The following is a 56777-nucleotide window of genomic DNA, read 5'->3' as shown; positions in this document are numbered from 1 at the left end:
CTCAGTTGCGCTGTGCCGTCGTTTCTGGACCCTTCACACCAAGATATCGTGCACACACCCCCTTGGTGCAGGTGACTACGTACGCGTCGCAGATTTGGATATTGGGGCGAGCAAATCGGACAAGGTCGTCACGGCAGTTACCTCCGCCGGCGATTCTGGGAAGCGGAGCCTGAACAGCAGGAGTATCTTGATACGCTATCCGGACGCTACACCTTGTCACTTTGTGCGTCCCGGCCGGAAGCTGCCGGGGCCAAATTTTTCGAGTGAGAGAAATCAAATCCCGATCTGATGGGCTCCTAGCCTTTCTTTTCAATATCGTGGAGTCGTCGTCCTGTGGTCGGATTTTGCATAGACGAGGCCATGCCTCGATAGACATGATCGGCGGACGCGGTCTCGTCGTGGCCGTTGAGCCAAAACACGAAAGAGGATCCAGGAGATGCCCATCTCGATTTCAATGATTGTTCTCAGTTCGCAGCTGGCCATGCCGGTGGCTGACGGTGTGCCGAAATTCGATATCGCGCGGAGTTGCAAGCTCGATGTCGCTGCCACCGCCGGGCTGTCCGTTGGTCAGCCGCTAAAGAGTTGCATGAGTGACGAACAGAAAGCCAAGCAGCAACTCGCCAGCGGGTGGTCGAAATTCTCTGCCCCGCGCCGGGCAAGCTGTGTCTCGCAGGAGGGCATTGGCGGCACGCCGAGTTACGTCAGTTTGCAGACTTGCCTCCAAATGGGGCAGTGGCTGCGATAGCAAGCTCAGCCGTAGTGATCATATTCGCTCAGCGCAATCCGGACTTCACGGGCAAAATCGACCAGCGCGATTGTGAACGCGCCGAGCGAAATCATGAAGAAGATGGCGACTCCGCGTTCGTGCTGTATTTGAAAGAACGCTGTTACAAAAGCGACGATCACGAGAAGCGTCACCGAGATACTTGAGATCACTGCCCAGAAGATCGCCCGGTTCATCATCGTCGCGCGCTTCATGAGACGCGGCAGATCGGTCTTGAGTCGGCATCGGATCGTATCGTCATCGGGGATCCCGTTCAGGATCGCGGTCCGATCAATGATGCGGTTCAGCCGGGAGATCAGGATAGCGATAAAGGCGCCCACTGCGCCCAGCAGGAAGGCGGGGGCCGCTGACTGGGAGATGACGTGAGATAGCTGAGTTACGGATGGCGTGTCTGTCAGCATCGAGCGGCTTCCGGGTTCAAGATCAGGCCGGGTCGTTTAGGTTGCCCGACTTGTTCCCCGTCATGTAAGGCACCATCGGATGGATCGACTATGCAGAAACGGCGCCGACCGCATTGGCCCTCGATTCATCGGGACAAACAATAGCACTGCACGTTGATCACGGCCGATTTTGCATAGGCAGATGACTGCGCCGGTTCGTATAGCTACTCCCGCACATCAGCCCGAGTTGGCTCATCTAAAGCAGCGAGCGGTGCAAGTCTCGCAGGGAGTGACCGACCATGCCCAGCCACTGTTGCTTTCGGCTCATGAGCCTCGCCGCGACGATACTTCTGGCTCCCGCGTGTGCGTCGGCTCAGCAGCCGCCGCCGGGTGTCCAGGCCGGCATGCTGACCTGTAACCTTGCTCCGAGCATCGGTCTGATTGTCGCCGAGAGGCAGCAGATGAGTTGCAGGTATGTACCCAACGGGGCCTATCCGCCTCAGGACTATAACGGGGTCATGAATACGGTCGGACTCGAACTCGGGATCAGCGCAGGTGGAGTGATGGCATGGGGCGTGTTTGCTCCTAGTCACGGAGCGCCGATCGGGGCGTTGGCCGGCGAGTATGTGGGCGCCAGCGGCGACATTGCGGTCGGAGTAGGGGTCGGAGCCAACGTCCTGTTTGGCGGCTCAAACCGGACGATTGCCCTGCAACCATTATCGGTCGAGGGGCAGACGGGTTTGAATGTATCGCTGGGTGTGTCGGGCCTCACGCTGGCTTTGGCGCCCTGAACCCGGTGGCCAGCCCAGCGCTCAATCTGTGGCCGCAATGGCTGAGGATATCGATTGTCGGAGCAGCGACAGCCGCGGCGATCGGCGGCGGATGGTTCGCGTATCGCCACTTCGCCAGGCCCGTTGTGCTTACGGTGGCCGCCGGGTCGGCGGATGGCGAGGCGCTGGCGCTGATCTCGGCGATATCAGCGCGGCTGACGGCATCGAACTCGCATGTCCGGTTGAAGGTGAGCGATGCCGGTACATCGGCAAAGGCTGCCGAAATGTTGGCCGCGCACAAGGTGGACCTCGCCGTTGTCCGCGGCGACACAGGTGGTCTGGCCGATGCAAGGAGTGTGTTGCTCCTGACCCACGGCGTGGTCTTGATCATGACCCCATCAGCTGCAAGCGCCGACAGTCTGGGCGATCTCCGCAATACGACGGTCGGCGTCATCGGCGGAGCGATCAACCAGCCGGCAGTCGAGGCGCTGAAGCAGGTGTATCAATTCGACCGCGCCAGGGTCAGTTTTCAGGATGTTGCCGTCAACGACGCCGCAGCGGCGCTCGCGTCGGGAAAAGTTCACGCCTTGCTGGCGGTTATTCCGCTGACGGAAAAATACCTCGCGAAGGCCAGGCAATTCTTTCAGCAGGAGCGCGCCAAGGGCTCGGCGGCAAAGCTGATCGAGATCGAATCGGCCGGCGCGGTCGCCAATGTCGCGCAGTACTACGAGAGCTATGACATTCCGAAGGGAACCTTGCGGGGTGCACCGCCGGTCCCCTCCGATGACCTGACGTCGCTGCGCGTTTCGTACTTTCTCGTCGCCAACAAGGCCGTAAGCGCCGACGCCGTTACCGACCTGACGCAGTCGCTGGTCGATGCGAAACGGGACCTGCTGTCGCAGTTTCCGATACTGGCCCAGGCCGGAGCACCTAGCATGGATGCGGACGCGCTGATCCCGATCCATCCGGGCGCCGCAACCTATTACAACGGCAACCAGCAGAGTTTTCTCGATAAGTATGATGACAAGCTCTATTACGCTTCGCTGCTGCTGGGCACGCTGATCTCCGTCCTCGTGGCAGGCTGGCGCTTCGCCCGATCCGGCGCCGCGCCCGAGAGCAAGCTGGAGCCGCTTTACGAACTCGGCCACGAAATCAGGAATGCGAAGAGCGAAGGCGAACTCGAGGATATCGAGAAGCGGATTGACGATATCCTGAAGGGCGAGCTTGCCAGGAGCGCGAGCGAGAGCGCCGACAGCGCCGAGATGGCCGCGCTAGGCCTCGCGGCCCACAGGCTACAGTATCTGATGAGCCATCGCCGGGTGCTGGTCCGTTCGACAGCGGCCTCCCGACAGTAGAATAGGTCTGCCGGACTACTTCACAATTCGATGTTTCGTCGGCGTCACGGTGCTGGTCGGCGCCATCGGCGAGAGCGAGAACGTCAGCCAGGTATTCCATCCTGATGGCCGGTTCTCCGCCGCGAACTCACCGTAGCCTTTCAGGTTGAGGTATCCCTGCATGTCGCCGACGGGAAACAGGAAGCCGGCCTGCGGGCCGATACCGAGCACGCGCGATCGAAAACCTCCGAGGATCGGATGCTGGCCGAAATCGTCGGTGACCTGCTGGTAGCCATATCCGACCAGACCGACGAAAAACTGCTTGGAGAGGAATTGCGAGACGCCCCAGTCGACATGGAAGTCGATTCCGTTCTGGTAGTTGGTGGCGTCATTCTTGAGATTGTAGGTAAATCCGGCAACGGCCGAAAACTCCTGGCCCGCCGCCGGGTTGAAATAGGTATAGCCGCCGCCGCCATCGATGGCGGCATGACCGATGCCGAGATTGGCAAGCCGGGTTGAGCTATAGGCGCCCGCGGGGATGTCGCCGGTCAGATAGGTCATGAAATTGTGCACGCCGGCATTCCACTTCAGTGTTGCCTGCGGGTACAGGTCGCCCACCGACGTGATTGAATCCTGGATGAAGCCGGTTCGGGTCACCGCCAGCGGACCGACGGCTGCCGTCAGCGTGCCGTCGACACTGGCGCTCGAACGCCCGAACAGGCCGGTGACGCCGATCGCCAGTTGTCCGCCGAGCACCGGCGTTGCGAACGTATAGGTGGGATTGAGCAGAATGAGATCACCTTGCGCATTCAGATTTGCGTTCAGGCTGACAGCGACGTTGGCCGGGATCCTGCCGATCTGAATCTGCCTTGCCGCGGCCACCGCGCCGCCCGCCTCGACGGTGGTGTGATAGTAGACCGCAGCCATCGACCAGCCGGGCACGGCGGGGGCGGCCGCGAGGCTGCCAAAACGGCCAGGCAGCCAGTACGAAACGCCGCCTTCGTCGGCGCGGGACACGCTCGGAAGGCAAGCCAGCAGCGCGATCACTACGGCTGCGCTGGTATGCCTCGGACGCAAGCTTGTGGTTTGTTGAGATCGTTCACGCGTCATCTGTTTGCCCCCTCGAAGTCTATTTTGGGTCAGCCTAGCGAGGAAATGCCACGCCAGATGCCGCCGCTATGCAGATTCGGCCCGGTTTTAAGATTTCTGTGTTAGTTGTTGCCGTAATGTCACCCCTAACCGTTGGAAACGCGGGCCGGGCCGCAGTTGAGAGCCGATGTTCTCGTCGCGCGGCTGAGTTTTCCGGCGATTGAGACGACGCACTGGCTTCGGCTTGCGATGCCCGCTGCAGAGTCTCGGAAGGACTTTCGCCGAATACACTGCGATATTCAACCGAGAACCGGCCCAATTCCGCAAAACCATAGCAGGTCGCAACCTCTGTAACGGTCGTGAAGCTGCTGTCGGAGGACAACAGTGCGCGCCTCGCCTGCAACAGCCGCTGCATGCGAAGATGGCGACAAGGGGGGACGCCGTGGACATTGTGAAATGCCTTGCGCAGCGTGCGCTCGCTGACGGCAAGAGCGTTGCAGAGAGCCGAAATGTGCAGCGGTGAATCGAGTTCTGCCAGAGCGATCGCCTCGGCTTGGACCACGAGATCGCGCCAGGTTCTGATCGTCGATTGGCGGGAAACGTCTGAGAGATTTACTGACAAATAACGGATGGTCATCTAATGCCCCCCGATTCTGCGATCGCGGTGAAAGCGCTGGACTTTGGGGGCAAGTCAGCATCATGCGCGACGGCGCGCTACTGTACCTGAGGGCAAACCGGTAGTTGAACGGCCGTCAGCGGGGCGCGGCCGGGGCGCTCGCGCGGCGACGGCTATGAAGCGCTCTTGACGTCGGGCGAGAGCTGGGGCGTCAGGATTCCGGTTCGCTCCGCCACCGAGACTGCCTCGGCAAACGATCCGACCTGAAGCTTCTGCATGACTGTCTGTCGATGATACTTGATGGTTCGCTCGGAAGTACCCAGCAAATGCGCAATCTGCTTGTTCATCTTGCCGCGGACCATCAGCGCAAAAACCTCTTTTTCGCGGGGAGTTAGTTTCACGATCAGCGCCTTTAGTGCATCGAGGCGGCCTTGATTCTGCTGAACCTCCTCAAGGCGCGATAGCGCGCGATCGATCGCTTCCAGCAGCGTCTGCTTGGGGATCGGCTTGGAGAGAAAGTCTTCCGCGCCGGCCTTGATGGCGCGAACGCTCGTCGGGATATCGCCGTGACCTGTCATGAAGATGATCGGCCAGTGATGCGACAGTTTCGCCAGTTCCTGCTGAAGCTCCAGACCGCCGATTGCAGGCATCTGCACGTCGAGGAGAAGGCAGCCCGGCCTGGCGCCGCGGATGCTCTGCAAAAAGCCGGCCGCCGAATCGAAGTCGATCACGGCATAACCCGAAGCTTTCAATACCCGCGAAATCGCGCTGCGAAACGATGCGTCGTCGTCCACAATATAAACTGCGGGCGGGCCCGTCATTCCAATCTCTTGCCCTCGTCGTGGCCCGCCGGCCGAGTCCCGAACAAACTCCGGATGCAATCCGCTGCGAGCGCGCCCGCAGTAGCGCAAGGAAAACCGGAAATGCGAGAATAAGCGGTGACCCCCAGGGCGGTCAACGCGGAGCGTGCATGTATGCAATATGCAAGTCTCGTCGGGCTGCCGGAATATGCAGTGCCAGCCGGCCGCAGGCCGGCTACAGGTACGCCGTATACGAGCTGACCCATACCAGTATCGATGCCAACAGGCCAATAACGCCCGCATTTGCAGCGAACGCGGTGACGCTTCCGGACATCCCCAGCCGGAGCGAGTCTCGGCTCATTTCGTCCGGAATGGAGATCACCGCCGGAAAAACCGACGCGCCGCCAATCGCATTGGTCCGCGCCAACGTCCCGGATGCGGCAATCTGTCCCTGACCTATCCCTCTTGGAATTTCAGCGATTTTGGCGTGATAGATCCGGCCTGGAACATTATCGAACACGATATTGACGGGGGCGCCGGCCTTGATGGTCTGAAAGCCGTTCTGCGAAAACATCCCGACAATTGTAATCTCATTCTCGACGATGAACGACATTGCTGACCGCAATTGCGAGGCGCGATCGCCCACCGTCAGGGCCACTGCCGTTGCGTAGCCGTCGGCGGGCGCGCGGATGGTGGTTTGCGCCAACTCCCAGACGGCGTTCTCCAGTTGCGCCTGCATTTGCGCGACCGTCGTGTTGACGCCACCAATCTCCGAATCCAAGGCTAATTTGGCACTTTGCTGGGTTGCCCTGGCGACATTGAGTTGCGCCCCAACCGTCTCGAACTGCACCTGGGTGTCCTGCTCCTTGAACTCGGTGTTGGATCCGCTGGCGTACAGTTTCTGAATATCGTCCAGGCGCCTCGCATTGTATTTGTACTGGGCCTCGAGCCCGGCGACGTTCGCGGTCGCCTGATCGTAATTTGCTTTCAATATTTGGGTCTGCTGTTTCGCCGCGGCCAACGACGCCTGCAGTTGCGCCACTTTGTACTGGAACGGCGCCGGGTCGAGTTGAAACAGGATATCACCCGACTTCACCGATACGTTCGGCTTTACCGGGATAGCGATCACCTGACCGGTTACGTTCGGCGTCACTTCGATCACCCGGCCTGCGACGGTAATCTTTCCCGACGGTGTCAAATTATTGAACAGCGCGAGGAATATCGCGAGAATGAACGCGCCGATCAGTATCGAAATCGTCCCCGACAGCCAACCCCAGCGCACGAGCTTGAACCTGGAGAATACCGCCCACATCGCGAGCACATAAAGGCACAGGATAATAACCACGGGCGGCCCCTCTCTTGTGTCGCGACGCCAACCACTCATTTGCCGGACGTGCGCCGGGACGCGCTATGCAAAATCGGCCCGCGGTGAGAACTCTTTATTTCCAGATCGTCTCAGCAAATTCTTTGCGTTGCCGCTTTTTGCATAGCCGATCGCGCGAAGCCTTTTCATAGTCGTGGACGAGCGTGATCATCCGAGGCGTGGTCATCCCATTCACAACAGGAGAGATAAACATGAATCGCGCAAGGCTGGCACAAATTGCGGGACTGCTCGTGATTTCGGCGTTGATTGGTCCGGGTGCGGCCTTCGGACAGACGGCTCCGGCACCCCAGAACGTGAAAACAATCGGTGCAGCTTCAGGGCAGGCCAAATCCGAGCTCGTGCCGTCGCTGTTCGTGCTCAATTCGCGCGGTGCTACCCTGCAGGGCGACGCGCTGACCATGACGGGAGTAACGCCGAGCTCGATCATCTTTGCGGATCGCCCGGTGCGCGCCGCGGGTCACCAGTCAACCGCCGACGTGATCGCGGAATGGGGATCAGGCGACGACAGCTTTACCAAGAACCCGCCGAACGCGACCGTGTCGGTACTCGGCAAGGACGGCTCGGTGAAGGACGCCGTTGTGGTGCTGAAGAATCCGAAGCTCGAGGGCGACAAGCTCACCTTCAACGTCCAGGTCCTTGAAGGCGATCTGGCCGGCGCCGACGGCGCGGCCGCGCTCTTCATCGATATCATTGGCCGGCCGTTCACGCCGCTGTCGTTTGCCGGCGTTGCCCGCCGCACGGCGTTCAGGGGCACGATGTACGCCGGCGCCGTCGGGGCGGCAGCGTATGGCGCGGCTGCGTACTACCATCCATACGCATACGCGTACCCCCGTCCGGCCTGCGGCTATTACCCGTATCCGCCCTGCTACTGAACGCCGGCGCTTTGGCGCTGGCGTCCGACCGCACAAAACAACGACGATGATAAAGGAGAGCATCCCATGTTGACGAAACGCGAACTGCTTCGCTCTGCTGCGATGACTGCGCTCGTCGTCACAACGGCGAAGTCCACCCCGGCAATTGCGCAGAACAAAGCCGATTGGCCCAGGCTGTTAGAGGCCAAGGACATCGCCGAAGAAGGCTTCATTTACGGCCTGCCGATCATGATGAACTACGCCACCATGTACGAATTTGCCGTCGACCGGAATTCGGGGCAGTTCAAGGCACCGTTCAATCAGATCAACAACTTGTCCCACGTCGCTACTTATAAAGATACCGCCGTCATTACGCCGAACAGCGACACGCCCTATTCGATTTTGTGGGTGGACCTGAGGGCGGAGCCGATGGTGGTTTCGGTCCCGCCGGTGGACCCGAAGCGCTACTACGCTGTCCAGCTTATCGACGGTAACACATTCAACTACGGCTATATCGGCAGTCGCGCCACGGGAAGCGAGGCTGGCGACTACATGGTCGTCGGACCGGAGTGGAAGGGAGCAACTCCCCCCGGAGTCAAGAAGGTGTTCCAGTCGACGACGCAGTTTTCATTCGTTCTCTTTCGCACCCAGCTTTTCGACGCGGGCGACATCGACAACGTGATGAAGGTGCAAGCCGGCTATAAGGCGCAGCCGCTTTCCGTCTATCTGAAGCAGCCGGCCCCGCCCGCTCCGCCGGCCGTGAATTTTCCGAAGATCGACAAGGAACTCGCGAAAACGAACTTCTTCGAGTATCTCGATTTCTGCCTGCAGTTCGCGCCGGCACTCGAGAGCGAGAAGGATATCCGCGCAAAGCTCGCGCGCATCGGTGTCGGGCCTGGAAAGACCTTCAGCTTCAAGGATCTCCCGCTTGAGCACAAGGCGGAGATTCTCGTCGGAATGAAGCAAGGCGAACGAAAAGTGGACGAGGCCGTCGCGAAGGGCGGCGTATCGCTCAATGGATGGCAGGTCCACTCGTTCTTTGGCGATGCCGCGTTCTTCAATGGCGACTGGCTGAAGCGCGCCGCGGGTGCCAAGGCGGGCATCTACGGCAACGATTCGGTGGAGGCGGTCTATCCGCTTACGCGCATCGACGCTGAGGGCAAGACCCTCGACGGTGCCAAGCACAACTACACGCTCACCTTCCCGCCCGATCAATTGCCGCCGGTCAACGCCTTCTGGTCGGTGACAATGTACGACGGCAAGACCCAACTGCTGATCGAGAACCCGATCAGCCGTTACCTGATCAATTCGCCGATGCTCCCGGCCATGAAGAAGAACGCGGACGGGTCGCTGACGCTTTATATCCAAAGCAAGTCGCCGGGTGCAGACAAGGAATCGAACTGGCTGCCGGCGCCGGACGGTCCGATCTACCTCGTGATGCGGCTCTACTGGCCGAAAACAGAAGCGCCTTCAATTCTGCCGGTCGGCAAAGGGACATGGCAGCCGCCCGGTATCATTGCCGCATAATAATTATCTGCGACCCGCCGATGCACGGTGCCGGATGAGGCGCCGCGCAAGCCGGACTGCAACAAGGAATGAAAGCTCATGAAACGCTACCTGGGATTGGTCAGCGCTACTCTTGCAGTGGCTGGCGACGAGGAGAGAGCCGTGATGCGCACGACGAGACTGCTTTGCGCCACCGTTGCGGTGGTGCTGATGGGCTTGGGCGCCGCCTCCGCACAGACCTACAAGATGACGACGCCTGTCGCGCCGGGCGTCGCCGTGCCGGACAAGGTCGAGTCCTCGATCGGGACGCTGAACCTCGACTACGGCTACCCGTCGGCGGATACCGTCGACAAGATCTACGACAACCTGGACCGTTCGCGCGCACTCCAGGCTTATCTGCTCGCGATTCCGATCGTCAATCAGGCCGGCATGCGCGACTCGCTGCGCAAGTTCGGACCCGATAACCAGACCAACGTGATCTGGGAAAATCTGCTCGATTCGAAGACGGTCGCCCTGACTGGCAACGACAACACGATCTACAACTTCATGTGGGTCGACACGAGCAAGGGACCGTTGGTGGCCGAGATTCCGCCCAAGGTGCTGGGGATGATCGACGACTTCTGGTACAAGTGGGTGGCCGACATCGGCATCACCGGGGCCGACAAGGGCGAGGGCGGCAAATACCTCCTATTGCCGCCTGGATTCAAGGGCGACATACCACCGGGGTATCACGTCGTGCGGCCGAGCACTTTCGGCAGCTACCTCGTATTTCGCGCCTTCGTTGTGGACGGTTCGACCCGACCCGGGGTTGACTCGGTCAAGAAGAACCTGCGGATCTATCCCTTGGCCGAGGCCGCCAACCCGCCGCCGATGAAGTTCGTCAATGCTTCCGGCATTCCCTCGAACTTCGTCTCGCCGGGTGACTACTCGTTCTGGAGTCTGTTGAACCAGGTCATCCAGGAAGAGCCGGCGGACGGTTCCGATCCCACCACCCTGGGCCTGTTCGCCTCGATCGGCATCGTCAAGGGCCATCCCTTCAATCCCGATGAGCGGATGAAGAAGATCCTCATCGACGCCGCCAACATTGGCGCCGTGACGGCGCGGACGATCGCCTTCAAGGTGCGCGCGAAGGATGCGTATTTCTATCCGGACAGCACGTGGCGCCTGCCGTTTTTCGGGGGCTACAAGTTCGAGTCGGCGCCCGGTGTCAGCAACCTGGACGGTGCCGTCTTCTACTATTACTTCGCCATCGGCGTCACGCCGGCGATGGAGGAGAAGATGGTGGGCCGGGGCTCGCAATATCCTTGGTCGGTTCAGGATGCGAAGGGCAATCGCTTTGATGGCGCCAACACTTACAAGCTGCGCCTGCCGCCAAATATCCCGGTCAAGGATTTCTGGTCGGTCATCGTCTACGACAACCAGACCCGCTCGATGGTGCAAACCGACCAGCAAGCCCCTAGCGTCAGTAGCCAGAACAAGGGAGTCAAGGTCAACACGGACGGCTCGGTGGATGTCTACTTCGGACCAAAGGCTCCGGCGGGAATGGAGAACAACTGGGTACAGACGATTCCAGGCAAGGGCTGGTTCATGATCCTTCGCCTCTACGGTCCGCTGGAGCCATGGTTCGACAAGACATGGAAGCCGGGCGAGATCGAACTGATGCCGTGATGCGGTAACGGAGCGGCGGGCCAGGCGCTTGCCGCTCCGCACCTGTGCGGAGGATGTCGTCTCTTGCGGGCTGCTTCTTCTCTTCTTTCGCGGTCAGTGGAGCGGCCTCGTTCGCCGCGCGGATGAAGCTCTTCATCGCACCGTCGTACCAGGCCTTGATGGCCTAGACCGAATGGGAGCGTACGCGCGGCCTGTGTGCGGCTACTACCGCTGCCGCGTTCTACTAAGAGAGGAAGCGGGGGAGATGCTGGCTTCTCCCGCTTCGATTCAGCGACCAGGCGAGGAGTTCAGCAGGAGAATGGAATGGAGTGCAAGATGTACAGAGCCCTGATTTTCGCAACGATACTGTCTGCGACGACGATTCCGGTTGCCCGCGCCCAAATCGATCTCAGCACTTATGCCGACCCCAACGGGTTCTTAAACGTCCAGAAATTGACGTGCGCTCAACTCGCGGGGACTTGGCAAGGCGATGCCGACCGCCTGACTGCCTGGTACAGCGGCTGGTACAACGGACTTGCTCGCAAGCATTACATGGACATCGTCAAATCCAAAGAGGCCGAGCACGAAATCATTGTCTATTGCAAGGCGAACCCTGGTCAATTGATCATCGAGGCGGTTGCCGTCGTGTTCAAGGACATGCGGGCGAAGCTGGGGATCGAAATGAAGCCTTAGTGACTTCACAACGATCTCGGCGATCCTTGGCCGGGGGGCGGATTGTACATAGTGTCCCCAGGGAGGGCCGATGCCGGGAGCCAGTCCTGATCGCGATCCGTAACTGGGAATCGTTTTGCTTGCCGAAGGGATGACTGCAAACAGCCAATGATCGTTTCGCCATGCGCACCATAGCTGTCGTCGATGACAATCCCAGCATGCTGCAAGGTCTAAACCGCCTTCTGTCGGCCCATGGCTTCCGCGTCCGGACGTTTGCATCGGCGGAGTCGTTTTTGGAGGCCCATGCCGAGTGCGAAGCGGATTGTCTGCTGCTGGATATTCACCTTGGCGGAATCTCAGGCATCGACCTGCAACGGCAGCTGATCGCGTCAGGCCGGGAATTACCGGTCATTATGATGACGGCCATCGATAGTGAGGTCACCCGGCAGGAGGCATTTGATGCGGGCTGCATTGCGTATTTGAAGAAGCCGTTCCTGTCAAAACTGCTGATCGATGCTGTCGGCAGGATTCCCTGAGGAACGGCGCCTAATTCTCTAGCGATTGCAGGAATAGGTACCGGGAAAGTCGACTAGGATCGGGTTTCGGGTCATATTGTGACGTCCCGCTTCAACGGCCGCCTTATCGCATGAAAATTCGAATATTTTTCAGTTCGGTCGTTCTGCTCCTGGCGATGACCGGGACGGCTTTTTCCCAGCCAAAGCGGGTGCTGATTGTCCATTCCGTCGGCCGCGATTTCTCGCCCTGGGATGACTACGCAAGAATGATCCGCGAGGAGTTGAGGCTTCAGTCGAAAGATTCCATCGATATCTTCGAGGTCTCGCTGTCGACGGCCCGCTTCCCTGACGGGAACGAAGACGCCTTTGTCAGCTATTTGAATGCGGTGTTTTCCGAGCGCAAACTCGACCTGATCATCACGATCGGCGGCCCCGCGGCAAGATTCTTTCAGCAAAACCGCCAGCTGATTTTTCCGTCGATCCCCACCTTGTACGCGGCTCTCGCGCAGCAGATGTCTTCGAATGCACCGGCGACCGATGCAATGGTTTCGGTATCTGTCGACGTATTAAGCACTCCCGACCAGATCCTGAAGTTGGTTCCGGAGACGACCAAGATCTTCATCGTAATGGGAGCTTCTCCGATCGAGAAGCTGTGGCTGGAGGAGATGCGCAAGCTGTTCCAACCGCTGACAAGCCGGCTGGAGATCATTTATTCCAATGAACTGTCGCTGGAAGAGATTCTCGAGCAGGTGGCTATCCTGCCACCCAGGAGCTTCATCGTCTACGGGCAGATGCTGGTGGACGCCGCCGGCGTCGTGCACGAAGGCAAGCGAGCCATAGACCGTATCCACGCAGTTGCCAATGCGCCTATCTTTTCGGAACAGGACGCGTTCTTCGGTCGAGGAATCGTGGGCGGCCGGATGACGAACATATCCGACGTCAGCCGCCAGACCGCCGCAGTTGCCGTGCGCATTCTGGGCGGAGAGTCGCCGGGCAGCATCAAGACGCCTCCGATTACAGCGGCATCGCCCAGATATGACTGGAGGGAGCTGAAGCGCTGGAATATCAGCGAAAGCCAGCTGCCGCCCGGCAGCGAAGTTGTTTTTCGCGTGCCCAGCCTCTGGGAACAGTATCGCCCGCAACTGACTGCTGTTATGGCGGCCATCCTGCTGCAGGCGGGCATCATTGCATTGCTGCTTGACGAGCGGCGGCGACGCCTTGTCGCCCAAGCGGAGGCGACCAGTCGCCGTCAGGAGGTCGTCCGTCTGAATCGGGTCACCACCGCAAGCGTTCTGTCGTCCTCGATCGCTCATGAACTCAATCAGCCGCTCGGAGCTATCTTGAGCAATACCGAGGCCGCGCAGATGCTGCTCAAGGCTCATCCACTCGACATGGCTCAGCTTGACGAAATCCTTTCCGATATCGTCCGGGATGAGCAACGTGCGAGCGAGATCATCAGCGGCCTGCGGAATTTGCTCAACAACAGAACGGACGCCGATCTGCAGACGCTCGACTTGAACGACACCGTGCGCGACGTCGTCAAGATCGTGTCTCCTGAAGTGACGAGGCGGGGCGTGATTTTACGTACCATTCTTGCGCCGGAGCCACTACGGGTGCGCTGCGATCCGATTCATCTGCAGCAAGTCATCATCAATCTCGTGATGAACGGCGTGGACGCGATGGAAGGGGTGGCCAACCCGCATCATCTGACGATCCGAACAAACCTGGCTGCTACCGACGCGGTCGAGGCCCGAATATCCGACTCCGGCCCGGGCATTCCCAACGACAAATTGGCCAGCATTTTCAATGCGTTTGTCACAACGAAGCCGCAAGGGACGGGGTTGGGACTCCCCATCGCGCGAACGATACTCGAAAGCTACGGCGGCGAGCTGTGGGCCGAGAACCGCGCCCGTGGCGCGGTGTTCTCCTTCAGGCTTCCGGTGGCCAGCGCTTAGTCAAAATCAGCGGTCACATTCGTTGCAACGATACGGCTTCAACGCCGATGCGTGAATGCTGGACGGTGTTTTCGCTCAATCGATACGGAGCGAACAAACCTCCGACCGAAACTTTGAGAGGGATACTCGTCGAAAAGTGAACGGTAGTAGTCGGAAAATCTGCCCGGGTTCAGATAGCCATGTTGGAGGGCAACGTCTGCTATTGTTGTCGTGGTCGGATCGCTGCAGCGAAGAACCGAATGGATTGAACATAGCCGTCTGTGATGAAGAAACGCCACCGGACCTATTCCGAGCACATCGTGGAACGCTCGATGCAGCGTGCGCCTGGAGACGTTGAGATCGCCGCAGATCTGGGAAATATGGATGGGCACCATTCCTGCTCGATCGAGGTATTCTTCAACTCTCCTGACGATCTTCGAGGCCGATGAAAGCGAGCGATCGTCATCAGATGGAACGTTTGGCAGAACAGTGGCGGTCATCGCTTCGATGATCGATCGCCTCCAGAATTGTGCAGCCTCTCTGGTCAGCGCGATGTTTTGATCCCGCAGCCGCGCCAATAGACCGTTCAAGCGAGAAAGGAGGAGGCTGGTGGATTGGGGGGCGGCGCGGAAGATGTTCTGTCTCCAGGAATTCGCATCTTGCGCTCGCGGTTCGCTTGCAAAGAAGGAGCATATGTCGGCGAACGAAAGGGAGATCACCGCGAAAGACGCGCCTCCGAAGTAGCGAGCGTCGTGCTCGCCGCCGGGCGGCGTAACCATAACGTCCCCCGCATGCATCTCGCGGGACCATTGTGTGACCTTGTCGGTACATCCTGTAAGCATTCCGATGGATACTCTATGGTCGCTCGGGACACCCCGCGATCGCATGCCGACCGAGAATTCCCCGACGTCGAACGACAATTCATCGATTGCGAAGTGCGCCAGATGCCCACGAAGGCGTCCTCGACCGAGTTGCACGACCTCCCTGTTGGTGCCGCGAACCGCGTCATTCAGTTCCTCGAAACTTTCGAGGCTGCGCACCTGCACCTGCATCGGACTGGATTGGCCCATCACCCCGGACTCCTGTCTGTCCGAGACGAGGCAACGGTACCTATCCCCGGCGGCGTAACCGACAGAGTTCACCGCCAAGTTGTCTAGAATTTGGCCTTTATGTTTTTTCCTGCGGCTGCTGTAGCGACCGAGGCGTCAATGGCCAGCGGCAAGGACAATGTGAAGAAGCCCGCCGTTCCCTCCAGATGGTTGACGGCGTCGAACTCGCGATAGACTTTGAGTCGCGTCGAGACCGGCAGCTTGCCAACTTCAAATGTGTAGCCGATGGCGCCGCCGAGCGCGACCACGCGCCCTTCGAATGAGCCCAGGCGTGCACCGGTGCCGGTATCGGGTGTGAGCTGCTGGTAATAGTAGCCGACCAGGCCGATCGTGAACTCCTTGCTGAGATATTTGGTCGCGGCCCACTCCAGGTGGAATTCGTCGCCGGTCTTGTAGTCGGTCGCAGTGTTGGTCTGGTTGAAGGTGAATCCCGCGGCGGCCGACAAGTCCCAGCCGGCGGCCGGATCGAGCCATGTCACGGTCCCGAACAGATCGATCGCCGGACGGTTCAGCGAGGCGTTCGAGAGCTGTCCCGCGACATAGGTGCCCGACGGAATCACGCCGGCGATTCCCAGTTGCCAGTGCAAGTTGCCCGCCTGCCATCCGACAAAGGATTGCACGAAGAAGTCACTGAGATTGGCATTGGCGTCGGTAACGTTGACGCCGATTGGGCCCAACCGCGGAGAATTGACCAACAGGCCGGCATTGACGCGCGGCTCGCCGACCGACGACGTCACGGAAAACGCGAGATCGCCGCCGAGGATTTTCGCCGGCGTCACCCAAAGCGTGGTGGGAAGATTCAGCCAAGTCTGCACCGAAACATTCGCGACCAGCAATCCGCCAAACGGGAGCGATTTTCCACCACCGATTTTTGCGTCATAGAAATAGGTGTCGTCACTAAAGAAGACGCCAGGAGGAGGCGTAATGCCGGCGCCGTTCGAGCGCGATCCCATCAGGTAGGTGCCGATGCCGCCTTCGGCCGCAAGCGCCGGTGCATCGTTCAGGCAAAGCAGTGCGCCGACTATAAGTGCGGCGGCGACATGATGTCGCATTGGCCCACCTCCATTCGCGATAGCGAAGCGGCTGATCGCAAACCGCAGTCCTGTTATTCTATCCGGCATTCCGGCGTGACAACAACCGTTCAATTTATAAGCGAACGTTCGAACAGCGATGCTGTGGCATTTGTGTCGCTTTGAATTGAATTGTCCAACAAATCGGCGCGAGCGACGCCGAATGATCAGTGTCATACCAGCCTGTTTTTAGGGCATGAATCGCGGCTTTCGAAGATTGGCACAAATCGTACATCACAGGCGTGTTGAGTTAGGTTATGGTCGGGAACTGGCCTAATCGGCCAGGAGTAAGGAAGGAACCCGACCAATCTCGCCACGTGCTCAACTTAAGATGAATGTGGAAAGGTGTAGAAATGCGGTTTGTCTTCAAAAAAGTGGCTCGATCAAGAGCGATTCGCCGATCGGGTCTTGCACTTATCTTGGGTATGGCGACCCTCGGCATCGCGTCGTCAACGGCCTCGGCCATTAATACTGGCACTGCCGGTATGCTGGGATACCAGATCAAGCAGGAGAGTTCTGTCGTCAACGTCGTTGTCGTGCGGCGCGGCGGAGCGGTGCGCCGCACCACTGTCATAGGACCGCGCGGCGGCGTCGCGAGCCGCACCGTCGTACGCCGTGGCGCCGTGGTTCGCCCGGGATATGCCGGCGGCGGCGTGCGTTGGGCACGGCCGGGTCGGTACTATTGGCCGAGGGGCGGAGCCATCGCCGCCGGCGCTGCCATCGGCTTTGTAACCGCCGCTACGGCCGCTGCTTGGGCAGGCGCTGCTCCCGCTCCGGGCATGTGCTGGTATTACACCGACCCGTCGCGCACCCAGGGCTTCTGGGACTATTGCGGGTAGCGCGCCATTATCTGGAGCCGGTGCCATGGCATTGCAGCGGACCGAGATCGGGCCGAACGAACGACCGTCGGAGGATGACCGAACCCGTGACATGGTCGGGATTCCAGGCGGTACGTTTCGTATGGGCTCGAACGATCATTATCCCGAGGAGGCGCCGGTCCACCGCGTGACGGTGGACGATTTCTGGATCGACCGCACGCCGGTGACGAACCACCAGTTCAAGGAGTTCGTCAGGGCGACCGGCCATCGGACGTTTGCCGAGGTTCCGCCCGACCCGAAGGACTATCCCGGCGCACTGCCTCACATGCTCTATGCTGGCTCGCTGGTGTTCTCGCCGCCGCCGCGGGTGACGAATTTGCGCGACTGGAGCCAGTGGTGGGATTTCATGAAAGGCGCGGATTGGCGTCATCCCTATGGGCCGAAGAGCAACATCAATGCGCTCGACCGCCATCCGGTCGTGCACGTCTCGTTCTCCGATGCGCTCGCTTATGCGCAATGGGCGGGAAAGGAGCTGCCGACCGAGGCAGAATGGGAATTCGCCGCGCGCGGCGGGCTCGATGGTGCGGAATTCGCCTGGGGCAATGAGTTCACACCCGCTGGCGCGCACATGGCCAATACCTGGCAGGGCGAATTTCCAGGGCAGAATCTGAACACGGATGGCTACGAGCGCACCTCGCCGGTGACGGCCTTTCCGCCGAACGGCTACGGCGTCCACGACATGATCGGCAATGTCTGGGAATGGACGTCCGACTGGTATGCGCCCAAACACGAGGCCGATGCGCCGAAGGCGTGCTGTATTCCGGAGAATCCCCGCGGCGGGCGCGAGAACGGCAGCTATGATCCCGGCCAGCCGAACATCAAAATTCCGCGCAAGGTCATCAAGGGCGGCTCGCACCTGTGCGCGCCGAATTATTGCCGACGTTATCGCCCGGCGGCGCGGCATGCCGAGGCGATCGATACCTCCACCAGCCACCTCGGGTTCCGGTGCGTCGTCAGGAGCCCAGCTACGCGATGATTTTTACTGTCGTGCAATGAACGGAGAGTTGAAATGTCCAGCGAAGAAAAGGCAAACGACCATAGCGAAGCCTTCACCGGCGATACCGGCAGCCGCACCGTCAGCCGTCGCAATATCCTGCTTGGAACGTCGAGCCTGGTTGCCGCGGTGACGCTGACCTCAGGCGCGTTGGCACAGGCCCAGAAGGCGGCGCCTTCGGCGCCGGCCGCTCCTGCCCCGGCATCCGGCAGGAAGCCGAACATTTTGGTGATCTGGGGCGACGACATCGGGATCGCGAACATCAGCGCCTATTCCAACGGTCTGATGGGCTACGAGACGCCGAACATCGATCGCCTCGCCCGCGAAGGCATCAAGATGCAACATTATTACGGCGAGCAGTCTTGTACGGCTGGCCGCGCCGCGTTTCTCACTGGCCAGCACGGCATTCGCACCGGGCTGACCAAGGTCGGCTTCCCCGGTGCGCCAATGGGAATGAGCCAGCTCGATCCTTCTATCGGCGGCCTGCTGAAAAATCTCGGCTACACCACCGGCCAGTTTGGCAAGAACCACGTCGGCGACCGCAATGAATCGCTGCCGACCGTGAACGGCTTCGACGAGTTTTTCGGCAACCTTTATCATCTCAATGCTGAGGAAGAACCGGAACTGCCGGATTATCCCAAGGACCCGGCCTACCGTGCCAAATTCGGTCCGCGCGGCGTTCTGAGGTGCAAGGCGACCGACCGCGACGATCCCACGGTCGATCCGCGCTTCGGCAAGATCGGCAAGCAGACCATCGAGGATACCGGTGCCCTGACCAAGAAGCGAATGGAGACAATCGACGACGAAACCTCGGCGGCGGCCATCGACTACATGAAACGACAGCAGGCGGCGGGCAAGCCGTTCTTCTGCTGGTTCAATGCGACGCGCATGCACTTGCGCACCCACGTTCGCGCTGAGCATCGCGGCCGCTACACCCACGGTGACAGCGAATATATCGACGGCATGCAGGAACACGACGATATCGTCGGCAACCTGCTCAAGGCGCTTGATGACATGGGCATCGCGAACGATACCATCGTCGTCTACTCCACCGATAACGGGCCTCACATGAACACCTGGCCCGACGGCGCCATGACCTGGTTCCGCTCCGAGAAGAACACCAATTGGGAGGGCGCCTTCCGCGTGCCCTGCCTGGTTCGCTGGCCCGGCACAATCAAGCCGGGCACCGTCAGCAACGAGCTGATGAGTCACAATGACTGGATACCGACTTTCTGCTCGATCGCCGGCGAGCCCGACATCGTCAACAAGCTCAAAGCCGGCTACACCGCCAACGGCATCAACTATAAGGTCCATCTCGATGGCTACGACCAGTCGGCGTTCCTGCGCAACGTGAGCGGAAGCGCAGCGACCAACAACGGCACGAAAAGCGCGCGCGACAAATTCTTTTATTCCGACGATGACGGCCTGCTGGTGTGCATGCGGCAGGGGGACTACAAATACGTCTTCTCCGAACAGCGCAAGGAAGGCACGATGGGCGTCTGGGCCGAACCCTTCACGACGCTCCGCCTACAGAAGATCTACAACCTGATGCAGGATCCTTTCGAACGGGCCGACGTCACGTCGAATACCTATTGGGACTGGAACTTGAACCACGTCGGTGGGGCCTACGGAATGATGGACGAAGTCTTCAAATTCGTGGCGACGTTCAAGGATTTCCCGCCTCGCTCGTTCCCGCCGAGTTTCAATCCGGCCAACATTCTGGAAGGCATGATGGACGGCATCAAGCAAAAGAAAGCGCTCACGGAGGGAATCGACGTCGAGAAGGTCCGCGCCGGATTGAACAAGATCATCCAGCAGCAGCTTGAGGCTCGCTGATTGGCAGGCACCTTTGAGCCGGCCCGCCCTCGAGCGGGCCGGCAGATCAAAGCTACGTGCAGTCAAGCTCACGTGAGAGGATTGTCGCATGTTCGCTTTCCTGGCTTGGAGACCTCGCCGGACGGCTTTGGCTGTGTTGTCTATCCTCGGTCTCGCGTTCCTCCAAACAAGTGCCTTCGCACAATCCGACCCGCTGCCTTCCTGGAACGATGGCGCAGTCAAGAAATCCATCACCGAATTCGTCGGGCGCGTCACGACGCAAGGTGGTGCCGATTTCGTTCCCGCCGAGCAGCGCATCGCGACCTTCGACAACGACGGCACACTCTGGTGCGAGCAGCCGTTCTATTTTCAGGCCGCGTTCGCTTTTGATCGCATCAAGGCACTGGCGCCGCAGCATCCGGAATGGAAGACGCGGCAGCCGTTCAAGGCGGTACTGGAGAAGGACCCGGCGGCGCTGGCGGCATCCGGCGAAAAGGGATTGCTGGAAATTGTTGCCGCCACTCACACCGGCATCACGACGACCGAATTCAACAAGATCGTTGCCGAATGGCTCGCGAGCGCGCGTCATCCGCGGTTCAACAGGCCCTATAACAGCCTCGTCTACCAGCCGATGCTGGAGTTGCTCGGTTACCTCCGCGCCAACGGCTTCAAGACCTTCATCGTCTCTGGCGGCGGCGTCGAGTTCATGCGTGTGTTTGCAGAGAAGGTCTACGGCATTCCGCCCGAGCAGGTGGCCGGCTCGTCCGGCGTCGTCAAATTTCGGATGGATGCCGGCGCCAAGCCTTCGTTGCTGAAGACACCCAAAATCGAATTCGTCGATGACGGCCCCGGCAAGCCGGTCGGCATTAACCGCTTCATCGGACGCCGTCCCATATTTGCGTTCGGCAATTCCGATGGCGATCTGCAGATGCTGCAATGGACCGCCGCCGGCGAGGGGATTCGCTTCGCAGGTCTCGTCCACCACACCGATGCGGATCGCGAATACGCCTACGACCGGCAGTCGAAGGTCGGAAAACTCGGCAAGGCGCTGGATGAGGCGGCAGCTCGGAAATGGACGGTCGTCGATATGAAACAGGACTGGAAGTCGATTTTTCCTTCGGAGAAGTGACCCAAGCAGCGGCAGCTGCCGAGCTGCAACTGGCAGCGAAAGCCGCAGAAATGAGTGCCGCAGGTTGAACATCCGGAGTTGGAAGCAGCCTGCGGAGAGGGATCTCATGAGCGGTTTCGATATCTTCGCCTGGATCGTCCTGATCATTCTGGTGGCCTGCGTGGTCGCCGTGTTCTGCATCGCCGGCTGGCTGCCAGGACACATCGCCAAGACCCGCGGGCATCCCTGGGCCGAAGCCGTGACGGTCGCCGGATGGGTCACCCTGATCTGCGGCTTCGCGCTGTGGCCGGTCGCGCTGATTTGGGCCTATGTCGACGTGCCGGCGCCACGACAGACGGAGCCGCGCCAATGATCATCGCGATGCTCTGCGTCTATCTGGTGCTGTTGTTCACCTTGGTTCACTTCGGTGTCATCAGGTTCAACTTGTTCTGGAAGGCGTCGCCCTTCATTGTTCTTCTGCTGCTCAATATCGGCCTGTTTATCCCGATGGGGTGGGGCGCGCCGCAGGGATCGGTGCTGCTGTTGCGCAACTCGGTCTCGATCGTGCCTGACGTGGCGGGCGAGGTGATCGACGTTCCCGTCGAGGCGAACAAGCCGCTCAAGGCCGGCGACATCCTGTTCCGCATCGATCCCGTGCCGTACGAGGCGCAAGTCAAGGCGATCGAGGCGCAGCTAAAACTGTCGGTGACACGCCTTGCCCAGATGACGCAATTGTTCGAGCGCGATTCCGGCCGCGGCTTCGATGTCGAGCAGCGGCAGTCCGAAGTCGATCAGCTCAAGGCCCAGCTTGAAAGTGCGAAGTGGAATCTCGACAAGACCACTGTACGCGCGCCGGCCGACGGCTACGTCACCAACCTCGGGCTGCGCAAGGGCGCACGGGTGGCCAATCTGCCGCTGGCCCCGGTGATGGCTTTCATCGACACGTCAGATACGATCATCGGCGCAGAAATCGCCCAGATCGACGCCCGCTATGTAGAAGCCGGTCAACCCGTTGAGGTGACGTTCAAGTTCCTGCCGGGTCAGGTCTATGCCGGAAAGGTCGAGAGCGTTTTGCAGGCCGTCGCGTCCGGCCAGGTGCAAACATCGGGAGCGGCGGTAGCGTCCAAGGCTGTTGCTTCGGCGCAGTTTGTCGTTCGCATCCGGCTCGACGATGCCGAGATTGCCCGGCGCTTTCCGGCCGGAAGCACCGGTGACGCTGCGATCTTCACCGAGCACGTCAAGCTGGCCCATATCATCCGCAAGGTGCTGCTTCGCCAGATCGCGATCACAAACTACGTCAATCCATTTTGAGCTGCTGTTAGCGTCCGGGACGTCGAGATGCCGACTCTCAAGGTTCCGTACGATGCCCAAGCCCTGGCGTTCCAGCGACCTGGTCAGTGATTGAGGATATCAGCGGATGACTGTGCGTTGCTGCCATGGTCGGTCACTCCCGGCTGGATTTCCCTCAGCAGCTCGTAGACGCGCGTTTGCGCCACCATCCCCTTGGCGACCACACTGTCGACGTATCGGCAGTGGAAGCGGTTTCCAACTCGCGTGAATATGTCCTCGCTGATCAGGATATCGGTGCCGTACTGCTTGTTGAGTCCTTCGAGCCGGGCAGCCAGGTTCACGACATTGCCGAGCACGGTATAATTCATGCGTTCGGCCGAACCGAGATTGCCCACGACCGCTTCGCCGCCATGTATGCCGAACCGTGTGTAGAACGGCGGCAAGCCTTCGGTCTCGAATTGCCGGTTGATCCTTTGGTTGGCTTCCTTCGCCAGAAGCGCGGCGCGGCAGGCGCGATCGCAGTGATCTTCCTGCAGGTTCGGTGCATTCCAGAATGCCATGACTGCATCGCCGATGAATTTATCGACGGTGCCGCCCTGCGCTATGATGACATCCGTCAGTGCGGTGAAGTATCGCGATGTTTGCTGCATCAGCACGTCCGGATCGGCAGCTTCCGACAGGCTGGTGAAGCCTTGAACGTCGGTGAAAAGAACTGTAATTTCCTGCCGCGCACCTCCCAGCTCCGTCGAGATCGAGTTGTCGAGAACACCGCGAACGATTTCCCGCGGCGCCAGCCGTGCGAATGACCAGATCGCGCGCTGAGCGTTGTGGATCGTTCCTCCCAGCGTCTGCAGTTCGCGAATGAAAGAACCAATCGGCTTTGGCGGCGGCGCTCCCATCACCTGAAGACGCGCCGCCTGATCAGTGATCGCATTTATTTTTTTCGACATTCTGGTGCCGAAAATCCAGGCCAGCGGGATGAACAGGAGAAAGGATGCCAGCGCGAATATCCGGGATCGGAAAGTCAGATCGCGGATGCTGCCGGCGAATTCCTGCTCGACTGCAACCAGCAGGACATTGGCTGTAAGGGTCGGTCCCAATGGAATGCTTTCGAGCCGATAGAAGTAGCTATTGTCGTCGGTCCAGCGAAGCTTTCCTCGCGTTCGGCTCGATTTGTCCCAATCCACGATCACCTTTCCTTCAAGGCTGCCTGCAAGGTCAAGCGTACTGGGGAGCCTGGGGCCAGCGGGGTCTGCGCTCGAGCGCGCGAACATCGACGCGTAGTCCCGGTGGGCAATAACCGTGCCATTGGAATCGAATAGCACGACGTAGCCGTCGTCTCCGAACTTGAGGATATCAGCGGATGTGCTGTAGGCGTCCAGCTTGAGGTCGGCGCCGACGACGCCGTGAACCTTGCCTTGTAACGGCGCGCTGAACGTGATCATCGGCACGCCGAGGCTGAACGATAAATATGGGGCCGAGACCACCAGTTCACCTGCCTTCAAGGCGGATCGATACCAGACGCGTTCGCGAGGATCGTAACCGTGGCCGAGGATTTCCCGCCGTTCGATCTGTTTGCCATCCTTGTCTTGGAAAATGCGCGTCGTGGCCAGTCCGCCGTCGCTGTTTGGATGAACCAGTGCAATGGCGAACGACGCATTGGGCGGTGCGCCAAGGCGTTGCCGCTGCTCGCCCTTCAGTCCTTCCACACGTTGCACCTGCAGCCAGCGGCCGTCGCCATATCCGACGTAGATGCTGTCAAGCGCCGGCCATTCGATCAATGCGCCTTTCACAAGGCCGGTCGCCGGACTGCCGACGTCGAGTTCGGAGGGCGCCGTCAATGATGGGCTGATCGACAGCGTTCGTGTCGCGCGCGAGAGATTTGCGACTTGCTCCCGCAGGAGCATTATGGTCCGCGCGCTCACGCCGTCCATGGTCGATGTTGCGGCCTCGTCGGTCGCAAGCTTGAGAGTGCGATCCTGGACGAAGATCAGGAGCGCGGCCAATGCGCCGATCATCAGCATGAGCGAAGCGGTCAAGGTGAGGCGGAATGTCATGTTTGGCCGCGCAAAAATTCCGAAACACTTGCGCTATGGCCGCGGAACGGGGCGTCACGGCGACCGTCGGGTGCACATCGGATACCGAAGTATAAGGGCAACTCTACATTGCATCGGAACCGAATGGAACGGTAGTAGACAATCATTCGATAGCAATTGCGACATCTTACTCAATTGATACCGACCAGGACGCACTCGCGGACACACGCTTTGGTGCTGTGACCGGCAGCCTGACGCGGGCTTGATATTTGGGAAGGACGGCTGCGGTTCTCGCTCGGCTTTTAGTCAAGCCGTCATGTGCGACCGCTACCCCAAAGCTGAAGTGAACCGAGACGCGGTGTGAAGTTTTCGGCCGTAGCTCAAATTGTGGGTTTTGGCCTGCGAACGTCGAAAATGCTTGAACTTTCAATGGGGAATTGACTCTCTCCGCCATGGGCCTCATCCCACCAACCTCCATCTTCCGTCTCCCGCCCGCTTCAGCACGGGATCGCTCACCCGCGCATGCTCAGCCAGGAAATCGATGAACGCGCGCACGCGGGCGGGCAGGGGCGCGGTGTGGCCGACATAGACGGCGTGGATATCTTCGCGGTCGCCGGGATTGTAGTTTTGCAGCACCGGCACGAGGCGGTCGGCTTCAATATCGGGACCGATGTGAAAGAGCGCGAGGCGGGCAAGGCCGACGCCGCCGAGGGCGAGACGGCGGGCGACTTCGCCGTCGCTGGCGCGCGCGACGGGCGGCGGCACGGCTTCTTCGGTGTGGTCGCCGCGCTTGAACCGCCAGCCGCGGATCGCGCGCGGAAAGGTCCAGCCGATGCCGCGATGCTCAGTGAGCTCCGCCGGAATCTTCGGCGTGCCGAAGCGCGCGAGATAATCCGGTGCGCCGACCACGACCATGCGGCTGGTGCCGAGTTTTCGCGCGACAAGACGTGACGCCCGCAGAGGCCCGACGCGGATGGCGATGTCGGCGCGCTCCTGCATCAGGTCGATCAGCGTGTCGGTCAGCACGAGATCGAGCGTAACGTCAGGATGTTTTTCAAGGAAGCGCGGGATCAGCGGCATCACATGCAGCATGCCGAAAGGAATGTTGCAGTTGATCGTGAGGCGGCCCCGCGGCGTCGCGCCGGAGGCCGCCTCGCGCTCGGCTTCCTCCATCTCGGCGAGGATGCGCACCGTGCGCTCGTAGAAGGCCTGGCCTTCCTCCGTCAGTGTGAGCTTGCGCGTGGTGCGGTTGATCAGTCGCGAGCCGAGCCGCGCCTCCAGCCGCGAGATCAGCTTGCTCACGCCGGATGGCGTCAGGCGCAGTTTTCGCGCGGCCTGGGTGAATCCGCCCAAGTCGACGACGCGGACGAAAACCTCCATCTCGGCGGAGCGGTTGGTGTCGAAACGGGCCATGTTGAATTCATGTCACAAATGATTGGATTATGGACATTCTAATCGTTTTGCCCCGGTGCGGCTATCTGCGTGGCTCGTCTCATCCATTGGAGCCACGCATGCCTCCCGCCGTCCTCGCCCTCGCCGCCGGTGCCTTCGGCATCGGCACCACCGAATTCATCATCATGGGCCTGCTGCTTCAGGTTGCCGCCGACATGCACGTCTCCGTTCCGGTCGCGGGTATGTTGATATCAGGCTATGCGCTCGGCGTGTTCGTCGGCGCGCCAGTCCTGACGCTAGCGACACGGCGGCTGCCGCGGAAAACCGTGCTGCTGGCGCTGATGGCGATCTTCACGCTCGGCAATGCGGCTTGTGCGCTGGCGCCGAACTACGAATTGCTGATGGCGGCACGCGTGCTGACCTCGCTCGCCCACGGCACCTTCTTCGGCGTCGGCTCGGTGGTGGCGACCAACCTGGTTGCCGAGGACAAGCGCGCCTCAGCCATATCGACCATGTTCATTGGTCTCACGGTCGCGACGCTGCTCGGCGTACCCTTCGGCGCCTGGCTCGGCCTGATGCTCGGCTGGCGCGCGGCATTCTGGGCGGTGACGGTGATCGGCGTCATCGCCTTTGCCGTGGTGGCGGCGCTCGTGCCCGGCCATGTCGGCAATGGCGACAAGCCGATCTCGCTCGCCGAGGAGGTATCGGTCCTCGGCCGTCCGCAGGTTCTGCTCGGCCTCGCCATGACCGTATTCGGCTTCGCCGGCCTGTTCGTCGTCTTCACCTATATCCAGCCGATCCTGACGCGCTTCACCGGCTTTTCGGAAGCCGCGGTCTCGCCGATCCTGCTGGTGTTCGGTGTCGGGCTCGCGATCGGAAACGTCGCCGGCGGCAAGCTTGCCGACCGTGGCCTCACCCGTGCGCTGATCGGAACGCTCGCCGCGCTCGCCATCGTGCTGCTCGGCCTTGCCGCCGTGCTGTCGGCCAAGATCCCTGTCATCGTGCTGATCCTGCTGCTCGGCATTGCGGCCTTTGCAACCGTCGCCCCACTCCAGCTTCGCGTGCTGGAAACCGCCGGCCCCAGTGGACGCACGCTTGCTTCGAGCCTCAACATCGCCGCGTTCAATCTCGGCAACGCGCTCGGTGCCTGGGCCGGCGGTGTCACCATCGACCGCGGGCTCGGCCTCTCCGCGCTGCCTCTGGTCGCGGCCGGCATCACGGCGGTTGGCCTCGTGCTGGCGCTGTGGAGCCTTCGGCTCGACCGCGCGCAGGCCGCCGTTGCGGCTTGCCCGGCCGAGTAGGGCGAATCCACCGCCTGTGAGGCCATCGATCCTCGGCAATTCGTCGCATTGGCCGCTCCTGCCAACGCGCCATGCAGAAACGCACCTGTACATGCTCCGTCGCCCTCCATAACCTTCGCGGCGCAATTTCAGGAGATGCGACGTGGCGAAGAAGACGGCGACCAAGACGAAAAGTGCTTCGAAGAAGTCGGCGAGGACCTCGAGCAAGACGAGCGCCGCCCGCAAGGGGGCCGTTGCGAAGGTGGCCAGGAAGACAGTCGGGAAGGCGCCGCCGCGAAAGCCAGCCGCGGCACGGCGCCCGAAGGGGCCGGCCTGGCAATGGTCGGCGGTTGAGACAGCCACCGCGATCCGCTCCGGCGCAATCTCCGCCGTCGAGACCGTCGAAGCGCATCTCGAACGGATGCGCATCGTCAACCCACGGCTGAACGCGGTCGTCGTCGATCTCTCTCAAGCAGCGCTTGCCGCCGCGCATGCGGCCGACAAGCAGCGCGGCAGGGGCGGCGAGCTCGGCCTTCTGCACGGCGTTCCCATCACCATCAAGGAGAATGTCGATTACGAAGGCCGGCCCAATTTCAACGGCGTGCCCGCCAACAAGGACCTCGTCGCGCCGTCGGATTCGCCGGTCGTGCGTAACTTGAAGAAGGCCGGCGCGATCGTCATCGGCCTCACCAACACGCCGGAATTCTCCTTCCGCGGTTTCACTGACAACCCCCTGCACGGGCTGACGCTCAATCCCTGGGATCCAAACATCACCTGCGGCGGCTCCTCGGGCGGCGCGGGTTCAGCGGTCGCCGCAGGCATCGGCACCATCGCCCATGGCAACGATATCGGCGGGTCGCTGCGATGGCCGGCGCATTGCAACGGTATCGCCACCATCAAACCGACGCAGGGACGCATCCCCGCTTTCAACCAGAGCGCAACGGCGGAGCGGCCGATGCTGGCGCATCTGATGTCGGCGCAGGGCCCGCTCGCCCGTCACGTCGGCGACGTCCGTCTCGCGTTGGAGGTGATGAGCCAGCGCGATCCGCGCGATCCCTGGTGGGTGCCGGCGCCGCTGGTCGGACCGAAGCCGAAAGGGCCGGTCAAGGTCGCGCTGGCCAAGATCCCGGAGGATATGGACGTCGATCCGCAGGTCGCCGCGGCGCTGCGTCAGGCGGCCGATCACCTGGAGCGTTCCGGCTATCGCGTCAGCGAGGTCGAGGTCCCCGACATCAACGGCGTCTGGCAGACCTGGTGCGACATCATCACCAACGAGACGATGGTGATGCAGGAAGCCGGCATGCTGAAGGTGACGTCGGAGGACTTCCACAAGGCGTGGAGCGGCATGAAGGCCAAGGCGAACGTGCTCGATCTCAAGGCCTGGATGCAGGCGACTGCGGCACGCAACGGCCATATCCGCGCCTGGCAATTGTTCTTCGAGGACTATCCGGTGGTGCTGGCGCCGACCACGGTAAAGCCGACGCCGGGGCCGCGCGACGACACCATCAGCGCCGAGCGCGTGCGCGAAATCTTCTGGGGCGAGATCCGCTTCATCTCCGCCATCAACGTGCTGGGCCTGCCCGGCGCAGTGGTGCCGGTGACCCTGCATGACGGCAAGCCGATCGGCGTGCAGCTCGTTGCGGGACGCTATCGCGAGGACCTCGCGCTCGATGCGGCGGCCGCGATCGAGAAGCGCGCCGGCGTGCTCGCTCATCGGCTCTGGGAGACGATGGAGTAGGCGACAATTTCACCCTCTCCCCGCGTGGGCCCACGTGTGGGAGAGGGTGGCTTGCCGCATCAATTCATTAATCAAAATCGACTCGAATTTTAGCCAATTCACCAGCAAGCGTTAGGGTTACTTCCTCGATCTCTATGCGAATTATTGTCCGCTTTACCACCCGCCTCTAACAGAGGGACGGCGGACAACGCACATGCCTCATACAGGCCAATAAGTGCGGCCCGCTCCACGCGGAGGTGGCACGATGCGCAACGAGACGATCGCTATTCACGCCGGGTACGAGCCCGAAGCCACCACGCACGCCGTCGCCGTGCCGATCTACCAGACGGCGGCCTACGCCTTCGACAGCGCCGATCACGGCGCCGCGCTCTTCAATCTCGAGGCCGAAGGTTTTCGCTACAGCCGCATCGCCAATCCGACCAGCGCGGTGCTGGAGAAGCGCATCACCGAGCTCGAGGGAGGCGTCGGGGCGCTCGCGGTTGCTACCGGGCAGGCAGCGCTGCACTTCGCCTTCGTCAACGTCGCCGATCACGGCGGCAACATCGTTTCCATGCCGCAGCTCTACGGCACCACGCACACGCTGCTCTCGCACATCCTGCCACGCCAGGGCATCACCGGCCGCTTCGCCGAGAGCGACAAGCCCGAAGCGATCGAGAGGCTGATCGACGAGAACACCCGCGCGGTGTTCGCCGAGACCATCGGCAATCCCGCCGGTAATGTCTGCGACATCGAGGCGCTCGCCAAAATCGCGCATGCGCATGGCGTGCCGCTCATCGTCGACAACACGGTCGCGACCCCGATCCTGCTCAAGCCGTTCGATTACGGCGCCGATATCGCGGTGCACTCGCTCACCAAGTTTCTGGGCGGTCACGGCACCACGCTGGGCGGGGCCATCGTCGATTCCGGAAACTTCCCCTGGGCCAGGCACGCCGATCGCTTCCCGGCCTACAACAAGCCGGACGCCTCCTATCACGGTCTCGTCTATGCCGAGCGCTTCGGCAGGACCGCCTATATCGAGCGCGCCCGCAGCGTCTATCAGCGCACCATGGGCTCGGTGCTGTCGCCGTTCAACGCCTTCCTGCTGCTCCAGGGCATCGAGACCGTCGCGCTGCGCATGGAGCGTCACGTCGAGAACGCCCGCAAGGTCGCCGAATTCCTGCGCGGGGATCCGCGCGTTGCCTGGGTCAACTACACCGGCTTCCCGGACAGCCCGTATTATCCGCTGGTGCAGAAATATCTGGACGGTAACGCCTCCTCACTGTTCACCTTCGGCATCAAGGGCGGCATGGAAGCCGGCAAGTCCTTCTATGATGCGCTGAAGCTGATCACGCGCCTGGTCAATATCGGCGATGCCAAGTCGCTGGCCTGCCATCCGGCGTCGACCACGCACCGGCAGATGTCGGCCGAGCAGCAGCGCGTCGCCGGCGTGCTGCCGGAAACGATCCGCCTCTCGATCGGTATCGAGCATTCCGCAGATATCATCGAGGACATCGACCAGGCGCTCGCGAAGGCCTGCCCGTCGGCACGCCTCCAGGCCGCGGAGTAGGCGGCCGCGCCGATGACGATCTTGGTCGACAGGGATCACGTTATATCGAGCCCGGCGCTGGTGCCGGCCGAGGGCGATCTCGCGCGCGACCACGGTGGCGCTGAGCTCACCGTGGGCCTGATCAACAACATGCCGGACCCGGCATTGAAGGCGACCGAGCGGCAGTTCATGAAGCTGCTCCAGGCCGCCGCAGGTTCGCGCCGCATCCGCCTCCACTGCTTCTCACTGCCCTCGGTGAAACGCTCGGCGGAAGCGAAGTGGCATGTCGAGAGTGAATATTCGGACCTGACCGAGCTCAGGCGACAGAAGTTCGACGGGCTGATCGTGACCGGCGCCGAGCCGGTCGCCCCCGAACTTGGCCAGGAACCATACTGGCGCGATCTCACCGATCTCATCGACTGGGCCAAGGTCAACACGCGCTCGACGATCTGGTCGTGCCTCGCCGCGCACGCGGCGGTGCTGCATCTCGACCGTGTCGAACGGCGGCGGCTGCCGACCAAATGTCACGGCATTTTCGACTGCGAAGTCGTGGCGACCGATTTCCTGACGCGTGCCGCGCCTGCGCCGCTCAAGGTCTCGCATTCGCGCCTGAACGAGATCGCGGAGAGCGATCTCGCGCAGGCCGGCTACCAGGTGCTGACGCGTTCGGCAAAGGCCGGTGTCGATATCTTCGCCCGGCAATATGCCAGCCGCTTCGTGTTCTTCCAGGGCCACCCGGAATACGATGCGCTGTCGCTCCAGCGCGAATATCTGCGCGACATCGGCCGCTATCTCGCGCGCGAGCGCGAGAATTATCCGCATCTGCCGGTAAGCTATTTTGATGCAGCGACGGAAGAGAAGCTCGCGCGATTCGAAAGGCGGGCGAAGCACGAGCGCCATCCGGCTCTCGCCAACGAGCTGCCCGGACTGTTTTTGCGAGCCGATATCGCGGCCGGCAGCGCTGCGGCGGCGCTTTTCCGTAACTGGCTGCAATATCTTGCCGCGGAAGCCGATGCGTCGGCCCTTGCACGGTCGGAGCAACGGGGACGCGTTAGGATTAACCAAGTGTGAAGCTTGCCTCAGGCAACGCACGGATGCTTGAGTGAGCGAATCGGGCAAACAGGAAATGCGGTCGTGTGGTCGGCACTCCAGGGACGCGTGAGCAATCGGCTGGCCCGGCATTTCCGCGCCGCGCCGCACCGGCTGCCTGCGCATGCACCGATGGTGAGCTTCACGTTCGACGATGCGCCCGATAGCGCCGCCGGCCGCGGCGCCGAGCTTCTGGAGCAGCATGGCGGTCGCGGCACGTTCTACCTCGCCGGCAGCCTGATCGATCGTCCGTCGGATCACTGGCACGGCGTGTCGAATGACGCGATCGTGCGGCTTCACCGAGCCGGTCACGAGATCGCCTGCCACACCTTCTCGCACCAGTGCTCGGTCAATCTCGACGAGGCCGCCATGGCCCGCGAAATCGAGCGGAACCGCAGCCACTTCCGCGACATCGATTCCTCGATCAGGCTGGAGAACTTCGCCTATCCCTATGGGATCGCTTCGGTCTGGCGCAAGCCGCAGCTCGCAAAGGCGTTCCGATCGGCGCGCGGCATTCTTCCCGGCGTCAATCGCGACGTCATCGACCTCCAGTTCCTGCGCGCCTCGCCTCTGGTCGATTGCGAGATCGATATTGCGGGCATCGATCGCGATTTCGACGAGGCGGTCGCAAGCGGCGGATGGCTGATCTTCTACGGCCATGACGTCGCAAGGACGCCTAGCCCCTATGGCTGCACGCCGGCTCTGATGCGCCACGCGCTGGAGGCCGCCGGGAAGCGCGACATGCCGATCGTGACGGTCGCGGAAGCGCTGCGAAGGATCGGGGCGTAGGCGCTTGTTCCTTCTCCCCTTGTGGGAGAAGGTGGCGCGAAGCGCCGGATGAGGGGTTCTCTCGGCGAGCTCCGATGTTGCATTTGACTCGAGGATAGACCCCTCACCCGTCTCGCCGCTATGCGGCGAGACCCTCTCCCACAAGGGCCCACAAGGGCCCACAAGGGGAGAGGGGAAGAGTCGCAGCCTGCCACGCAAACAGTCTTGCCATGCTAGCGCGGTCATGCGACTGGCCTTGTGACGAATCTCACGGCCGTGGTTCCTGCTCGCTCATGTCCGCTCCCTCCGCCGCTCCGCTGCCTGCGCCGTCCAACGGCCGCGACGCGCTGTCGGTGCTGCATTCGGTGTTCGGCCTGCCGGGATTCCGCGGTGCACAGGGTGAGATCATCCGGCACGTCACGGAAGGCGGCAATTGCCTGGTGCTGATGCCGACCGGCGGCGGCAAGTCAATGTGCTATCAACTGCCGTCACTGCTGCGCGAAGGCTGCGGCATCGTGGTGTCGCCGCTGATTGCGCTGATGCGCGACCAGGTCGCCGGCCTGCTCGAGGCCGGCGTCAATGCCGCGGCGCTGAACTCATCGCTGACACCGCAGGAGGCTTCCGACATTGAGCGCCGCCTGATTGCGGGCGATCTCGACCTGCTCTATGTCGCGCCGGAACGCCTGGTGACGACGCGCTGCCTGTCGCTGCTGGCGCGGGCGAAGGTAGCGCTGTTCGCGATCGACGAGGCGCACTGCGTCTCACAATGGGGCCATGACTTCCGCCCCGAATATGTCGGCCTGTCCATCATCGCCGAGCGCTTTCCGGACGTGCCGCGCATCGCGCTGACCGCGACCGCCGACGATTTGACGCGGAAGGAGATCGTCGAGCGGCTTCATCTAACAGGGTCGCCGCAGTTCGTCTCCAGCTTCGACCGACCCAACATCCGCTACGAGATCGTCGACAAGCGCAATGCGGTGTCGCAGCTGAAAGAATTCATCCGGGAGCGCCATGCGGGCGATGCCGGCGTGGTCTATTGCCTGTCGCGCAACCGCGTCGAAGAGGTCGCCGCCGCGCTCGACGATGCCGGCATTGCGGCGCTGCCCTATCACGCCGGACTCGACAGCAGCGTACGCTCGCGCAACCAGGACCGTTTCCTCAACGAGGACGGCATCGTCATCGTCGCGACCATCGCCTTCGGCATGGGCATCGACAAGCCGGATGTGCGCTTCGTCGCCCATCTCGACCTGCCCAAGAGCATCGAGGCCTATTACCAGGAGACGGGGCGCGCCGGCCGCGACGGCAAGCCGTCCGCGGCCTGGATGGCCTACGGTCTCTCGGACATCGTGCAGCAGCGCCGCATGATCGACGAGTCCAGCGGTTCTGACGATTTCAAACGGGTGTCGATCGGCAAGCTCGACGCACTGGTCGGACTTGCCGAGACCGCGCAGTGCCGGCGCCAGCGCTTGCTCGCCTATTTCGGCGAGACGGAGACCGCGAACAATTGCGGCAATTGCGACAACTGCCTGACGCCGCCAAAGATGCGTGACGGCAAGGTGCTGGCGCAAAAGCTGCTCTCCTGCGTCTATCGCACCGGCCAGCGCTTTGGCGCAATGCATCTGATCGACGTGCTGATCGGACGTCTGACCGAGAAGGTGACGCAGTTCGGCCACGACAAGCTGTCGGTGTTCGGCATCGGACGCGAGCTGAACGAGAAACAATGGCGCACGGTGCTGCGGCAGCTGGTGGCGATGGGACATTTGCAGAGCGACAGCGAAGCTTTCGGCGCGCTGAAGCTGACGGAGTCCGCGCGCGGTGTCCTGCGCGGCGAGACCGAGGTCTGGCTGCGCGAGGAGGCCGCTGGCACCCGCATCCGCGCCAGCCGGGGAAAATCCCGCCGTGGCGACCTTGCGCCTGCGGCCAATGCGCCACAAGGCGATGTCGATCCCGAATTGCGCACGCGCCTGCGGTCCTGGCGTTCAGATATCGCGCGCGAGCGCGGCGTGCCGGCCTATGTCGTGCTGCACGATGCCACCATCGACGGCATCGTCCGGGCCTGGCCGACGACGCTGGACGAACTGCGCAACGTGCCGGGGATCGGCGACAAGAAGCTCGAGCATTACGGCGACGAGCTGCTGCAGATTATCAGGACGCGGTAGGCGTTCTGATTCGTAGCCTGGATGGAGCAAAGCGCAATCCGGGACAGTCTTTCAGTATGTTCGAGCCCCGGATTACGCTGCGCTCCATCCTGGCTACGGGCTCATCCAATTGAGTGCGCCGCCTCACCCATTCCGGAATGCATACCCGTACCCGTTCAGCGCCGGCGCGCCGCCGAGATGGGCGTAGAGGATCTTTGCGCCCTTCTCGAAATAGCCCTTCTGCGTGAGGTCGATCAGGCCCTGCATGGACTTGCCCTCGTAGACGGGGTCGGTGATCATGGCTTCGAGACGCGCGGTCAAGCGAATCGCCTCCTTGGTCTCTTCCGACGGCACGCCATAGGCGGGATAAGCGTAATCCTCGATCAGCACGACGTCCTCTGCGACGAGATCCTTGCCGAGCTCGACCAGCTTGGCCGTGTTCTGTGCGATCGAAAGCACCTGCGCCTTGGTCTGCGCCGGTGTGAAGGAGGCATCGATGCCGATCACCTTTCGCGCACGGCCGTCCGCGGCGAAGCCGACCAGCATGCCGGCATGAGTCGAGCCGGTGACGGTGCAGACCACGATGTAGTCGAACTTGAAGCCGAGCTCGGCTTCCTGCTTGCGCACCTCCTCGGCGAAGCCGACATAGCCGAGGCCGCCAAATTTGTGCACGGATGCGCCGGCGGGAATCGCGTAGGGCTTGCCGCCCGCCGCCTTCACCTCCTCGATTGCCTCCTCCCAGCTCTTGCGGATGCCGATATCGAAGCCGTCGTCGACCAGGCGGACGTCGGCGCCCATGATGCGCGAAAGCATGATGTTGCCGACGCGGTCATAGACCGCGTCTTCGTGCGGCACCCAGGCTTCCTGCACCAGGCGGCACTTCATGCCGATCTTGGCGGCGACCGCCGCAACCATGCGGGTGTGGTTCGACTGCACGCCGCCGATCGAGACCAGCGTGTCGGCGTTCGAGGCAATCGCGTCGGGGATGATGTATTCGAGCTTGCGCAGCTTGTTGCCGCCATAGGCCAGGCCGGAATTACAGTCCTCGCGCTTGGCATAGACCTCGACTTGGCCGCCGAGATGCTTTGACAGCCGCTCCAGCTTCTCGATGGGCGTCGGGCCGAAGGTCAGCGGGTAGCGCGCGAATTTGTCCAGCATCGTCAGGTCATCCCAGATTGGTGTTGATGTCTGGATTGCGAGCTACCATCTCCCGGAAGAAAGGTGCTCCCGAATGCTGCGGCATTGTTGCGCCATTTGTTGCAAAAAATCGCTGCATTTGCTACTCCTTCTCTCGCAAATTACCAATCTATTGGAAGCTTCTTCCATGTCGTCTCGGTTGGATCGCATTGACCTCAAGATACTGAGATTGCTGCAAAATAACGGCCGGCTCAGCAACGCCGAGCTGGCCGAAACCGTCGCCATTAGCCCCGCCACCTGCCATCGCCGCACCCAGCGCCTGTTCGAGCACGGCTTCATCGCCGCGGTCCGCGCCATAGTGGCGCCGAAGAAGGTGGCGAAGGGCACGCTGGTGATGGTCGGCGTCGTGCTCGACCGCTCGACCCCGGAGAGCTTTGCGATCTTCGAGCAGGCGATCGCCAGGCTCAAATTCGTGCTCGATTGCCACCTCGTCGCCGGCGACTTCGACTATTTCCTGAAAATCCGCGTCGGCGACATGGAGGATTTCAACCGCATCCATGGCGAGCAGCTGATCGCGCTGCCCGGCGTGCGCCAGACCCGAACCTTCTTCGTGATGAAGGAAGTCGTCGACAACGCGCCGCTGGAGTTTTGAGCAGAGCCGTCACGGCAACTTCACTTGCCTTGCGCGCATGCGCGGGCGACGGTTGCGTCTTCTCAACGAGGAGATCCAGCCGTGCGCCTTCCCATTCTCGATCCGAAAGACCTGAGTGCCGAACAGAAGCCGCTCTATGACGACATGCGAGCGGGCATCACGGACCACTTCAAGGGCTTCGTGAACATGCGCGACGATGGCGCGCTGCTCGGGCCCTGGAATCCCTGGCTCCGCGAGCCGCGCTTCGGCAAGCCGGTATGGGAGCTGGTCAAGGCGGTCGCGTCGAACCCGCTGCTGCCGGCGCCGGTACGCGAGGTCGCAATCCTCGTCACCGGCTCGCATTTCCGCTCCGGCTACGAGCTCTATGCCCATGTTCTGGTGGCCGAGCAGCGCGGCCTCTCCGACGAGAAGCTCGCGACCATCGTCGCCGGACAGCGGCCGGTCGATCTCACCAAGCAGGAGGCCGTCGCCTACGACATGGCGTCCGCATTGGTCAGCGGCGGTGTGCTGCCGGAACTGACCTGGCGCGCCGCGGTGAAGGAATTCGGCGAACACGGCGCGGCCGAGCTGTCCTATCTCGTCGGGGTCTATTGCATGGTCTCGGTCACGCTCAACACCTTCGACGTGCCGGTGCCGGAGTAACCGGCGTATCTGATCGACGGAAGCGATGCGAGGGGGCAAGCGTTCGTGCCGCATCCACGGCTTCTCGACTGGACCGAAGCAAAACGCTATCTTGGCGATGCCATCATGACGCATTTGCCGCTCACAATCGAAGCGCAGGACAATAGGAAATGGAAGCCATGAAGACGTCACGCCGCATCCTGCTCGCCGGACTGGCGGGACTCGCCGTCGCTCCAAGCGCCGCAGCAGCCGCGCCGGCGCCCGTGGCCGATGACACGACGGTCGCCGAAGAACGCTTTGCACGCATGATCGCTGTAGCGCATGCGCCCGACGTCACCTGCGCGCGTCAAGCCGAACGCTACGCGGATGCGCATTGGCCGGAATACGTGGTGGCGGCCAAGGCCGTACTCAACGCACGAGCGTGACACTTTCTATTCGCTCCGCAATGGAGCGGCGACGCCGTCACGTCTCCACCGCCCGGCGGACCTGCTCACCGATCTGCGACAGCACGAGCTGCGCCTGCGGAAGGATTGCGCCCATGGCGTGGAAATTGTGGACCATGCCGTCATGGCAGACGTGCTCGACCGCGACGCCCGCGGCGAGCAGCTTGCGCGCATAGGCATTGCCCTCGTCGCGCATCGGATCGAATTCGGCGGTATGGATGATCGCCGTCGGCAGACCGGCAAGCCGCGTCGCGCGCAACGGGGAGATGCGGGGATCGGCGGCGTCCAAGCCCTCGGGCAGATAATCGGCGAGATCGGCTTCGATCGTGACGCGGTCGATCAGATGGCCTTCGGCGAATGCCTCGCGCGAAGGCGAAGTCTCCTCGAAATCCAGCACCGGGCAGATCAGGCATTGCGCAACGATCGAGAGGCCTGCACTTTGCTGCGCCTCCTGGCATACGATCGCGGCCAGCGTTGCACCGGCAGAATCGCCGCCGACCACCAGACGTCCGGCGTCGATGCCCAGCGACGAGGCTTGCCGCGCGACCCATTCGGTGGCGGCGATCGCATCAATGACGGCGGCAGGAAATTTGTGCTCGGGCGCAAGCCGGTAGTCGACGGAGACCAGCCGACAGCCGGTCACATGCGCAAGCGCGGCAGCGATGCGGTCGTGCGTGGCGATACTGCCGGCGACCAAGCCGCCGCCATGGAAAAACACGAAGCCTGGTGCGCGCTCACCGGCGCTTGCAGGCACGTAGAGGCGGTAGGGCAGTTCGGCACCGGGTCCGGGCAGTGCGCCATCGGACGCCGTTACATCCGGCGTCTCGGCGCGCGCGAACTGCATCAGCTTGGCCAGCGACTGGCGCCGCGCCGCCACACTCGGCCGGCTCCGTGCCTGCGGCGCGGCCGCAGCCATCATGGTCAACAAACGACTTGCGAGCGGATCGAGCGGCATGGATCTTTCCTTCTCCCTCGCGGGAGAAGGTAACTCACCATTCTCCCGCAGGAAATCCTTTAGGAATTGGGACAATAGTGCCCGGATATTTCCCAGGGGACCGGTCATGGCCGAGATCAAGACGCCGATCGAATATTCGCCGAGCTGGACCTTCTTCGAGGGCAAATGGCACGACGGCAATGTGCCGATCATGGGCCCGCGCACGCATGCGGCCTGGCTCGGCTCGGTCGTGTTCGACGGTGCGCGTGCGTTCGAAGGCGTCGTCCCCGATCTCGATCGTCACGTCGCCCGTGCCAATCAATCCGCCATCAACTTTGGCCTGAAGCCGGTGGTCGACGCCGGCACCTGGCTCGCGCTCGCAAACGAAGGCATCGCGCGCTTCGCAGCGAATGCCGAGCTCTACGTCCGCCCGATGTATTGGGCGCAGAACGGTTCGGGCGGCGGCGTGCTGTTCGACCCGGAGACGACCAATTGGTGCCTGTGCATCTACGAGGCGCCGATGCCGAAATCCGTCGGCAACGCCATCACTCTGTCGCCGTTCCGCAGGCCCACGGCCGAATGCGCGCCGGTCGAGGCCAAGGCCGCCTGTCTCTATCCGAACAATTCGCGCGCGCTCGCGGAAGCCGCCGGGCGCGGCTTCCAGAACGCGCTGATGCTCGACATGCTCGGCAACGTCGCGGAGTTCGGCAATTCCAACGTGTTCATGGCCAGGGACGGCGTGGTCTACACGCCGGTGCCGAACGGCACGTTCCTGAACGGCATCACGCGCCAGCGCGTCATCAGCCTGCTGCGCGGCGACGGCATCACCGTGATCGAGAAGACGCTGCGCTATGCCGACTTCCTTGCCGCCGACGAGATCTTCTCCACCGGCAATTTCGCCAAGGTCGCCCCCGTGATCCGCATCGACGATCGCGAGCTGAAGCCGGGGCCGCTCTACAGCAGGGCGCGCAAGCTATTGGGACTTTGCGCATGCCGCGAAGCTGGCGGCGTAGGCGCTGTCAATGGCGAGCTTGCGGGACAGTCGGCACTAGGCCGGCCGCGGACCGCGCGTCGGCAGCAGACCGGCGCGGATAGGGGACCTACTCGTCCTTCTTCGACATGCGCTCGAGGCGCTCCTGCATGTCCTTCATCTGCTGGCGCAAATCGTCAATGTTGGTGTCCTTTGCCGGCTCGGCGCTGGCATCGGGCTCGGGCTCCGGCGTGGCCGTCGCCGGACGGCCCGGGGTGGGGGCAAACGGTTTGAACATCGAAAATGTCTGCTGGAACAGTTCCATGTTGCGGCGGACCTGTTCCTCCAGCGGCGCAAACGGGGTTCCTGAGAGCGAGTTGGCGATCTGCTTGCGGAACTTCTCCTGCTCCTGGGTCAGCGTTGCGATCGACTGCTCGAGATATTTCGGCACCACCATCTGCATGCTGTCGCCGTAGAAGCGGATGAGCTGGCGCAGGAACGTGGTCGGCAACAGGTTCTGGCCGGCCTTGTTCTCCTGCTCGAAGATGATCTGGGCGAGCACGGAGCGGGTGATGTCGTCGCCGGTCTTGGCGTCGTAGACCAGGAAATCCTCGCCGTCCTTGACCATCGCGGCAAGGTCTTCCAGCGTCACATAAGTACTCGTTCCGGTGTTATAGAGCCGGCGGTTCGCGTATTTCTTGATCGTGGTGGGTTGGTCTGATTTCGCCATGGGCTCTCACTTGCAAGCGCGGAGAACGGGAACCCGGCGGGCAATGCCGCAGGGCGGGAAGAGTACGCAACGCAACAAAATAAGCATTTTCAAAGGGGTCACGCTACCGTTTTGTGCGCCACGGTTAATCGGGCAGCAAAACCGTGCTTGCGAAAGCGCCAAGAACGCTATTTTGAATGCGCTGCGGCACGAATTCGGTCGCCGGCCGATTGACATGCCTCAAGGACGTTAACAGGATGCCGTCCGAGACTGGCGAGCCTTTTCCCCAGCCCCGCCTGCCCCTTTTCAACACCAGGAGATGCCCATGTCAGACGATGTCGTCATCGTCAGCGCCGCCCGCACCCCGGTCGGAAGCTTCAACGGAGCGTTCGCGACCCTTCCCGCCCATGACCTCGGCGCCATCGCCATCAAGGCCGCGCTGGAGCGCGGTGGCATTGAGCCCGGCCGGGTCTCGGAAGTCATCATGGGCCAGATCCTCACCGCCGCCCAGGGTCAGAACCCAGCCCGCCAGGCCTCGATTGCCGCGGGCATTCCGGTGGAGAGTCCGGCCTGGGGCGTCAACCAGCTTTGCGGCTCGGGCCTGCGCACCGTCGCGCTCGGCTACCAGGCACTGCTCAACGGCGATTCCGAGATCGTGGTCGCCGGCGGCCAGGAATCCATGAGCATGGCCCCGCACGCCCAGTATCTGCGCGGCGGCGTCAAGATGGGCCCGGTCGAGTTCGTCGACACCATGATCAAGGACGGACTGTGGGATGCCTTCAACGGCTACCACATGGGCAACACTGCCGAGAATGTTGCGCGGCAGTGGCAGATCACCCGCGCCCAGCAGGACGAGTTCGCGGTCGCCTCGCAGCAGAAGGCCGAGGCCGCGCAGAAGGCCGGCAAGTTCAACGACGAGATCATTCCGGTCACAATCAAGACCCGCAAGGGCGACGTCGTCGTCAGCGCCGACGAATATCCGCGCCATGGCGCAACGCTCGACGGGATGGCGAAGCTCAGGCCCGCCTTCGAGAAGGACGGCACAGTCACCGCAGGTTCGGCCTCCGGCATCAATGACGGCGCCGCCGCCGTCGTGCTGATGACGGCAAAGCAGGCGGCCAAGGAAGGCAAGAAGCCGATCGCGCGTATCGTGTCTTGGGCGCAGGCCGGCGTCGATCCGAAGATCATGGGCTCGGGCCCGATCCCGGCCTCGCGCGCCGCGCTGAAGAAGGCCGGCTGGAATGTGGGAGACCTCGACCTGATCGAGGCCAACGAGGCTTTCGCGGCGCAGGCCTGCGCGGTCAACAAAGACCTCGGCTGGGACACCTCCAAGGTCAACGTCAACGGGGGCGCGATCGCGATCGGCCATCCGGTCGGCGCTTCCGGCGCGCGCGTGCTGGTGACGCTGCTGCACGAGATGCAGAAGCGCGATTCGAAGAAGGGCCTTGCCACGCTGTGCATCGGCGGCGGCATGGGTATCGCGATGTGTCTGGCGCGCGACTGAAAATAGCTTACGCGTAGCTTACGTGAAATTTGCGCGTGCGCTGCACGCAGACTGAGTGCGTTGCACGCGACTAAAAAGGCAGCGGTTGCAAATCAAATATTCTTCGCAACCGCGCAAGCCTCGACTAAATACAAACGCCCGGCATTGAGCCGGGCGTTTTGTTCTTGATGTCCGTCAAACCAACCGCATAATCGACCGCTAAAAACGATCATTCAGAAACGTCCGCAGAGTCCAAGGGAAGGAATACGATATGGCACGTGTTGCACTGGTGACGGGTGGTACGCGGGGCATCGGAGCGGCGATCAGCAAGGCGCTGAAGGCGGCCGGCTACAAGGTCGCGGCGAGCTATGCGGGCAATGATACTGCGGCGGAGAAATTCAACGCCGAGACCGGCATCGCCGTCTACAAATGGGACGTCAGCAATTTCGACGCCTGCGCCGAGGGCGTGAAGAAGGTCGAGGCCGAGGTCGGCCCGATCGACGTGCTCGTCAACAATGCCGGCATCACCAAGGACGGCGCCTTCCACAAGATGAGCCTGGAGCAATGGAACGCCGTGATCGGCACCAATCTCGGCTCGCTGTTCAACATGTCGCGCCAAGTCATCGAAGGCATGCGCGGGCGCAAGTTCGGCCGCATCGTCAACATCTCCTCGATCAACGGACAGAAGGGCCAGTTCGGCCAGGTGAACTATTCGGCCGCGAAAGCCGGCGAGATTGGCTTCACCAAGGCGCTGGCGCTGGAGAATGCCAAGGGCGGGGTCACCGTGAATGCGATCTGCCCGGGCTACATCAACACCGAGATGGTACAGGCGATACCGAAGGATGTGCTCGAGAAGGCGATCCTGCCGCTGATCCCGATCGGCCGCCTGGGCGAGCCCGAGGAAATCGCGCGCGCCGTCGTGTTCCTTGCTGCCGACGAAGCCGGCGCCATCACCGGCTCGACGCTGACCGTCAACGGTGGCCAGTACATGGTGTGATGCGTCGGCATCACGTTCGATCATAAAGCCAACGTCTCGTCATGCCCGGGGCTTGTCCCGGGCATCCACGGCCTTACAACAGCCGTCGCCACGGAAGAACGTGGATGGCCGGGACAAGCCCGGCCATGACGAAAGTAGTGGCCGATGACTCCCCGCACCGCGACGCTGATTGGATTGACCGCGATCCTGATGTGGTCGCTGCTCTCAGTGATGACGGTGGCGACCGGACAGGTCCCGGCGTTCCAGCTCGCCGCCATGACGTTCGCGATCGGTGGTCTCGTCGGCCTCCTCACCTGGGTCGGCCGCGGCGGTGCGGCGAAAAGCCTGCGGCAGCCGCTGGTCGTATGGGTCGTCGGCGTCGGAGGCCTGTTCGGCTATCACGCACTGTATTTCCTGGCGCTGCGCTTTGCGCCGCCGGCCGAAGCCGGGCTTTTGAATTACATGTGGCCGCTCCTGATCGTGCTGTTCTCGTCGTTCCTGCCGGGCGAGCGGCTTGCCGCGCATCATATCATTGGTGCTGTGCTCGGCCTCATTGGTACCGTGCTGCTGTTCGCCGGGAGCACCTCCGGCTTCGCGCCGGGCCAGCTGCCGGGACTGATCGCGGCGTTCGTCGCGGCGTTCGTCTGGGCGACCTATTCGGTGCTGTCGCGGCGATTGAAGGCGGTGCCGACCGATGCGGTTGCGGGCTTCTGCCTTGCCACCGCGGTCCTCGCCGCGCTGATGCATGGCCTGCTTGAAACCACGGTGTGGCCGGCGACGACGCTGCAATGGCTCTCGGTAGCCGCCCTCGGCATCGGTCCCGTCGGTGCCGCGTTCTACGCCTGGGACATTGGCATGAAGCGCGGCGACATCCGCGTGCTCGGCGCCGCATCCTATGCCACGCCGCTGCTCTCGACCGGCTTCCTCATCGCCGCCGGTTTTGCAAAAGCCAGCGCCAACATCGCTATCGCCGCGATCCTGATCGCCGGCGGCGGCCTGATTGCGGCGAAGGATATGGTGCTGCGAAAAAGATAATTGTCATTCCGGCGCGCGCGGAGCGCGAACCCGGAATCCATTCATCCGTATCAATGATGGCGAGATGGATTCTCGGATGCGCAATTGCGCATCATGGTTCGCCACCATGCGGCGCCCCGGAATGACAGCGCGCCTTACGGCTCCCAGCCTTTGGGCGCCAGCTCGAATTTCGCGAATTCGAAGGCGGGCGCCACGGTGCAGCCGACCAAGGTCCACTCGCCGGTGGTCTCCGCCATCTGCCAGGCGTCTGCCGGCACGATCGCCTGCGGCCGCTCGCCGCTGATGAGATCCGTGCCGAGCCGCACCTCGTGCTGGGAGCAGCCTTCGTGTGCGATGCGCAGCGTCAGCGGACTGCCTGCATAATAGTGCCAGACCTCGACCGCATCGATGCGATGCCAGTGCGAGCGTTCGCCGCGCGCGAGCAGGAAATAAATGAGGGTCGAGCGCGGCCGCCCGTTGGCGTCCGTGATCTGATCGCGAAACGTCTCACGGTAATGCCCGCCCTCGGGATGCGGACGGAGCTCGAGGCGAGCGATGATCTCGGCTGCGGTCGGCATCGATCCCCGTCAGGATTTGTTCTTCAGGACTTGTTCTTGCGCTCGCGCAGTTCGCCGAACACCGCGGCGGCATCAGCGCCCTTCATGTGTAGCCTGGCTGCGACCGACGGCTCATCGGCGCGCAGGAACACGTTTGCCCGCTTCTCATCACCAAGCAGTGTGGGAATGGTCGGCTTGTTCTCGGCCCGCAGCTTGGTGACCTCCGCCGCGCGCGCCTGGAGCGCCGCATTGTCGGGCTCGATGGTGAGCGCGAACTTGACATTGGACGCGGTGTATTCGTGGCCGCAATAGAGTTTGAAATCGTCAGGGAGCGCCCGCAGCTTCAGAAGCGAGTCCCACATCATCGGGTAGTCGCCTTCGAACACGCGGCCGCAGCCGATCGAGAACAGCGTGTCGGCCGCGAACAGCGTTTTCTCGGTGTCGAACACGTAAGAGATGTGATCGAGCGTGTGGCCGGGCGTCTCCAGCACCCGCGCCAGCAGGGCGCCGACCTTCACCACGTCGGCATTGGCCACGCGCAGATCGACGCTGGCGATCTTCGCCGTCTTGTCATGCGGCGCGACGACGCGGCAATCGTATTTCTGCTTGAGTTCGGCGACCCCGCCGACATGATCGCCATGATGATGGGTGATCAGGATGTCGGTGAGCTGCCAGCCCTCGCGCTCCAGCGCCTTCAGGATGGGGCCGGCCTCCGGCGCGTCGATCGAGGCGGTCGCCTTGGTTTCCACATCGTGGATCAGGTAACCGAAATTGTCGTTTAAACAGCTGAAAGTACGAATTTCGGCGGCCATGTCATCTCCATCGCGCTCAGCCCCGACAGACAGATATGGCGTTAAGGTTGCGCAGGCAATGCAATATTCCGCGCGCGGCGTCGGCCTTGCGCATGTTACATTGCCGTCATGACCATCGACGTCGTCGACCTCCGCGAGTTTTACTCCCGTCGCCTTGGGATTGTGGCGCGGCAAATGATCAATCGCGGCATCAGGGAGCGCTGGCCGACCGCCGTGGGCCAGCGTGTGCTCGGCTTCGGCTATCCCACGCCCTATCTCGGCCTGTTCCGCGAGGACGCGGAGCGCTGCATCGCCTTCATGCCGTCGGCGCAGGGCGTCTTGAAGTGGCCGACGGGACGGCCGGCGCTGGCCTCGCTGGTCGATGAATTCTCGCTGCCGCTTCCTGACGCTGCGGTCGACCGTATCCTGCTGGTTCATGCGCTGGAGATGTCGGACGATCCGGCCGCGCTCTTGCGCGAGGTCTGGCGGGTGCTGTCGCCATCGGGTCGTGTCATGGCGGTGATCCCGAACCGGCGCGGGGTGTGGACCCGTTCCGACAACACGCCGTTCGGCCACGGCCGGCCCTATTCGCGCTCGCAGATCACCGATCTGTTGCGCCAGACCTGGTTCACGCCGACCGCCTGGGGCGAGGCGCTGTTCATGCCGCCCTATGCCGGCGGCTGGGTGCTGAAATCGGCGCACATGTGGGAACGTGCGGGCGCGGCGCTGTCGTTGCCCTTTGCCGGCGTGCACATTGTCGAGGCGACCAAGCAGGTCTATCGCGCGATCCCCGCCAAGCGCGAGCGTGCGCGGCTGATTCCCGCGCTGACGAAGCCCGTGCTGGTTCCGTCCTCGACCGCGGTCACGCGTACCTAAAAACAAATCGTCCCGGCGGGGCCGGGACGATTCAGTTCAGAATACCTTACCTGGCGAAAGGCTTACGGCTTACTCGCCGGGGGCCACTTCGTCGCTGGAGCCGGCCGGCGCAGCCTCGCGCTCGGGACGCGGGCCATGCGGCCGGCGCCGCCGCCGCGGAAAGCGTTCGCCGCCGCCGCCAATCTCGCCGCCGCTCACCTGCGGCTGTGCGCCGGTGATGAAGGAGGGCAGGCGATCGACGTTGCCGGCCTCGGCAACGACAGGCTGCGGCTGGTTCAGCGGTAACGGCTGCGGCTGTGGCTGCGGCTGATATTGCGGCTGCGGACGGTGGTCGCGCTCGCGGTGCTCGCGCGGCTGCTGGTTGTCGCGCTGATAGGGGGGATTGTCGCGGGGCTGATGATCGCGCTGGTGGTGATCGCGCTGGCCCTCGCGGATGAAAGGCGGCTGCTGCGGCTGCGGGACGAAGCCCGGCTCCTGGCCGAAATTCGAGAAATTCTCGCCGTCGTCCTCGCTATCGTCGCCGCTGTTGCTGACGGGCTCGTCGCCGCGCGGCTGCTGGTTCTGGCGGAACTGTTCCTGGGCCGTCGCGATCAGGCGGAAATAATGCTCGGCGTGCTGGTAGTAGTTCTCGGCGGCGACCGGGTCGCCGGAGGAGCGCGCATCGCGCGCGAGCTGAAGATATTTTTCGGCGATATGCGAAGCCGTGCCGCGAATCTTGATGTCGGGTCCGTTCGATTCGTAAACCCGGGTCATCGGGTTCTGGCCGCGCCGGTTGTTGTTGTTATTGTTGTTATTGTTATTACGGTTGCGCATCCGCTGCTTGTTCTGACCGTTTCTCATGTCCTGCCTTTAATTCCAGCCCTAAAGGTTGCACGCATTACTGATTGCTGAGAGTGACCTAATGACAGCAATTCACACGTCCCGCACGCATTGCGCGCAAGAGCGGCTTGAACCCTGCCGATGTCCGTCGACCGTCGCGTTCAACAAAGACGCGTTCCCCACCCGCCAGCATTCATCGCCAGCGAACCCATTCATATCGCCTGCCGAAACAGGCCCAGCTGTGTTGCGTAAGTCTTCAAGCGCAATATCTGGCTTTCGTTCACTTTGCGGTCGGAAAGCAGCGCAGCTCGAATGGCCATCGCGCTTAACAGGACCTGCGGCTTGGAACCTTTATCAGTAAAGCTCTCGCCCGAGAGCCCGGCTTTCGCCCGTAGGTCTACGGGGCCGGCACCGATGTGTTGACCGGAACGTAGTCGTTCCCACAGGATATTCCAAGAGGTATTTTGCAGCCCAATCCGGCTTTTATGGGGGCATTTTTCGGGCCGAAACGGCCCTCGCAATGCCCGTCAGATCGGACTTGGGCGGCCTGTCCAGCACTAACGCCGTGGCCGCCATCAAGGTTTCAATATTTCCAGCCTGGCCCTGCCCGGCCTCGACGATCAGCGCTCCGCCCGGGCACAGACGTTCGGCCGCCTGCGGGATCAAGGCGCGATAGGCATCGTAACCGTCATTGCCGCCGTTGAGCGCGAGATGCGGGTCGTGCTCGCGCACTTCGACGCTCAGCTTTGGAATTTCCGCGGAAGGAATATAGGGCGGATTCGATACGATGAGATCGAACGGGCCGCGGAGCGCTGTTGCATAGGAGCAGGCGATGAAGCCGGAGCGATCGCCAAGGCCAAGGGCTGCCGCATTGCCCCGCGCAGTAGCGAGCGCTGTCAGGCTGAGATCGGTGCCGACGCCGAAGGCATCGGGAATTTCGTGCAGCAGCGCGAGCAGGATTGCGCCGGATCCGGTGCCGATGTCGGCGATGCGCGGCGGATGAGAGTCCTTCCGTTCGCGAAATAGCTCGAGCGCGAGTTCGACCACCGTTTCGGTGTCGGGACGCGGGACCAGGGTTGCTTCCGACAGGCGAAACGGCAGGCCCCAGAATTCCCGCGTGCCGAGAATGCGGGCGACCGGCTCATGCGCGAGCCGGCGCTGCGCATATGCTTCGAGCCGCGCAGCCTCTTCGGGTGTGAGTTGGCGCGCCGCCTGCGTGACCATGCCGGTCAAATCAAGCCTCAGCGCAGCTCCGACGAGCAGGCGCGCATCAATTGCGGGCTGCTCGATGCCGGCCGATTGCAACCGTGCCGCAAGCGCGCGCCGCGCACTCTCGATGCTGTGTCCGGGATCAAAACCTGTCGCCAATGGAGCCATCCTGCCTGGCATCGTGGATAGATCGGCGGCATTGCTTGCGTCAACGGAAAGGAACGCGTTTGATCGCCCCTCGCAGCGAGGGAGGGATCCATGACGGCTTATGACGATCAGAACGTCTTCGCAAAGATCCTGCGCGGCGAGATTCCCTGCTTCGAGGTTTTCAGGGACGGCCGCAGCCTCGCCTTCCTGGACATCATGCCGCGCTCGCCCGGACACACGCTGGTCATTCCCCGGGCACCGGCACGTGGCATCCTCGACATCGCGGATGACGATCTCGCCGCGGTCGCCCGAACCGGCAGGCGGATCGCGATTGCGGCGATGAAGGCGTTCGACGCCGAGGGCATCATCCTCCAGCAGTTCAGCGAGCCGGCCAGCGGGCAAGTGGTCTTTCACCTGCACATGCACGTCATCCCGGTCAGGGCCGGAATCGAGCTGCTGCCGGCGCAGACGCGCAAGGAAGACATGGCTGTGCTCGCCGATCACGCCAAGCGGATGATTGCGGCAATTGGGGGCTGACTAGACACCGAGATAGCGCTGGAGCAGCTCCGGCTGGGCCTTGAGCTCCTGCGCCGGTCCCTCGTGCACGATGTGGCCGTTGTTGATGATGTAGATCCGCGTCGCCAGCGCCAGCGTCGCCGCCAAATTCTGCTCGACCAGCACGATGGTCTGGCCGGCGGCTGCGAGCTCGCGGCAGGCCTTGACGAGATCGTGGACGATGACCGGCGCGAGCCCCTCGAACGGCTCGTCCAGCAGGATGATCTTGGGATCGCGCACCAGCGCCCGGGCGATCGCGAGCATCTGCTGTTCGCCGCCGGAGAGCTCGGTGCCGCGGTTGTTGCGACGCTCTTTCAGCCGCGGAAACATCTCGTAGATGCGCTCAAGCGGCCAGCGCTTTGGCGCGGTGATCCCGGCGAGGACGATGTTCTCCTCCACCGACAAACTGCCGAAGACCCGACGCTCCTCGTGCACGAGTTGCATGCCGGCCTGCGCGATTCTGTGGCTCTTGCGTCCGGCGATATCGATGCCGTCGAACATCACGCTGCCGCTGCGGGGCGTCACGACGCCCATCAGGCTCTTGAGCGTCGTGCTCTTGCCGGCGCCGTTGCGCCCGAGCAGCGCCACCACTTCGTGCCGCTCGACGTGCATCGCGACGTCGAACAGGATGTGGGAGTCGCCGTAATAGCTGTTCAGGCGATTGACCTCGATCAGGCTCATGCGGCGATCTCTCCGTGCACGCCGCCGAGATAGGCTTCCTGCACCGCGGCGTTGGTCCTGATTTCCTCCGGTGTGCCGTCCAGCAGCACCTTGCCTTCCTGCAGCACCGTCACGCGCTGGACTAGCTCGAACAGCGAATCCATGTCGTGGTCTATGATGATCATGGTGCGCCCGCGCGCGATCGATTTGAGCAGCTTGACGGTCTCGATACGCTCGCGCGGGCTCATGCCGGCAAGCGGCTCGTCGAGCAGCAGCAGGCGCGGCGAGGTGGCGAGCGCAAGCCCGATCTCCAGTCTGCGCTTCTCGCCATAGGCGAGCTCGGCCACGGGCGTATCGGCGCGGCGGGTCAGGTTGACCAGTGCGAGCGTGTGCTCAACCTGCTCCGTCAGGTCCTTCACGTCTGACAGCTTGCGGAATAGATCGAGCCGGAACTTCCCGCGCAGTTCGGCGAGCGCGGCAATCGTCAGGTTTTGCTGCACCGTCAGCCCGGTGAAGAGCTGGTTAACCTGGTAGCTCTTGGTAAGTCCGAGCTGGCAAACCTCGGTGACCTTCAATCCCGTGATGTCGCGGCCCTCGAACACGATCTGGCCGGAGGTCGGTGCGATCTCGCAGGTCAACATCTTGAAGAAGGTCGACTTGCCGGCGCCGTTCGGGCCGATGATTCCGCGCAACTCGCCCTGATCGACGCTGAAATCGATGTCGCTGTTGGCGACGAGGCCGCCATAGCGCTTGGTGAGGCCCGTGGCCTTCAGAATCGGCCCGGTATAGGCGGGATGTTCGACCTCCTTGGCCTGCATCGGCGCCGGTGTGGGTTGCTGCGTCGCCTTGGCGTCTGCGACCTCCGGTTCTTCCGTCTCCGCATCCCTTCGCTCACGCTTGCCCGAGACGAGGCGATAGAGGTCTACAAGACCGCCGATGATGCCGCCGCGCAGGAAGCAGACCAGCAGCACGAACACCACGCCCAGCACGAGCTTCCAGGCGGCCCCGAGGCCCAGTGCGGCCTGGAGGAAGTCCTGCAGGAACAGCCAGACCGCCGCGCCGACCAGCGGGCCGAACAGCGTGCCTCGGCCGCCAATGGCGGTCTGCATCACGAGTTGGCCGGAGGTGTCGAAGGTGAAGGCGTCGGGCGGCATGAAGGCCTGGAGCACGCCGAGCAGGCCGCCGGCGAACCCTGCGTAGGCGGCTGCGATCACGAAGGCGGTCAGCTTGTAGCCGTGGATATTGTGGCCGACGGCGGTGGCGCGCAGCGGATTGTCCCGGATCGCGCTCAGAATCGCGCCGACCGGCGAGCGCACGATCCTGAGCGCAATGATGACACCGATGAAATAGCACAGCGCGATGAACTGATAGAGCGACCAGCCATTGGTGAAATGGATGGTCGTGAAGCCGAGATTGAAGCTCGGTGTCGGCACGCCCGGCAGGCCGTTCTCGCCGCCGGTGAAATCCGAGAGCGGATTGAACTCGACGAAGAAGAACACTTCCGCGATCGCCACCGTGATCATGGCGAAATAGATGCCGGTGCGGCGGAGCGCGATCAGACCGATCAGATAGCCGGTCGCTGCCGCCGCGACCATGCCGATGACCAGCGCGCCCAGCACGTTGCTGAAGCCGGTGCGGGTCAGGAGGTAAGCGGCGACGAAACCGCCGGTGCCGTAGAAGGCGGACTGGCCGAACGACAGCAGGCCGGTGAAGCCGAACAGGATATCGAAGCCGAGGCCGAACAGGCCCCAGACCAGGATCCGGTTCACCGTGTTGGGTGCGAAGCCGAGATGAGGCAGCACGAAGGGAGCCACGATCAGGCCGATGGCCGTCAGTGTCTCGATCAGGAACGGGCGTTGCTTGAGCATCAGCGGATCACTTATTCGCGGCCCTGGACGCCGAGCAGGCCATGCGGTCGCACCACGAGCACGAGCGTCATCGCCGCAAACAGCATCACATAGGCGTAGCCTGGGTTGAACATGGAGGTGACGCTGATGATCTCACCGGCGATCAGGCCGCCGAGAATAGCGCCGGGGAATGAGCCGACGCCGCCGATCACCACCACCACGAAGGTCTGGACCAGGATGTCGTCACCGATGCCCGGTGTCAGTGACACCACCGGCGCATTGACGATGCCGGCAAAGCCGGCGGCCATTGCGCCGATGCCGAACACGACCATGAAGACGCGGTAGACGTTGATGCCGAGCGAATCGACCATCACCGAGTCCTCGATGCCGGCCCGCACGATCATGCCGAGCCAGGTCCGGTAGAGGATGATGAACAGCGCGCCGAGCGCGACCGCGATGATGCCGACGACGGCGAGGCGATAGGTCGGATAGAACATGAAGCCGAGATTGGTGATGCCCTGGAACATGGCCGGTGGCGGCACCAGCTGCGATTGGCTGGAGAAGATCAGGCGCACGATCTCGACGAAGCAGATGCCGAGCCCGAATGTCACGAGCAGCTGATCCTCGTGCGGGCGGTGATAGAAATGGCGAATGATGACACGTTCCATCACGATGCCGAGCAGCATCACGAACAGGGAGCCCGCGATGACGGCGAGGATGAACGATTCCGTGTACTGGTAGGCGACGAAGCCGGCATAGCCGCCGATCATGAACATCGCGCCATGCGCGAGGTTGAGCACGCCCAGCGTGCCGTAGATGATGGTCAGGCCGGAGCTGATCAGTGCGAGCAGGGCACCGAGCGCGAGCCCGTTGAAAAGCTGCGAAACGAGACTGGGCCAACTGATCATGCGACAATCGCTGTTGTGACGCGCGATGGCGCTGCGTCAAAAAAGGTGACGCCGCAGGTCCAGAGTGCGGCCTACGGCGTTACAGGGGTTAGCGCGGGTTCAGGTGTAGTCGCCGAGATGGCAGCCGAACGCGTCCGGCTTCTGCATCAGGCCTTCACCCGGGACGATCTCGACGACGTCGTACCAGTCTTCCTTGTTCTTCATGTCCTTCTGCATCTTGCCCTTGACGATGATCACCGGGCGAATGCACTGGTGATCCTCGGGGCGGTAATGCACGTCGCCGACCAGCGAGGGAATCGTCTCGCCCTTCTCATAGGCCTTGATCACGTCGGGCGGATTGAAGCTGCCGGCCTGCTCGCACATATGGGCCCAGTGCGCGAAGCTGACATAGGCGTTCTCGGCGCCCCATTCCGGCTTGTAGCCGAACTTCTTCTCGAAGGCCTCGTTGAACATCTTGGCCAGCGGGAACTTGTCTTCGATCGTCCACCAATAGTCGGTGGCGGCGTAGACGCCCTGCATCAGGCCGCCGGTCTCGCGCGCGATGAAAGGCACTTGGTAGGGGACGACCAGCTTCATCTTGTCGAGCACGCCGAACTGCTTGGCCTGCCGGGTCGAGAGCACGGCGTCGTGGCCCCAGTTGACGTTGATGAGCACGTCGGCGCCGGAGTTCGCGACGTTCAGCAGATATGAGGAATAGTCGGGGGCGCCGAGCGGTGCGACCTGGTTGGTCACCGTGGTCCAGCCCGCGGTCGCCAGGAAGTCCTGCATCGACTTGGTGACGGTGTGGCCGTAGGTGTAGTCCGGCGTCAGATACGCCGCCTTCTTGCCCTTGCCGAATTCCCTGACCATCACGGGCCCGATCGCTGCGGCTGCGGTCTGGCCGAAGAAGTTCTGACGGACACCGTAACGCACGCAATCCTTGCCGGTGGTGTCGTTCGAGCCGGAAATGCCGCACACGAACAGCACGTGCTCGCGCTGAGCGAGCTTGTTGAGCGCGACCGCAACTGCGCTCGACGTGCCGCCGGTGATCATGATCGCCTTGTTCTCGCTGATGAAGCGCTGCTGGGCCTGCACCGCCTCGTTCGGCTTGGCCGCGGAATCCGCAACGCCGAACTTCAGCTCCTTGCCGAGCACGCCCTTGCTGGTTTTCGGCGAGATCTTCTTGATCAGATCATGGCCGCTGTTGATGTGCTCGATCGCGAGCTGATAACCCTTGAGCTCATCCTCGCCCTGCACGGCATAGGTGCCGGTGCGCGGCACTGAGATTCCGATGAAGGCTGTGGAGCCCGAAACGCCGGCGGGATAGGAGCCGATCGCCGGCTTGTCGTCGGCAAGTGCCGGCATCGCTGGCAGCACCGAGCCGCCGATGAGGCCCGCCGTGGTCTGGAGCAGGCCACGGCGCGAGAGGCCGCGGCGGATGAGATCGTCAGTCATGGTCGTTTCCTCCGAACATCGTTCTTGTTTGCAGGCAAAACACGACTTGTCCGGCGGCGGCTCGGCCTCGAAGGCCTGCCCGCGCCGGGCACGTCACATCCGCGTGTAGCTCTTGGCCGTAAACATTGCTTGTGAACGCCTTCTGTCAAATTCGCCTTTGGTCGAACGACGAAAATTATGTCGTGAAAACATATCGGATTACGATATATATTAGTCTTTGTGACTATGAGGCTGGCGGGTTTGGCGAGAGAAATGGCGCGGCAGACGACAGTGGCAGGTGACCGGAAGCTACAGCCCTGGCTGCAGGAGGCGGAGCGGCCTGAGGCTGGGTGGCCCGCGGAGGTCAATGACCAGCGCGCGACGCCGCAGTCCGGTGATGCCACCCGCATGTCCGAGCCACGCAATCGGCCGACCGGCGAGCGGGGACCGGCCGTCGGCTCCGTTCAGGCGAAGCGTACGCCGGGGCCGATGAAGAGACTGAGCGTGCGGGCCCAGAACGTCTTGAAGGAGCTAGCGGTCGAGCTCACCGGCGAGCAGCCGCCAAAGGGCGCGTGGTCGCCCTCGCGCGAGCTGCTACGCGTGTTGACGGCCGAGCGCCTTGCGACCGCACGCAACTGCGGTCCTCACACGATGCGGGAGATCGTGGATTGGGCACAGGGCTGCGGCGTGACCATCAAGCCGGTGATCCCGCCCGGCGGCTCGCTGTCGCAGATGTGGGCCGAGTTGACGACCAACGCATCGGCGGGTGCCTTGACCAGCGCCGAGATCGTCAGCGCGCTCCAGCGCTCGATCCGGCGGAAGAGCGTTCGCATCCCGATCGCGTTTCAGGTCATCCTGGTGGAGATCCTGCTCTCCAGTTTCGAATAGGCCCCGATCTTTGTGCACCTGCGGCGCCGCTCCGTTGGTTCCGCCTATCCTTCCTTGCTAGTCTCGGCAGCAACCGCCCGCTCCATCGGCGGGCTCGACGTCGCAGGCAGGGCAGGCAGGGCAGGCAGGGCAGGCACGGAATGGCTCGATCGAAACGGAAGACGACACGCCCCGCGTCAGCGGCGCCCTCAAAGGACGGCGCGATGCGCGAGGCCGACTACGCGGCGCTTGCAAAGTTTCGCTATCAGCTCCGGACCTTCCTGGCATTCAGCGAAGCCGCGGCCCAGAGTGCCGGGCTGACGCCGCAGCAGCATCAGGCGCTGCTGGCGATCAAAGGGTTGGCCGACCCTGACGGCGCAAGCGTCGGCGACATCGCGCGCTTCCTCCTGATCCGGCACCATACCGCGGTGGGGCTGGTGGATCGCATGGTGAAGCTGGAGCTGATCGGCCGGAAAGCCGATCCCGAGGATGCGCGGCGGGTCCTGGTTAAGCTGACCGCCAAGGGCGAGCAGAAGCTGCGATCGCTCTCGCGCATTCATGTGGACGAGCTCAGTGCCGCCGCACCCGCCTTGGGCAAGATCCTGCGAGCGTTCCGAGCCAAGGCGCGTTGAGGCGCGAGATCTAGGCCCCCGCACCCTGGGCTGCGAGCTGCGCAGCCTGGTGCTCCGTGGTCAGCGCATCGATCAGCTCGCCGATTGCTTCTCCGGCGATCACCTGCGGCAGTTTGTAGAGCGTCAGATTGATGCGATGGTCGGTGACGCGTCCTTGCGGGAAATTATAGGTGCGGATGCGTTCGCTGCGGTCGCCGGAGCCGACCTTCTCCTTGCGCTCGGCCGAGCGGGCGGCATCGACGCGTTGCTGCTCGGCGTCGTAGATGCGCGAGCGCAGGATGTTCATGGCGGAGGCGCGGTTCTTGTGCTGCGAACGGCTGTCCTGCATCATCACGACGATGCCGGTTGGGATATGGGTGATGCGGATCGCCGATTCCGTCTTGTTGACGTGCTGGCCGCCGGCGCCTTGCGCGCGCATGGTCTCGATGCGCAGATCATCGTTCTTGATATCGACGTCGACGTCCTCGACCTCCGGCAGCACGGCGACCGTCGCCGCGGAGGTGTGGATGCGCCCCTGCGTCTCGGTGTCGGGCACGCGCTGCACGCGGTGCACGCCGGATTCGAATTTCAGTTTCGAGAACGCGCCGCGGCCCTGCACCTCTGCGATGATTTCCTTGTAGCCGCCGACCGTGCCTTCGCTCGCCGAGATCACCTCGACCTTCCAGCCCTGCAAGCTGGCGAAGCGCTCGTACATCCGGAACAAATCGCCGGCGAACAGCGAGGCCTCGTCGCCGCCGGTGCCGGCACGGATTTCCAGCACCACGTTGCGGTCGTCCATGGCGTCCTTGGGCAGCAGCGCGACGCGGATCTTCTGGACCAGCTGTTCGATTTTGGGCGTCAACTCATCGCGCTCGGCTTCCGCCATGCCGCGCATCTCGGTATCCGTCGCGGGATCGGCGATCAGCGCCTCGGCGTCGGCGAGCTCCTTGACGGCGGAGCGATAGGCCTTGACCGCCTCGATCAGCGGCGTGATCTCGGCAAGCTCGCGCGTGATCTGCACATAGCGCTCGGAGGCGAGCTGTCCCAGCGATTCGGCCTCAAGCGAGGCGTGATGCGCGAGCAGGACGTCCAGTTTGGCTTCGGGGAGTGACGACATCGGTTTGGTCTCAGGTGCGGAAAAAGGGCGAGGCGGCGGGAAGGGGCGACAGGCCCGCTACAACGCCAGGCCTTCGGCCTCGGCAAATTCCGTCAGCTTCTGCCGGATCGAGACGCTGCCGGCGGGGGCGTCCAGCAACGGGCCAAGCATCGCCTCGGCCTTTTTCGCATCGAGATCGATCACCATCGCCTTGACCGGGCCGAGCGCGGTCGCCGAGAGCGACAGCGAGCGATAACCCATCGCGATCAAGGCCAGCGCGCCGATCGGCTTGGAGGCCATCTCGCCGCAGAGCGACAGCGACTTCTTTGCCGCGTTGGACTTCCGTGCGATCTCGCACAGCACGCGCAGGATCGGCGCCGACATGGTGTCGAAGCGCTCGGAAACCTTGGCATTGCCGCGGTCGACCGCGAACAGGAACTGGAACAGATCGTTGGAGCCGACCGAGATGAAGTCGACCTTCTTCAGGAGCTCGTCGAACTGGTAGAGCAGGGCGGGCACCTCGACCATGGTGCCGATGTCGATCCGCTCCGGCAGGGTATGGCCGTGCTGGCGCAGATAGGTCAGCTCGCGCTCGACCAGCGCCTTCGCCGAATCGAACTCGGCGACCTCCGAGATCATCGGGAACATGATGCGCAGCGCGCGGCCGCCGCCGGCGCGCAACAGCGCCCGGATCTGGCCGCGCAGCAGCCCCGGGCGATCGAGCCCGAGCCTGATCGCGCGCCAGCCGAGAGCAGGATTTTCTTCGATCACGGCTTCCATATAGGGCAGCGCCTTGTCGCCGCCGATGTCGAGAGTGCGGAAGGTGACGGGCTTGGTGCCTGCGGCATCCAGCACGGTGCGATAGAGCGCGAGCTGGTCGCTGGTGCGCGGCAGGCTCTGGCCGACCATGAATTGCAGCTCGGTGCGGAACAGGCCGATGCCGGCGCTGCCGGTGTCCTCGATATGAGGC

Annotated in this window: 53 protein-coding genes and 1 pseudogene (1 of these 54 cut by a window edge); 32 read left to right on the top strand and 22 right to left on the bottom strand. The window is 62.5% G+C overall.

Going from position 1 to position 56777, the window contains the following annotated elements; genetic code table 11:
- The first annotated feature begins 436 nt into the window (after window positions 1–436).
- A complete protein-coding gene (locus IVA80_RS05495; RefSeq protein ID WP_247426303.1) occupies window positions 437–745 on the top strand; it encodes a hypothetical protein in 309 nt (102 codons plus the stop codon).
- A gap of 5 nt (window positions 746–750) precedes the next feature.
- Here IVA80_RS05495 and IVA80_RS05490 read toward each other — a convergent pair whose 3' ends face one another.
- Window positions 751–1185, bottom strand: a complete 435-nt coding sequence (locus IVA80_RS05490) for a DUF2721 domain-containing protein (RefSeq protein ID WP_247426300.1) — start codon at window positions 1183–1185, stop codon at window positions 751–753.
- 278 nt (window positions 1186–1463) lie between these two features.
- On the opposite strand from IVA80_RS05490, the gene IVA80_RS05485 reads away from it, so the two are divergent.
- A complete protein-coding gene (locus IVA80_RS05485; protein WP_346347969.1) occupies window positions 1464–1955 on the top strand; it encodes a DUF992 domain-containing protein in 492 nt (163 codons plus the stop codon).
- Window positions 1956–1960: 5 nt separating this feature from the next.
- A complete protein-coding gene (locus IVA80_RS05480) occupies window positions 1961–3289 on the top strand; it encodes a TAXI family TRAP transporter solute-binding subunit (protein ID WP_247426296.1) in 1329 nt (442 codons plus the stop codon).
- 15 nt (window positions 3290–3304) lie between these two features.
- On the opposite strand, the gene IVA80_RS05475 is transcribed toward IVA80_RS05480, so the two are convergent.
- The 4 genes from IVA80_RS05475 to IVA80_RS05460 all read right to left on the bottom strand — a co-directional run bounded on the left by IVA80_RS05475 (window position 3305) and on the right by IVA80_RS05460 (window position 7118).
- Window positions 3305–4285 carry a transporter gene (locus IVA80_RS05475; RefSeq protein ID WP_346347968.1) on the bottom strand — a complete coding sequence of 327 codons (981 nt, stop codon included), beginning with the start codon at window positions 4283–4285 and terminating at the stop codon, window positions 3305–3307.
- Between the two features lie 127 nt (window positions 4286–4412).
- The gene (locus IVA80_RS05470; protein WP_276006837.1) at window positions 4413–4994 is read right to left on the bottom strand and encodes a helix-turn-helix domain-containing protein; all 582 of its coding nucleotides are present in this window, start codon (window positions 4992–4994) and stop codon (window positions 4413–4415) included.
- A 152-nt stretch (window positions 4995–5146) separates the two neighbouring features.
- A complete protein-coding gene (locus IVA80_RS05465; protein WP_247426289.1) occupies window positions 5147–5794 on the bottom strand; it encodes a response regulator in 648 nt (215 codons plus the stop codon).
- Window positions 5795–6008: 214 nt separating this feature from the next.
- A complete protein-coding gene (locus tag IVA80_RS05460) occupies window positions 6009–7118 on the bottom strand; it encodes a biotin/lipoyl-binding protein (protein ID WP_247426287.1) in 1110 nt (369 codons plus the stop codon).
- 230 nt (window positions 7119–7348) lie between these two features.
- Here IVA80_RS05460 and IVA80_RS05455 point away from each other — a divergent pair, with 230 nt between their 5' ends.
- The 6 genes from IVA80_RS05455 (at window position 7349) to IVA80_RS05430 (ending at window position 14303) form a co-directional block, all read left to right on the top strand.
- Window positions 7349–8029, top strand: coding sequence for a hypothetical protein (locus IVA80_RS05455; protein WP_247426284.1), 681 nt, complete (start codon window positions 7349–7351; stop codon window positions 8027–8029).
- Between the two features lie 66 nt (window positions 8030–8095).
- Window positions 8096–9535: a DUF1254 domain-containing protein gene (locus IVA80_RS05450; RefSeq protein WP_247426282.1), complete on the top strand. Its 1440-nt coding sequence runs from the start codon at window positions 8096–8098 to the stop codon at window positions 9533–9535.
- A 141-nt stretch (window positions 9536–9676) separates the two neighbouring features.
- Window positions 9677–11182 carry a DUF1254 domain-containing protein gene (locus tag IVA80_RS05445; protein ID WP_247426361.1) on the top strand — a complete coding sequence of 502 codons (1506 nt, stop codon included), beginning with the start codon at window positions 9677–9679 and terminating at the stop codon, window positions 11180–11182.
- Window positions 11183–11497: 315 nt separating this feature from the next.
- Window positions 11498–11854, top strand: a complete 357-nt coding sequence (locus IVA80_RS05440) for an HdeA/HdeB family chaperone (protein ID WP_247426279.1) — start codon at window positions 11498–11500, stop codon at window positions 11852–11854.
- A 161-nt stretch (window positions 11855–12015) separates the two neighbouring features.
- Complete coding sequence (locus IVA80_RS05435) at window positions 12016–12369, top strand: response regulator (protein ID WP_247426277.1); 354 nt, start codon at window positions 12016–12018, stop codon at window positions 12367–12369.
- Window positions 12370–12479: 110 nt separating this feature from the next.
- A complete protein-coding gene (locus tag IVA80_RS05430) occupies window positions 12480–14303 on the top strand; it encodes an ATP-binding protein (protein WP_247426275.1) in 1824 nt (607 codons plus the stop codon).
- Window positions 14304–14341: 38 nt separating this feature from the next.
- On the opposite strand, the gene IVA80_RS05425 is transcribed toward IVA80_RS05430, so the two are convergent.
- On the bottom strand, window positions 14342–15352 hold the full coding sequence (locus IVA80_RS05425; protein WP_247426274.1) for a helix-turn-helix domain-containing protein: 1011 nt from the start codon (window positions 15350–15352) through the stop codon (window positions 14342–14344).
- 83 nt (window positions 15353–15435) lie between these two features.
- Entirely contained in the window at window positions 15436–16443 is a 1008-nt protein-coding gene (locus tag IVA80_RS05420) for a transporter (RefSeq protein ID WP_247426273.1), read from the bottom strand.
- Window positions 16444–16946: 503 nt separating this feature from the next.
- Here IVA80_RS05420 and IVA80_RS05415 point away from each other — a divergent pair.
- The 6 genes from IVA80_RS05415 (at window position 16947) to IVA80_RS05390 (ending at window position 22567) form a co-directional block, all read left to right on the top strand.
- A complete protein-coding gene (locus IVA80_RS05415) occupies window positions 16947–17300 on the top strand; it encodes a hypothetical protein (RefSeq protein ID WP_247426271.1) in 354 nt (117 codons plus the stop codon).
- A 91-nt stretch (window positions 17301–17391) separates the two neighbouring features.
- Entirely contained in the window at window positions 17392–18315 is a 924-nt protein-coding gene (locus tag IVA80_RS05410; RefSeq protein ID WP_247426359.1) for a formylglycine-generating enzyme family protein, read from the top strand.
- A 33-nt stretch (window positions 18316–18348) separates the two neighbouring features.
- A complete protein-coding gene (locus IVA80_RS05405; RefSeq protein ID WP_247426270.1) occupies window positions 18349–20169 on the top strand; it encodes an arylsulfatase in 1821 nt (606 codons plus the stop codon).
- A gap of 88 nt (window positions 20170–20257) precedes the next feature.
- Window positions 20258–21277 carry an HAD family hydrolase gene (locus tag IVA80_RS05400; protein WP_247426266.1) on the top strand — a complete coding sequence of 340 codons (1020 nt, stop codon included), beginning with the start codon at window positions 20258–20260 and terminating at the stop codon, window positions 21275–21277.
- Between the two features lie 106 nt (window positions 21278–21383).
- The gene (locus IVA80_RS05395; protein ID WP_247426264.1) at window positions 21384–21629 is read left to right on the top strand and encodes a DUF3302 domain-containing protein; all 246 of its coding nucleotides are present in this window, start codon (window positions 21384–21386) and stop codon (window positions 21627–21629) included.
- A complete protein-coding gene (locus IVA80_RS05390) occupies window positions 21626–22567 on the top strand; it encodes an efflux RND transporter periplasmic adaptor subunit (protein ID WP_247426262.1) in 942 nt (313 codons plus the stop codon). Before IVA80_RS05395 ends, IVA80_RS05390 begins: the two co-directional genes overlap by 4 nt.
- 83 nt (window positions 22568–22650) lie before the next feature.
- On the opposite strand, the gene IVA80_RS05385 is transcribed toward IVA80_RS05390, so the two are convergent.
- Together IVA80_RS05385 and IVA80_RS05380 are read right to left on the bottom strand one after the other, a co-directional pair.
- Window positions 22651–24603: an adenylate/guanylate cyclase domain-containing protein gene (locus IVA80_RS05385; protein WP_247426260.1), complete on the bottom strand. Its 1953-nt coding sequence runs from the start codon at window positions 24601–24603 to the stop codon at window positions 22651–22653.
- Between the two features lie 438 nt (window positions 24604–25041).
- A complete protein-coding gene (locus tag IVA80_RS05380) occupies window positions 25042–25995 on the bottom strand; it encodes a LysR family transcriptional regulator (RefSeq protein WP_247426258.1) in 954 nt (317 codons plus the stop codon).
- 98 nt (window positions 25996–26093) lie between these two features.
- Between IVA80_RS05380 and IVA80_RS05375 the strand changes: the two genes are divergently transcribed.
- The 6 genes from IVA80_RS05375 (at window position 26094) to recQ (ending at window position 34533) form a co-directional block, all read left to right on the top strand.
- Window positions 26094–27275 carry an MFS transporter gene (locus IVA80_RS05375; protein ID WP_247426256.1) on the top strand — a complete coding sequence of 394 codons (1182 nt, stop codon included), beginning with the start codon at window positions 26094–26096 and terminating at the stop codon, window positions 27273–27275.
- A 142-nt stretch (window positions 27276–27417) separates the two neighbouring features.
- Window positions 27418–28992: an amidase family protein gene (locus tag IVA80_RS05370; protein WP_247426254.1), complete on the top strand. Its 1575-nt coding sequence runs from the start codon at window positions 27418–27420 to the stop codon at window positions 28990–28992.
- A gap of 244 nt (window positions 28993–29236) precedes the next feature.
- Window positions 29237–30538, top strand: a complete 1302-nt coding sequence (locus tag IVA80_RS05365; RefSeq protein WP_247426253.1) for an O-acetylhomoserine aminocarboxypropyltransferase/cysteine synthase family protein — start codon at window positions 29237–29239, stop codon at window positions 30536–30538.
- A 12-nt stretch (window positions 30539–30550) separates the two neighbouring features.
- Window positions 30551–31588: a homoserine O-succinyltransferase gene (locus tag IVA80_RS05360; RefSeq protein WP_247426251.1), complete on the top strand. Its 1038-nt coding sequence runs from the start codon at window positions 30551–30553 to the stop codon at window positions 31586–31588.
- A gap of 63 nt (window positions 31589–31651) precedes the next feature.
- The gene (locus IVA80_RS05355) at window positions 31652–32395 is read left to right on the top strand and encodes a polysaccharide deacetylase family protein (RefSeq protein ID WP_247426249.1); all 744 of its coding nucleotides are present in this window, start codon (window positions 31652–31654) and stop codon (window positions 32393–32395) included.
- Window positions 32396–32667: 272 nt separating this feature from the next.
- The gene (gene recQ, locus IVA80_RS05350; RefSeq protein WP_247426247.1) at window positions 32668–34533 is read left to right on the top strand and encodes a DNA helicase RecQ; all 1866 of its coding nucleotides are present in this window, start codon (window positions 32668–32670) and stop codon (window positions 34531–34533) included.
- 123 nt (window positions 34534–34656) lie between these two features.
- On the opposite strand, the gene IVA80_RS05345 is transcribed toward recQ, so the two are convergent.
- Window positions 34657–35670, bottom strand: coding sequence for a 1-aminocyclopropane-1-carboxylate deaminase (locus IVA80_RS05345; protein ID WP_247426245.1), 1014 nt, complete (start codon window positions 35668–35670; stop codon window positions 34657–34659).
- Window positions 35671–35836: 166 nt separating this feature from the next.
- On the opposite strand from IVA80_RS05345, the gene IVA80_RS05340 reads away from it, so the two are divergent.
- The 3 genes from IVA80_RS05340 to IVA80_RS05330 all read left to right on the top strand — a co-directional run bounded on the left by IVA80_RS05340 (window position 35837) and on the right by IVA80_RS05330 (window position 37347).
- Window positions 35837–36301, top strand: coding sequence for an Lrp/AsnC ligand binding domain-containing protein (locus IVA80_RS05340; protein ID WP_247426243.1), 465 nt, complete (start codon window positions 35837–35839; stop codon window positions 36299–36301).
- A gap of 81 nt (window positions 36302–36382) precedes the next feature.
- Window positions 36383–36943: a carboxymuconolactone decarboxylase family protein gene (locus tag IVA80_RS05335; protein ID WP_247426241.1), complete on the top strand. Its 561-nt coding sequence runs from the start codon at window positions 36383–36385 to the stop codon at window positions 36941–36943.
- A gap of 158 nt (window positions 36944–37101) precedes the next feature.
- On the top strand, window positions 37102–37347 hold the full coding sequence (locus IVA80_RS05330; RefSeq protein ID WP_247426239.1) for a hypothetical protein: 246 nt from the start codon (window positions 37102–37104) through the stop codon (window positions 37345–37347).
- 37 nt (window positions 37348–37384) lie between these two features.
- Here IVA80_RS05330 and IVA80_RS05325 read toward each other — a convergent pair whose 3' ends face one another.
- Window positions 37385–38320 carry an alpha/beta hydrolase gene (locus tag IVA80_RS05325; RefSeq protein WP_247426237.1) on the bottom strand — a complete coding sequence of 312 codons (936 nt, stop codon included), beginning with the start codon at window positions 38318–38320 and terminating at the stop codon, window positions 37385–37387.
- 106 nt (window positions 38321–38426) lie between these two features.
- On the opposite strand from IVA80_RS05325, the pseudogene IVA80_RS05320 reads away from it, so the two are divergent.
- Window positions 38427–39312: pseudogene (locus IVA80_RS05320) on the top strand (branched-chain amino acid aminotransferase).
- Window positions 39313–39399: 87 nt separating this feature from the next.
- On the opposite strand, the gene phaR reads toward IVA80_RS05320, so the two are convergent.
- Window positions 39400–39999 (bottom strand): polyhydroxyalkanoate synthesis repressor PhaR, encoded by a 600-nt coding sequence (gene phaR, locus IVA80_RS05315; protein ID WP_247426235.1) that lies wholly within the window; start codon window positions 39997–39999, stop codon window positions 39400–39402.
- Between the two features lie 304 nt (window positions 40000–40303).
- Between phaR and IVA80_RS05310 the strand changes: the two genes are divergently transcribed.
- The 3 genes from IVA80_RS05310 (at window position 40304) to IVA80_RS05300 (ending at window position 43472) form a co-directional block, all read left to right on the top strand.
- Window positions 40304–41482 carry an acetyl-CoA C-acetyltransferase gene (locus IVA80_RS05310; protein WP_247426233.1) on the top strand — a complete coding sequence of 393 codons (1179 nt, stop codon included), beginning with the start codon at window positions 40304–40306 and terminating at the stop codon, window positions 41480–41482.
- A 250-nt stretch (window positions 41483–41732) separates the two neighbouring features.
- Entirely contained in the window at window positions 41733–42458 is a 726-nt protein-coding gene (gene phbB, locus IVA80_RS05305; protein WP_247426231.1) for an acetoacetyl-CoA reductase, read from the top strand.
- A 144-nt stretch (window positions 42459–42602) separates the two neighbouring features.
- The gene (locus tag IVA80_RS05300; RefSeq protein ID WP_247426229.1) at window positions 42603–43472 is read left to right on the top strand and encodes an EamA family transporter; all 870 of its coding nucleotides are present in this window, start codon (window positions 42603–42605) and stop codon (window positions 43470–43472) included.
- 134 nt (window positions 43473–43606) lie between these two features.
- Here IVA80_RS05300 and IVA80_RS05295 read toward each other — a convergent pair whose 3' ends face one another.
- Both IVA80_RS05295 and gloB read right to left on the bottom strand, forming a co-directional pair.
- Complete coding sequence (locus IVA80_RS05295; RefSeq protein WP_247426227.1) at window positions 43607–44029, bottom strand: cupin domain-containing protein; 423 nt, start codon at window positions 44027–44029, stop codon at window positions 43607–43609.
- A 23-nt stretch (window positions 44030–44052) separates the two neighbouring features.
- Window positions 44053–44820 (bottom strand): hydroxyacylglutathione hydrolase, encoded by a 768-nt coding sequence (gene gloB, locus IVA80_RS05290; RefSeq protein WP_247426226.1) that lies wholly within the window; start codon window positions 44818–44820, stop codon window positions 44053–44055.
- Between the two features lie 108 nt (window positions 44821–44928).
- On the opposite strand from gloB, the gene IVA80_RS05285 reads away from it, so the two are divergent.
- Complete coding sequence (locus IVA80_RS05285) at window positions 44929–45675, top strand: methyltransferase domain-containing protein (protein WP_247426224.1); 747 nt, start codon at window positions 44929–44931, stop codon at window positions 45673–45675.
- 69 nt (window positions 45676–45744) lie between these two features.
- Here the strand turns inward: IVA80_RS05285 and IVA80_RS05280 are convergent, their stop codons facing one another.
- A complete protein-coding gene (locus IVA80_RS05280) occupies window positions 45745–46515 on the bottom strand; it encodes a DUF4167 domain-containing protein (RefSeq protein ID WP_247426221.1) in 771 nt (256 codons plus the stop codon).
- 462 nt (window positions 46516–46977) lie between these two features.
- The gene (gene prmC / locus IVA80_RS05275) at window positions 46978–47871 is read right to left on the bottom strand and encodes a peptide chain release factor N(5)-glutamine methyltransferase (protein ID WP_247426219.1); all 894 of its coding nucleotides are present in this window, start codon (window positions 47869–47871) and stop codon (window positions 46978–46980) included.
- A 90-nt stretch (window positions 47872–47961) separates the two neighbouring features.
- Here prmC and IVA80_RS05270 point away from each other — a divergent pair, with 90 nt between their 5' ends.
- On the top strand, window positions 47962–48387 hold the full coding sequence (locus IVA80_RS05270; RefSeq protein WP_247426217.1) for an HIT family protein: 426 nt from the start codon (window positions 47962–47964) through the stop codon (window positions 48385–48387).
- Here IVA80_RS05270 and IVA80_RS05265 read toward each other — a convergent pair whose 3' ends face one another.
- The 4 genes from IVA80_RS05265 to IVA80_RS05250 form a co-directional block, all read right to left on the bottom strand.
- Window positions 48388–49086: an ABC transporter ATP-binding protein gene (locus IVA80_RS05265; RefSeq protein WP_247426215.1), complete on the bottom strand. Its 699-nt coding sequence runs from the start codon at window positions 49084–49086 to the stop codon at window positions 48388–48390.
- On the bottom strand, window positions 49083–50933 hold the full coding sequence (locus IVA80_RS05260; RefSeq protein WP_247426212.1) for a branched-chain amino acid ABC transporter ATP-binding protein/permease: 1851 nt from the start codon (window positions 50931–50933) through the stop codon (window positions 49083–49085). Before IVA80_RS05260 ends, IVA80_RS05265 begins: the two co-directional genes overlap by 4 nt.
- An 11-nt stretch (window positions 50934–50944) precedes the next feature.
- Window positions 50945–51820: a branched-chain amino acid ABC transporter permease gene (locus tag IVA80_RS05255; protein WP_247426210.1), complete on the bottom strand. Its 876-nt coding sequence runs from the start codon at window positions 51818–51820 to the stop codon at window positions 50945–50947.
- A 99-nt stretch (window positions 51821–51919) separates the two neighbouring features.
- A complete protein-coding gene (locus IVA80_RS05250) occupies window positions 51920–53254 on the bottom strand; it encodes a substrate-binding protein (RefSeq protein ID WP_247426209.1) in 1335 nt (444 codons plus the stop codon).
- A 252-nt stretch (window positions 53255–53506) separates the two neighbouring features.
- On the opposite strand from IVA80_RS05250, the gene IVA80_RS05245 reads away from it, so the two are divergent.
- Both IVA80_RS05245 and IVA80_RS05240 read left to right on the top strand, forming a co-directional pair.
- A complete protein-coding gene (locus IVA80_RS05245) occupies window positions 53507–54121 on the top strand; it encodes a hypothetical protein (protein ID WP_247426207.1) in 615 nt (204 codons plus the stop codon).
- Window positions 54122–54261: 140 nt separating this feature from the next.
- Window positions 54262–54732, top strand: a complete 471-nt coding sequence (locus tag IVA80_RS05240) for a MarR family transcriptional regulator (protein WP_247426205.1) — start codon at window positions 54262–54264, stop codon at window positions 54730–54732.
- Window positions 54733–54742: 10 nt separating this feature from the next.
- Here IVA80_RS05240 and prfA read toward each other — a convergent pair whose 3' ends face one another.
- Together prfA and ptsP are read right to left on the bottom strand one after the other, a co-directional pair.
- Complete coding sequence (prfA, locus tag IVA80_RS05235) at window positions 54743–55828, bottom strand: peptide chain release factor 1 (RefSeq protein ID WP_247426203.1); 1086 nt, start codon at window positions 55826–55828, stop codon at window positions 54743–54745.
- 57 nt (window positions 55829–55885) lie between these two features.
- Window positions 55886–56777: the 3' portion of a phosphoenolpyruvate--protein phosphotransferase gene (ptsP, locus tag IVA80_RS05230; RefSeq protein WP_247426201.1), read on the bottom strand. 1376 nt of this gene lie beyond the right edge of the window; only the last 892 of its 2268 coding nucleotides appear in the window; its start codon lies beyond the right edge, outside the window — the gene reads right to left on this strand; it ends in the stop codon at window positions 55886–55888.

The sequence above is a fragment of the Bradyrhizobium sp. 139 genome, from assembly GCF_023074175.1.
In the GTDB taxonomy this organism is placed as follows: Bacteria; Pseudomonadota; Alphaproteobacteria; order Rhizobiales; family Xanthobacteraceae; genus Bradyrhizobium.
Note: the sequence above shows the minus strand (reverse complement) of the source record. Positions and strands in the feature narration are given on the sequence as shown.

Excerpts from the sequence above, each read along its gene's own strand:
- IVA80_RS05495 (WP_247426303.1), top strand. The coding sequence starts at position 437 with ATGCCCATCTCGATTTCAATGATTGTTCTCAGTTCGCAGCTGGCCATG.
- IVA80_RS05490 (WP_247426300.1), bottom strand. The coding sequence starts at position 1,185 with ATGCTGACAGACACGCCATCCGTAACTCAGCTATCTCACGTCATCTCC.
- IVA80_RS05485 (WP_346347969.1), top strand. The coding sequence starts at position 1,464 with ATGCCCAGCCACTGTTGCTTTCGGCTCATGAGCCTCGCCGCGACGATA.
- IVA80_RS05470 (WP_276006837.1), bottom strand. The coding sequence starts at position 4,994 with ATGACCATCCGTTATTTGTCAGTAAATCTCTCAGACGTTTCCCGCCAA.
- IVA80_RS05465 (WP_247426289.1), bottom strand. The coding sequence starts at position 5,794 with ATGACGGGCCCGCCCGCAGTTTATATTGTGGACGACGACGCATCGTTT.
- IVA80_RS05455 (WP_247426284.1), top strand. The coding sequence starts at position 7,349 with ATGAATCGCGCAAGGCTGGCACAAATTGCGGGACTGCTCGTGATTTCG.
- IVA80_RS05450 (WP_247426282.1), top strand. The coding sequence starts at position 8,096 with ATGTTGACGAAACGCGAACTGCTTCGCTCTGCTGCGATGACTGCGCTC.
- IVA80_RS05440 (WP_247426279.1), top strand. The coding sequence starts at position 11,498 with ATGTACAGAGCCCTGATTTTCGCAACGATACTGTCTGCGACGACGATT.
- IVA80_RS05435 (WP_247426277.1), top strand. The coding sequence starts at position 12,016 with ATGCGCACCATAGCTGTCGTCGATGACAATCCCAGCATGCTGCAAGGT.
- IVA80_RS05430 (WP_247426275.1), top strand. The coding sequence starts at position 12,480 with ATGAAAATTCGAATATTTTTCAGTTCGGTCGTTCTGCTCCTGGCGATG.
- IVA80_RS05425 (WP_247426274.1), bottom strand. The coding sequence starts at position 15,352 with ATGGGCCAATCCAGTCCGATGCAGGTGCAGGTGCGCAGCCTCGAAAGT.
- IVA80_RS05420 (WP_247426273.1), bottom strand. The coding sequence starts at position 16,443 with ATGCGACATCATGTCGCCGCCGCACTTATAGTCGGCGCACTGCTTTGC.
- IVA80_RS05415 (WP_247426271.1), top strand. The coding sequence starts at position 16,947 with ATGCTGGGATACCAGATCAAGCAGGAGAGTTCTGTCGTCAACGTCGTT.
- IVA80_RS05410 (WP_247426359.1), top strand. The coding sequence starts at position 17,392 with ATGGTCGGGATTCCAGGCGGTACGTTTCGTATGGGCTCGAACGATCAT.
- IVA80_RS05405 (WP_247426270.1), top strand. The coding sequence starts at position 18,349 with ATGTCCAGCGAAGAAAAGGCAAACGACCATAGCGAAGCCTTCACCGGC.
- IVA80_RS05400 (WP_247426266.1), top strand. The coding sequence starts at position 20,258 with ATGTTCGCTTTCCTGGCTTGGAGACCTCGCCGGACGGCTTTGGCTGTG.
- IVA80_RS05395 (WP_247426264.1), top strand. The coding sequence starts at position 21,384 with ATGAGCGGTTTCGATATCTTCGCCTGGATCGTCCTGATCATTCTGGTG.
- IVA80_RS05390 (WP_247426262.1), top strand. The coding sequence starts at position 21,626 with ATGATCATCGCGATGCTCTGCGTCTATCTGGTGCTGTTGTTCACCTTG.
- IVA80_RS05385 (WP_247426260.1), bottom strand. The coding sequence starts at position 24,603 with ATGACATTCCGCCTCACCTTGACCGCTTCGCTCATGCTGATGATCGGC.
- IVA80_RS05380 (WP_247426258.1), bottom strand. The coding sequence starts at position 25,995 with ATGGCCCGTTTCGACACCAACCGCTCCGCCGAGATGGAGGTTTTCGTC.
- IVA80_RS05375 (WP_247426256.1), top strand. The coding sequence starts at position 26,094 with ATGCCTCCCGCCGTCCTCGCCCTCGCCGCCGGTGCCTTCGGCATCGGC.
- IVA80_RS05365 (WP_247426253.1), top strand. The coding sequence starts at position 29,237 with ATGCGCAACGAGACGATCGCTATTCACGCCGGGTACGAGCCCGAAGCC.
- IVA80_RS05360 (WP_247426251.1), top strand. The coding sequence starts at position 30,551 with ATGACGATCTTGGTCGACAGGGATCACGTTATATCGAGCCCGGCGCTG.
- recQ (WP_247426247.1), top strand. The coding sequence starts at position 32,668 with ATGTCCGCTCCCTCCGCCGCTCCGCTGCCTGCGCCGTCCAACGGCCGC.
- IVA80_RS05345 (WP_247426245.1), bottom strand. The coding sequence starts at position 35,670 with ATGCTGGACAAATTCGCGCGCTACCCGCTGACCTTCGGCCCGACGCCC.
- IVA80_RS05340 (WP_247426243.1), top strand. The coding sequence starts at position 35,837 with ATGTCGTCTCGGTTGGATCGCATTGACCTCAAGATACTGAGATTGCTG.
- IVA80_RS05330 (WP_247426239.1), top strand. The coding sequence starts at position 37,102 with ATGAAGACGTCACGCCGCATCCTGCTCGCCGGACTGGCGGGACTCGCC.
- IVA80_RS05325 (WP_247426237.1), bottom strand. The coding sequence starts at position 38,320 with ATGCCGCTCGATCCGCTCGCAAGTCGTTTGTTGACCATGATGGCTGCG.
- phaR (WP_247426235.1), bottom strand. The coding sequence starts at position 39,999 with ATGGCGAAATCAGACCAACCCACCACGATCAAGAAATACGCGAACCGC.
- IVA80_RS05310 (WP_247426233.1), top strand. The coding sequence starts at position 40,304 with ATGTCAGACGATGTCGTCATCGTCAGCGCCGCCCGCACCCCGGTCGGA.
- phbB (WP_247426231.1), top strand. The coding sequence starts at position 41,733 with ATGGCACGTGTTGCACTGGTGACGGGTGGTACGCGGGGCATCGGAGCG.
- IVA80_RS05300 (WP_247426229.1), top strand. The coding sequence starts at position 42,603 with ATGACTCCCCGCACCGCGACGCTGATTGGATTGACCGCGATCCTGATG.
- IVA80_RS05295 (WP_247426227.1), bottom strand. The coding sequence starts at position 44,029 with ATGCCGACCGCAGCCGAGATCATCGCTCGCCTCGAGCTCCGTCCGCAT.
- gloB (WP_247426226.1), bottom strand. The coding sequence starts at position 44,820 with ATGGCCGCCGAAATTCGTACTTTCAGCTGTTTAAACGACAATTTCGGT.
- IVA80_RS05285 (WP_247426224.1), top strand. The coding sequence starts at position 44,929 with ATGACCATCGACGTCGTCGACCTCCGCGAGTTTTACTCCCGTCGCCTT.
- IVA80_RS05280 (WP_247426221.1), bottom strand. The coding sequence starts at position 46,515 with ATGAGAAACGGTCAGAACAAGCAGCGGATGCGCAACCGTAATAACAAT.
- prmC (WP_247426219.1), bottom strand. The coding sequence starts at position 47,871 with ATGGCTCCATTGGCGACAGGTTTTGATCCCGGACACAGCATCGAGAGT.
- IVA80_RS05270 (WP_247426217.1), top strand. The coding sequence starts at position 47,962 with ATGACGGCTTATGACGATCAGAACGTCTTCGCAAAGATCCTGCGCGGC.
- IVA80_RS05265 (WP_247426215.1), bottom strand. The coding sequence starts at position 49,086 with ATGAGCCTGATCGAGGTCAATCGCCTGAACAGCTATTACGGCGACTCC.
- IVA80_RS05260 (WP_247426212.1), bottom strand. The coding sequence starts at position 50,933 with ATGCTCAAGCAACGCCCGTTCCTGATCGAGACACTGACGGCCATCGGC.
- IVA80_RS05255 (WP_247426210.1), bottom strand. The coding sequence starts at position 51,820 with ATGATCAGTTGGCCCAGTCTCGTTTCGCAGCTTTTCAACGGGCTCGCG.
- IVA80_RS05250 (WP_247426209.1), bottom strand. The coding sequence starts at position 53,254 with ATGACTGACGATCTCATCCGCCGCGGCCTCTCGCGCCGTGGCCTGCTC.
- IVA80_RS05245 (WP_247426207.1), top strand. The coding sequence starts at position 53,507 with ATGGCGCGGCAGACGACAGTGGCAGGTGACCGGAAGCTACAGCCCTGG.
- IVA80_RS05240 (WP_247426205.1), top strand. The coding sequence starts at position 54,262 with ATGGCTCGATCGAAACGGAAGACGACACGCCCCGCGTCAGCGGCGCCC.
- prfA (WP_247426203.1), bottom strand. The coding sequence starts at position 55,828 with ATGTCGTCACTCCCCGAAGCCAAACTGGACGTCCTGCTCGCGCATCAC.